This is a genomic window from Streptomyces sp. NPDC059477 (assembly GCF_042749375.1).
Classification (GTDB): Bacteria; Actinomycetota; Actinomycetes; order Streptomycetales; family Streptomycetaceae; genus Streptomyces.
The window spans coordinates 1-52,195 of record NZ_JBHYUG010000030.1; the positions used below are offsets into that span (position 1 = coordinate 1).

The window sequence follows — 52,195 nt, forward strand, 5'->3', positions numbered from 1 at the left end:
GTCCGTGGCGGATGCCCGACGTACCGCTCCGCGTCCCGCGGGCCCAGAGAACGGACCGGCCGGTCGTCAGCGGCGGGTCGGGAGCGGTGCCCGGCCCGCCATCAGCCGGTTGACCAGGGCGAGCAGCAGATCCCGGCTCGCCTGCTTGTCCCGCAGATCGCCCATGACGACGGGGACGTTCGGGTCGAGGTCGAGCGCGTCCCTGATCTCGGGCACCGTGCGGTCCTGGAATCCGTGGAAGCAGTTGACGCCGACCACGAACGGGACCCGGCGGCTCTCGAAGAAGTCGATCGACGCGAAACTGCTGGCCAGCCGCCGGGTGTCGGCGAGGACGACCGCGCCCAGGGCACCCTGCACCAGGTCGTTCCACATGAACCAGAAGCGTTCCTGCCCGGGCGTGCCGAAGAGATACAGGACCAGCTCGGACGTCACCGTGATCCGGCCGAAGTCCAGCGCCACGGTCGTGGTGGTCTTCTCCTCCACCCCGTCGAGGTCGTCCACGCCGAGGCCCGCGACGGTCAGCTGTTCCTCCGTGTTCAGGGGCGGGATCTCGCTCACGGCCCCGACCATGGTGGTCTTGCCGACGCCGAACCCGCCCGCGATCAGGATCTTCACGGCGGCGGGCGCCTTGACCGCCGTCGCCTGGGACACCGGTGCCCCGGTCTGCTGGTCGTCAGAGTCTGAGTAGGGCATCCTTCACCGCCTGAAGAAGAATCATGTCGGGTTCCTCGCCCATCACGACCGTGAGCGGCGGGCGCAGTGCCACTCTGCCCATCCCGAGCAGGTCGTCGACGAGGATCTTCGTCACCGCAATGGGCTGCCGCAGCCGGGCCGAGACCTCGGCGAGCGCCACCGGCGAGCGGCACTGCCTCAGGATCAGCCGGTGCTCGGGTTGCAGGCTGCGGTCGGTCTGCTGGTCGCCGCGCCCGGCGACGGTGGCGATCACCGTGATGAGGGTGAGGTCGTCCCGCGCCGAGGCCGTCCGCCCCTGAGTGATCGTGTACGGCCTGACCAGGCCCTCCTCCGCGTCATCGTCGTCCGCCGCCGTGTCGGCCCAGTGCCTCACTCACGTCCTCCCCCCGCTCCTGCACATGCCCCTGGACGACCCGCACCTCGGTGCCCAGATGCTGGCCCACCTGCTGGACGAGGGTGTCCATCGCGACGGCCATCACCTCGGCGTCCACCTCCTGGTCCGCGACGACCGCCAGATGGGTCCCCCGGCCGGCCGAGCTGATGAACAGCCACAGGGACTCCAGTTCGACGATGACCTGGTGGACGCCACCGCCGCCGAACACCTCGCCGATGCCGCGCGCCAGGCTCTGCTGACCGGTGGCGATGGCGGCCAGGCGTTCGGCGTCGACCCGGGCGACGCTGCTGGACTGGCTGACGACCAGCCCGTCGTCGGACAGCACCACGGCGTTCCGGGTGCCCGGAACCTGGTCGACCAGCCGGTCGAGCAGCCAGTCGAGGTCGGAGTTGGTGGCAGTGCTTCGCAGAGTCATCGTCCGTCTTCCTTCCGGGTCCCCTCGGGACCCGGGGCGGGGTGGTTGGGTTGTGGGTCGGAGGCCGGCCTGAGCCGGGCCGTCCGGGACTGGCGCTGGAAGGCTCCGACCGTGGCGCCGGAGCGGGCCCCGGTCCGCCTCGGCAGTGGCGGAACGCCCCCCATGGCCGTGGTCGGGTCCAGGTGCGGTGCCTCCTGGTACACGGGGGGAGGCTGCCGGAGTTCGGTGGCGAGACTGGCCTGCCGTACCCGACGGGGCAGCGGCTCGGTGTCCTGCCTCGGGGCGGCGGCGGGGGCCGGGGCGGGAACCGAGGGCGGCGGCGGGGGCGGGGGCGGGGTGGGCCGGGCCGGCGGTTCGACCCAGGCGCCGACGAGGGGACGGGTGAACGCCTCCCGGTCGCTGGGCCGGTGCCGCCGGGGATCGAAGAAGTCGTTCGGCTGATCGGCGGCGGCGTGCAGCGCGAGCTGGTCGGGGAAGGCCGTGGCATCGGCGGGCGGGTACTGCTCGGTGAGCGGTCCACCGTCGGCGATCAGCTCCCCGGGCACCAGGACGACCACCCGGGTGCCCCCGTAGGACGAGCGCCGCAGCTCCACCTTGAGGCCCAGGTTGGCGGAGAGCCGGGCCACGACGTACAGGCCCAGCCGGGCGTCGTCGGCGCGGGACATCACGTCCATCCGGGGCGGGTCGGCCATCAGCGCGTTCGCCGCGACGTACTGCTCGGCGTCCATGCCCATGCCGCGGTCCTCGATCTCGATCGCGACACCGCGTCCCACCTGGGACGCCCGCACCTCGACCGGCGTCGGCGGCTTGGAGAAGGTCACCGCGTTCTCCATCAGCTCCGCCAGGACGTGCACCAGCGGACCGACGGCACGCTCGGACAGCCATGCCTCGCCGTCGGTGTCGATCTGGATGCGGCGGTAGTCCTGCACCTCGCCCTGCGCGGAGCGCAGGATGTCCAGCAGCAGCACGGGCCGGCGCCAGCGGCGCTGCGGCTGTCCGTTGCCGAGGATGACGAGGTTCTCCTCGTAGCGGCGCAGCCGGGCCGCCAGGTGGTCGAGGTCGAACAGCCCCTGGAGGACCGCCGGGTCCTCGTGCTGGCGCTGCATCTCACCGAGCCGCTTGAGCTGCATGCCGATGAGCAGCTGGGTCCGCCGGGCGATGCGCTGGAGCAGCCGCTCGAAGCCGCGGTACAGCTCGACCTCGCGGACGGCGGTCTCCAGGGACGAGCTGCGGGCCTGGTTGAGGGCCTGGCCGAGCTGGCCGAGTTCGTCGTCGCCGTGCCGGATCTCGGGCAGTTCGGCGTCGGTGTCGACCTTCTCGCCCTGGCGCAGCCGCTCCACCAGGTCGGGCAGCCGGGTCTGGAGTTCCAGGGCCTCGGCGCGGAGCCCGAAGATCCGGCGGCGCAGGATGCCGGTCAGGCGCAGCGTGAACAGGAGCACCAGCAGCACGGCCGCCACGCTCACCGCGCCGTTGACGATCACCTTCGTCATCAGGTCGTCGAGTTGGTTCTGGACGGAGGTCTCGATGTCGTCGGCGAAGCCGGCGCCGGCCTGTTCCAGCTGGCCCGTGAGCGTGTCGAGGGTCTGCTGCCACTGCTCGCCGACCGAGGCGGCCACGGGCGTCCGGCCGCGGCTGTCGGCGTCCTCCGTGCTGAGGAGGCCGGTCTCGATATCGACCTTCTTCTCCCAGTCGGAACCGGACAGCACGCTCTCGTAGGGCTCGGCCCGCGCGGCGGACAGCTGCGGCACGACCTTGTCGTTGTAGATGTGCTTCTGGGCGCCGACCGCGCTGGTGATCTGGTAGCGCTGCCCACCGGAGAGTTCGCCGTTCGCCACACCGGAGGCGATGTACGCGTCCTCCCGCGAGATCATCTCCAAGCCCCACTGGGCGTCGATCGCCGCCCGGGAGACCGGGGCCTGCTCGGCGAACGTGCTGCTGAAGTCCTCGAACAACTGGAGGTTCAGGGTGACGATCGCGGTGTAGTCGCTGAAGGTCCCCTCCGCGTCGGCGGACCCCTGGTCCATGGCGTCGCGGTAGCCGGGAAGCTTCCCCAGAGCCTCGTCCAGCTCCTGGTAGCCCTCGGTGAGATCCGTCGGCACGGAATCGGACAGCGCTTCGAGGTCCTGTACGGACTTGTCGGTGAGGTCGCGCTGGCGCATGAGCGCGGACTGGTCCGCCCCGGGAGCGGCCAGTGCGATCGAGCTGAGCCGCCGCTCGTCCCGTACGGCGGTCATGAGGGCGAGGAGGGGATCGTCGAAGAGCAGGACCGCCTCTCGCCGGTCGTGGACGCTGCGCCAGTCCTCGTAGCTCTGAACCGAGTTGATGGTGCCCAGCGAGACCACCGCGAGGCAGGGCACCAGGGCAAGCGCGAACAGGATCGTCCGCAGTGACAACCGGCGTTCTGGAGCGCCCCCTTGTGCCGTCCGGCGGCTCGCGGTGCGTGTGGTGCGTGCGTGGAGTGCCACAGTGGTCCCCGGCATGTGAGTGATGACGGACGATGCCCGGAAGCAGTGGTCCGAGTCATGACAGGGCGGCAGTTTAGCGACTGATCAAAGGATCTCCCTATGGACTCAATAAACGATCTTCCTATGGATGGTGTGGATCGGTGCTTCTGACCCCAATTCCGGCTCTCCGGCTCTGATTTCCGGCTCCGGTTCCGACTCCGGCTTCGGTTCGGGCTCCGGCTTCGGCTTCGGTTCCGGGTTCCGCTCCGGGTTCCGCTCCGGGTTCCGCTATGGCGGTCCTACGGGCCCGTCCTGGACGTCAGTAGGACAGGCCGTGCCCCAGCGGATACAGCACCCGCCCGGGATCGTCCGCCCGCCGCACCGGCACCGGCAGCCTCCCCCGGGGCCGTGCCCTTCCGGCGATCACCCGTGCCGCCGCCCGCAGTTCCACGTCCGTCCAGGAGTAGGCGGCCAGGGCGGCGTGGACGCCGGGGAGGTGGGCCACGTCGTAGGGGTTGCGGACGGCCACGGCGACGACCGGCCGCCCGGTGGTCAGGAGGCGCTCCACGAGGGTCCTCTGGGCGCTGGTCGCCGAGATGTTGCAGGTGGCGACGACCACGGCGTCCGCGTCCGCCGCCGCCGCGACCGCGCGGTCGACGGTGGCCGGTGCGGGGGACGTGCCGGTGGACAGGGCGGTCGCCGTGAAGCCCAGTTCGGTCAGCGCGGTGGCGAGGACGGCGGTGGGCGGGCCGGTGGTGCCGGTGGGGGAGTCCGGGTCGGCGCCCACCACGAGCAGGGTGCGGTGGGTGGCGGGGGCGAGCGGGAGCAGCCGGTCCCGGTTGACCAGGAGGGTCGTGGTGCGTTCGGCGATCAGGTCGGCCGCCGCCAGGTGCGCCCGCGTCCCGACCGCGCGGTCCACGCCGGACCGGCTGACGTACGGGGCGTCGAACAGACCCAGCCGCGCCTTCAGCCGCAGCACCCGCAGGATCGATTCGTCCAGGCGTGATGCGGGCAGTTCGCCGTCCTGGACGGCCTTCAGCACGGCGTTCCAGGCGACGTCCAGCCGGGGCGCGTTCAGCAGTACGTCCACCCCGGCCTTCAGCGCCAGCACCGGCACCCGGTCGTCCCCGTACTTCTGCCGTACGCCCGCCATGTCGAGCGCGTCGGTGACCACGACGCCGTCGTAGCCCAGCTCTTCGCGCAGGATGCCGGTGAGGATCGGGCGGGAGAGGGTCGCGGGGTCGCCGGAGTCGTCGAGGGCCGGGACCAGGATGTGCGCGGTCATGATGGACTCGATCCCGGCCTCGATCGCCGCGCGGAACGGCACCGCGTCCAGCGTCTCCCACTCCTCGCGGCTGTGGGTGATCACCGGGAACCCGTAGTGGCTGTCGACGGCCGTGTCCCCGTGCCCGGGGAAGTGTTTGGCGGTGGCCGCCACCCCGGCCGACCGGTAGCCGGTCACCTCGGCCGCGACGAGGGCGGCCACGGCGTGCGGGTCGGCGCCGAAGGAGCGGACGCCGATCACCGGGTTGGCCGGGTCGACGTTCACATCGGCGACGGGGGAGTAGTCCTGCCGGATGCCCATCGCCCGCAGTTCGGAGCCGGAGATCCGGCCGAGCCGGCGGGCGTCGCCGGGCGAGCCGCCCGCGCCGATCGCCATCGCCCCCGGCAGCAGGGTCGCGGGGCGGCCGATCCGGGCCACGGCGCCGTGCTCCTGGTCAGTGGAGATCAGCAGCGGGAGACCGCGCGGGCGGGTCAGGGAGGCGTTCTGGAGGCCGTTGGACAGGCTCGCGATCTGGTGCGGGTCGCGGGTGTTGTGCGCCCAGGCGAAGTAGATGATCCCGCCGAGGTGGTAGCGGGCGACCAGTTCGGCCGGGGTCCGTACGCCCAGCTCGCGCAGATTGGTGTCGATGTCCGCCTGATCGGGGGCGGTGGCGGAGTGGCCGTACGCCCGCGAGACGAAGAGCTGCCCGACCTTCTCCTCCGGGGTCATCCGGGAGATCAGGGCACGGAGTTCGCGGTCGGGGTGCCGGGCGGCGGCCCGGGCCTCGGTGCCGATCGCCAGGGTCACGGTGGCACCGGCCGTGGCGGCGAGGACGGTACGTCTGGAGGGCACGTGCGCTCCTTCCGGAGGTGATCCGCTGACGGAAACTTCCCGGAAGTCACCACGGTCGGGGAAGTTTCCGCCGGTCAAGGGAGTGCACGGTAACCGCTGAAGGGGCCCGCCTCCTGGAATCCGGGGGTGCGGGGGTGTGTCGGGGTGTGTCGGTGGTGCTGGACCCCCGTCGGCCCCTTCGGCGACGATCACCCCATGACCTCGTACCTCATCCTCCACGGCTGGCAGAACCACCGACCCGAGCAGCACTGGCAGCACTGGCTGGCCGACCGGCTCGACGCACTGGGCCACCAGGTCGTGTACCCGCAGCTGCCGGATCCGGACGAACCCGAGCTGGAGGTGTGGCTCGCCGAGTACGGCCGTCATCTCGCCGCGCTGGCGGGGCCGGAGCGGGTCGTGGTGGCGCACAGCCTGTCGGTGCTGACCTGGCTGCACGCGGTCGCGCGGGGCATACCGCAGGACATCGACCGGGTCCTGCTGGTGGCCCCGCCGTCGTACCGCGTCGTCGCGGATCTGCCCGAGGTCGCCGCCTTCGGCCCGCCGCCGCTGGACGTGACCCTGCGCGGCGCCCGGATGGTCGGCACCGACAACGACCCGTACTGCCCGGAGGGCGCGGGCCCGCTCTACGCCGGTCCGCTCGGCATCCCGGTGGACGTCCTGCCGGGCGCCGGGCATCTGGATCTGCCGGCGGGGTACGGGGCGTGGCCGGGGGTGCTGGACTGGTGCCTGGACGGGGAGGCGCGGGTCACGGGGAAGGCATGACGGGGTGTGGGCCGGGCCGCGCGGGTCCGGCGTCGGGGACACCGGTCCCGGTCATGGTCGCTGGTTCCGTGCGAGGGGTGGGGTCCCGGTCGTGTCCGGGACCCCGGCCCGCTCAGCCCGCAGGGCGGGCTCAGGCCGCGTCGTGCAGCAGCCGTCCCAGGTGGCGGCTTCCGTCCGCCAGCAGTTCCGGCAACGGCTTCGCCGCCTCGTACCAGCGCTTCTCGTACTCCCAGCACAGCCAGCCGTCCCACCCGTTGCGGGAGAGCACCTCGACGCACTCGGCGAGCGGCAGGATCCCGGCGCCGAGCGCCAGCGGGGTGGTGTCCTCGGCGGACGCGATGTCCTTGACCTGGACATAGCCCAGGTACGGGGCGAGCGCGGCGAAGGTCTGCGCGGGCTGCTCCCCGCCGAGCCAGGTGTGCATCACGTCCCACAGCGAGCCGACGCTCCGCTCGCCGGAGGGTCCGAGCCGCCGGCTGACCGGCCCGAGCACCCGGGCGGCCTCGGTGCCGGTGCGATGCGAGTCATGGGTCTCCATCAGGATGCGTACGCCGGAGTCGGCCGCGTACCGCGCGCCCTCGGCCAGCCGGCGCACCGCCGCGGCGTCGGACTCGGCCGCGTCCTGCTGCGGGTCGGCGCCCGGGAAGACCCGGACGTACGGTGCCCCGACGTCTTTCGCGAGGTCGAGCAGGGTGCGCAGTTCGTCGAGTACGGGGCCGTCGTCGCCCGGCGCGGCGACCCGTACGTATCCGGCGAGGCCGAGCAGTTCGATGCCGGAGGAGGCGAACCCGGCCGCCGCGGCGGACCGTTCGGCCGGGCCGATGCCGGGGTGGACCGGCTCCTCGGGGTGGGCGCGCAGTTCGACGCCGTGGTAGCCGTGCCGGGTGGCGAGTGCCAGCACGTCGGACAGGGGGAGGCCGGGGACTCCCAGCGTGGAGAAGGCCAGCTTCATACTGCCGGACCCTACTCGTCGGTCGGGTCTTCCGTCTCGATCAGGCCGGATCAGGGAGCGGGGTCTGGTGCCGTGCGACGCAAGGCGGAGGAGGGAGCCGGGGCGGAGCCCTGGTGACCGACGACAACGCCGCGAGGCGCGGTGCCAGGGCCCGCGAGCCCGGCATGATCGAGACGAGAGGCCCTAGGCTGCCGCGCGCAGCTCCAGTCGCCAGTCCTGGCCGACCAGGTCCTTTCCGAACGACCGGTGCGGCTGCTGAGCGACCAGCACGAACCCATGGCGCTGATAGATCCGCCGGGCGGCCGTGAGGATGTCGTTGGTCCACAGCACCAGGTCCCGGTAACCGGCCGCGCGGGCGAAGTCGGTGACCGCCGTGACCAGCAGGTCCCCGATGCCGAGCCCGCGCGCGTCCGGTTCCACCAGCAGCAGCCGCAGCCGCGCGGTGGCGGGCGCCTCGTCCCGTACGCACAGCACGCACCCCACCGGACGGCCGTCCAGCTCGGCGATCCACGCCCGCTCCAGCCGCGGGTCGTGGTCCGCGGCGAAGTCGGCGACGATCCGGGCGACCAGGCCCTCGTAGTCGCCGTTCCACCCGTACTCGGCGGTGTACAGCGCCGCGTTGCGCTGCACGATCCAGCCCAGGTCGCCGGGGACGGGCGCGCGCAGCACCACGTCCTCGGGGCGGGGCGCTCTGCCGTCGCCGAGGAGCGTACGGACCGTGCGCAGCGCGTCCGAGAGACGGGGCCGGTCGGCCGCGGGCACGGTCGCCAGCAGTGCGCCCACCGTCGCCCGGGCCCGCTCCTCCAGCAGACCGGCGGCGGACCGGCCGCCCGCGGTGAGGCCGATCCGGCGGCGCCGGGAGTCCTGCTCGCCGGGCCCGCGCTCGATCAGCCCGTCCTGCTCGAACTTGTTCAGGATCCGGCTGAGATATCCCGCGTCGAGATGCAGTTGGGTGCGCAGATCGGCCGCGTCGACGTGGGGCGCGTGCGCGAGTTCGTACAGGACGCGGGACTCGGTGAGGGTGTAGGGGGCGTAGGTGTGGCGGCCGTAGTCGAGGGCGCCGATGAGGTGGGTGTAGAAGCGGTTGAAGGAACGGATGTCCTGGACGGTCATGGTGGGCCCCGGGGGTGGAGAGGCGGCGGCGATCGAGAGACGAGATATCTGACTCAGTCAGAGAAATCTTAGGCCGGGGCCACGGGCGCGTCCATGGCGTGCCGTGCGGGTGGAGGGGGGCGCCGCTCTTCCGTACGGGCGGGGGGTGGGTGCCCTGGTCCGTAAGGGCGGGGTGGGTGCCCAGTCCATGCGGGCGGGGGTGGGTGCCCCATGTCCGTACGGGCGGACGGCAGTCGCCGCAATCACCCTCTATCGGGCACGAAACGCTCACAGTCAACGCACAGCTTTCGATCAGTCCATCCCCCGAGCTTGACTCAGCGTCACCATGGCCACTTAACTCACACCTTGAGATTTGCGCGCGGATCCCATCCCCACCGCGTGGCCAACTCCCCAAAAGCCTCACCCCCCGCTTTTTTCCACCCCCATCCCCCACTCCTCCAGGCAGGAATCCCCGCATGCCGGACTCCCTCCACCGCAAGCATTTCTGGACCCGCCGCAAGGTGCTCGGCGCGACCGCCGGTGGCACCACGGCCGCCGCCCTCGGCGCCTTCGCGGCCCGCGCGGCCACCACCTCCGACGTGAGCGCCAGCGCCAGCCCGCCCGGCGATGTGGTCGGGAAGATCACCGTCGGTTACCAAGGGTGGTTCGCCTGCAAGGGCGACGGCGCCCCGATCAACGCGTGGTGGCACTGGAGCCCCAACAGCGCCCAGCCGCCCTCCCCGTCGAACCACACCATCACCGCGTGGCCCGACGTCCGCGACTACACCAAGACGTACACCACGGCGTACGCGAACCTCGGCAACGGCCGCGCGCCCACGGTCTTCTCCTCGTACGACCAGCAGACCGTGGACACCCACTTCCTGTGGATGCAGCAGTACGGCATCGACACCGCCGCCCTCCAGCGCTTCAACCCGATGGGCGGCGAGGGCCCCACGCGGGACGCGATGACCACCAAGGTGCGCAGCGCCGCGGAGAAGTACGGCCGCAAGTTCTACATCATGTACGACGTCACCAGTTGGACGGCCTTCCAGTCGGAGATCAAGACCGACTGGACGAACAAGATGAAGGCCCACACGTCGAGTACGGCCTACGCCAAGCAGAACGGCAAGCCGGTGGTCTGCCTCTGGGGCTTCGGCTTCAACGACCCCAAGCGCAACTTCACGCCCGCCGCCTGCCTGGACGTCGTCAACTGGTTCAAGAACCAGGGCTGCTACGTCATCGGCGGCGTCCCCACCTGGTGGCGTACCGGCAACAACGACTCGCGCGCCGGTTTCAGCGGCGTCTACCACGCCTTCAACATGATCTCCCCGTGGATGGTCGGCCGGATCGGCAACGTCGCCGACTCCGACAACTTCTACAACGTGGCGACGGTCCCCGACCTCGCGGAGTGCGCCAAGACCGGCATCGACTACCAGCCGTGCGTGGTCCCCGGCGACGTGGGCGAACGCCAGCGCGCGCACGGCGATTTCATGTGGCGGCAGTTCTACAACGTGACCCGCGCCGGGTCGCAGGGCATCTACATCGCGATGTACGACGAGTACAACGAGGGCAACCAGATCGCCAAGACCGCGGAGTCGCAGAGCTGGATCCCCACCGGCTCGGGCCTGCTGGGCCTCGACGAGGACGGCACGGCCTGCTCCTCGGACTACTACCTGCGCCTGACGGGCGACGGCGGCCGGATGCTCAAGGGCCAGCTGGCCGTGACGGCGACCCGGCCCACCACGCCCTTCGTCACGGGCACCTCCGCCGGTCTCCCGGCCGTCGCCACGATCACCCTGCGCTCCCGCGCCAACAACAAGTTCGTGACGGCGGAGAACGCGGGCACCTCCGCGCTGATCGCCAACCGCGACGCGGCCGGCGGCTGGGAACGCTTCGACCGGCTCGACGTGGGCGGCGGCAAGATCGCGCTGCGCGCCCGCGCCAACGGCCGTATCGTTTCCGCGGATTCCGCCGGCGCCGCCGCCCTGATCTCCAACCGGGTCGCCATCAACGCCTGGGAGACCTTCAAGCTGGTCACCAACGCCGACGGCACGGTGAGCCTGCTCGCGGACGCGAACGGCCGGTATGTCACGGCGGCGGGCGCCGGGGCGTCGCCGCTGATCGCGAGCAGTACGACGATCGGGCAGTCGGAGAAGTTCGACCTGGCGACGGTCTGAGCGGTGCCGCTGGGCGCTACCGCTTCACCTGCGGTGGCGTCCCCCGCGTCCACAGGGGCCGGACGGCGATCCGGCTGAACCGCCACCCGTCCGGCGTCCACCGCAGGTCGGCGTCGAAGAAACCCCCGACGGTGAACAGGGTGTCGTCGGCGTAGACATGCGTCATCAGCGCGTTCCAGGAGACCCGGGCGGTGCCACCGCCCGGGTCGTGCGCGTCGACGAGAATCCCGGACGCGATGTGCTGTGTGACGGCGAACGGCGCGAGCGCCTCTTCGGCCCCCCGCGCCGCGTCGGCCCCCACCCCGGCCCCGACGGGCGTCTCCATCCGCACGTCCTCGGTGACGAACTCGCGCATCCGGTCGGGCTGAAGGTCACGGGCGTCCAGGGCGCGGAAGAGGCGGTGGACGAGGTGGTGGACGAGGGTGGGGTCGGGGGCGGCATCGGGGGCGGTTTCCGAGGTGTCGGTCATGGCGCGAGCCTCGTATGTCAAGCGGGCTTGAGGTCAAGGGGGGAGGGGCTGGGGTCTGCGCGGGCCTGAGATCAACGCCGGGCTTTAGGCCAGCGCGGGGCCTGAGATCAACGCAGGGCTTGGGGCCAGCGCAAGGCCCTCACGTCAACGCAAGGCGATGAGTCCCACGTCCGTCGGCGCGAAGCCGCAGGCGTCCAAGCAGAAGCCGCGCAGCCGTTCCTCGAAATCGACGTGCAGCCACTCGCAGCCCGCCGCACGGGCGTGGGTGACCGCGTGGGCGACCGGTCCGGCGCCGATACCGCGACCGCGCAGGTCCACGGCGACCATGGTGTCCAGCACGAACGCGTGCACCCCGCCGTCCCAGGCGACATTGACGAACCCGGCGAGCCGCCGCCCGTCGCCCTCGTGGGCGCAGACCCACCCCAGGCTGTGCCGCCGTACCTGCGCCGACCAGTCCTCGGACAGTACGGCGTGCCCGAACGCCTCGGCGCGCAGCGCGTTGACGTCGTCGTTGTCGAAGTCGCCGCGCCATGCGTACGTGAGGGGCATGGGGCGGAACGGTAGGCGCCGCTGATGACTCTCCTGGTCCTTGGGACTGGGCTCCGCAGGGGTCCGTAGGCCGTCCCGTCGCCCGGTCGTCCCGTCGTCCGGCCGTCCCGTCGCCCCGTCGGCCTTGGGCCGGTCCGGGCGCTCCCCGCCGGAGGCATCACGCAGCCGCAGGTCACTCCCCGCGCGCAGGCCCGGAGGACTGCCGTACCACCAACTCCCCCCGCACCTCCGCCACCCCACCCGCGGGCGCCTCCTCGCGCCCCATGGCGATCCGCCCCGCCCGCGCGCCCGCCTCCGCGAGCGGCAACCGGACCGTCGTCAGCGCGGGAACCGCGTCCACGCTGAACGGAAGGTCGTCGAAACCGACCACCGAGACATCGTCCGGAACCCGCCGCCCCGCCTCCCGCAGCGCGGCGCACGCCCCCAGCGCCACCGAGTCGTTCGCGGCGACCACCGCCGTCAGTGATGGATCGGCGGCGAGCAGTTCCCGGGTGGCCTCGTACCCCGAACGCCGGTCGTAGCCGCCGTGCACCGTCCAGCGCGGGTCCTCGGCGACCCCCGCCGCCGCCAGCGCGGCCCGATGCCCCTCCAGGCGGTGCCGGGTCGTCGTACGGTCCGCCGGACCCGCGAGATACCCCATCCGCCGATGCCCCAGCCCGAGCAGATGTTCCGTCAGCTCCCGCGCGCCGTCACGGTTCCCGAAGGCCAGCGTCACCACGTCCGCGTCCGGCACCGGAAGGCGCCCGCACAGCACCACGCGCGTCCCCGCGTCGGTGAGCCTGCGCAGCTTCGCCGCCACCGCCGCCCCGTGCGTCGCGTCCTCCACCGCACCGCCGGTCAGCACGACCGCCGCCGCCCGCTGGCGTTGCAGCAGCGTCAGATACGTCAGCTCCCGCTCCGGCGAACCCCCGGTGTTGCAGACCACCGCCAGCCGCTCGCCGCCCGCGCGGCCCCCCGGCCCGCCGATCTCCGCCTGGATCGCGCTCGCCATGACGCCGAAGAACGGGTCGGCGATGTCATGGACCAGAATCCCCACGAGATCGGACGTCGCCGCCGCCAGCGCGCTCGCGGGACCGTTGAGCACATAGTCCAGCTCCTTGACGGCCCTCAGCACCCGCTCCCGTGTCGCCGCCGCCACCGGATAGTTGCCGTTCAGCACGCGCGACACCGTCGCGGGCGAGACCTGCGCACGGGCCGCCACGTCCGCCAGGGTCACCGTCATGTCGTCGTCCTCCGGTCGCACGTCTCTTGTCTTACGGGTTGATGGTCATGCCCTTGCCTGGACCACCGGGTCACCCCGATCCCCGGTCCCCCGAGTCACCGGATCGCCCCCGATCGCCGGGTCACCCGAGTCCCCTGGGTCATCCGGCCACCCCGATCGCTGGGTCATCCGAGTCACCGGGTCACCCGAGTCACCTGGGCCATCCGGCCACCCCGATCACCGGGCCACCCCGATCACCGGGCCACCCGATTCTCCAGGAGTCACCCCGATCACCAGATCGCCGGATCACCAGATCACTTGATCTTCGATCACTCGATCATCCGATCACTCAGCCCGGGCGCCAGGCCATCCAGACCAGTCGCCCCCCCCGGCCGAACCAGCCGCCAGGCCATCCGGACCAGGCACCCGCTCCCCCCAGGCACCCGCCCCCCCAGGCTCCCAGCTCCCCCAGACTTCCCAGCCCCAGATTCCCAGCCCCCCAGATCACCCAGATCGTCCAGATCGCCCGCCCCCCTTGTCCCACCCCGTGCGCAGAGGCTAGCGTCTAGGGCGATAGAAAGCGCTTACTGTCGCCCGCGAAGGGAACAACGTGACACGCAAGACGGTCCGCATCGCCATGAACGGCGTGACCGGGCGCATGGGCTACCGCCAGCACCTCGTCCGCTCGATCCTCGCCCTGCGCGAACAGGGCGGGCTCGACCTGGGCGACGGCACCACCCTGTGGCCGGAACCGATCCTCGTAGGACGGCGCGAACACGCCCTGAAGGCGCTGGCCGAACAGCACGGACTTGATCACTTCTCCACGGACCTCGACGCCGTCCTCGCCGACGACTCCGTCGACCTCTACTTCGACGCCCAGGTCACCTCCGCGCGCGAGGAGGCGATCAGGAAAGCGATCGAGGCCGGGAAGCACGTGTACACCGAGAAGCCCACCGCCACGGGACTCGACGGCGCCCTCGCGCTCGCCCGGCTCGCCCAGGAGAAGGGCATCAAGCACGGCGTCGTCCAGGACAAGATCTTCCTGCCGGGCCTGCTCAAGCTGAAGCGGCTCATCGACGGCGGCTTCTTCGGGCGGATCCTGTCCATCCGGGGAGAGTTCGGCTACTGGGTGTTCGAGGGCGACTGGCAGCCCGCCCAGCGCCCCTCCTGGAACTACCGCGCACAGGACGGCGGCGGCATCGTCGTCGACATGTTCCCGCACTGGGAGTACGTCCTCCACGAACTGTTCGGCCGCGTCACCTCCGTACAGGCCCTCGCCACCACCCACATCCCGCGCCGCTGGGACGAGAACGGCGAGCCCTACGCCGCCACCGCCGACGACGCCGCCTACGGCACCTTCGAGATCGAGGGCGGTGCGATCGCCCAGATCAACTCCTCCTGGGCCGTGCGCGTCCACCGCGATGAACTGGTCGAGTTCCAGGTGGACGGCACGGAAGGGTCCGCCGTCGCCGGACTGCGCACCTGCCGGGTCCAGCACCGCGGCACCACGCCCAAGCCCGTGTGGAACCCCGACCTCCCGGCCACCCACGCCTTCCGCGAACAATGGCAGGAGGTGCCCGACAACGCCGACGTCGACAACGGCTTCAAGGCACAGTGGGAACTGTTCCTGAGGCACGTGTACGCCGGCGCCCCCTACCACTGGGACCTCCTCGCCGGCGCCCGCGGCGTCCAGCTCGCCGAACTGGGACTGCGTTCCTCCGCCGAGGGCCGCCGCATCGACGTACCGGAGATCTCCCTGTGACGACGATCATCCGGCTCCCGGACGCCGGGGGCGAGCTGCGCGCCTACCACCCGCGCCCCGCACCCCTCGCCCTCTCCCCGGGCGCCGGTTTCCGCTCCCGTACGGTCTTCTCCGCGGCCCATGTCGTCGCCGATCCGTTCGCCGATGTCACGCCCGGCTCGCCCGCCGTGCTCGACTGGGACGCCACGCTCGCCTTCCGCCGTCATCTGTGGTCCCACGGGCTCGGTGTCGCCGAGGCCATGGACACCGCCCAGCGCGGCATGGGGCTGGACTGGGCGGGCGCGGCCGAACTGATCCGGCGCAGCGCCGCCGAGGCACGGGCCGTCGGCGGACGGATCGTTTGCGGCGTCGGCAGTGATCAATTGATCAGCACGGAGGCCGGGTACCCCTACGGAATCGATCAGATCCGAGCTGCGTACGAGGAACAACTGGCCGTGGTGGAGGAGGCCGGGGCGCAGGCCGTCGTCATGGCCTCGCGCGCGCTCGCCGCCGTGGCCCGCGGCCCCGAGGACTACCTGGAGATCTACGGGCAACTGCTGCGCCAGGCCCGCGAGCCGGTCGTCCTGCACTGGCTCGGGCCGATGTTCGATCCGGCCCTGGAGGGCTACTGGGGCTCGACCGATCTGGACGTGGCCACCCGGACGTTTCTCGATGTCATCGAGGCGCATCCGGACAAGGTCGACGGGATCAAGGTCTCCTTGCTCGACGCCCAGCGGGAGATCGATCTGCGGCGCGCCCTGCCGGACGGCGTGCGCTGCTACACCGGTGACGACTTCCACTACCCCGAACTGATCGCCGGCGACGACCAGGGCTTCAGCCATGCCCTGCTCGGCATCTTCGACCCCCTGGGGCCGCTCGCCGCACAGGCGGTGCGCGTTCTGGACACGGGGGACGTGATCGGTTTCCGCGAACTGCTCGACCCGACGGTGGAACTGTCCCGGCATCTGTTCCAGGCCCCCACCCGCTTCTACAAGACCGGAGTGGTCTTCCTGGCCTGGCTGGCCGGCCACCAGAGCCATTTCGCCATGGTCGGCGGCCAGCAGTCCGCCCGCTCCCTCCCGCACCTGGCCCGCGCGTACGAACTCGCCGACGGGCTCGGCCTGTTCCCGGACCCGGAACTCGCCCGGCGCCGGATGACGGACCTCCTCGCCGTGCACGGAGTGGCCCAGTGAACGGAACGGCAAAGTGAAGGAAGTGGGCCCAGTGAAGGAAGTGGCCCGATGAAGGGAGTGGTGCGCGCGATGGCCGCCGATCTGACCCGCTTCTCCATCAACCAGATGACGGTGAAGCAACTGTCCCTGCCCGAACTCGCCGAGGCGTGCGGCGAGCTGGGCATCCAGGGCGTGGGCCTGTGGCGCGCCCCCGTGCACGAGTTCGGGCTCGACGCCACCGCCCGCCTGATGCGCGACGCGGGGCTGAAGGTGACCACCCTGTGCCGCGGCGGCTTCTTCACCGCCCTCGATCCCAAGGAACGCGCGGCGGCCCTGGACGACAACCGCCGGGCCGTCGACGAGGCGGCCACCCTGGGGACGGACACGCTGGTCCTGGTCTCCGGCGGGCTCCCGGCCGGCTCACGGGACCTGCGCGGCGCCCGGGAACGGATCGCGGACGCGCTGGCGGAACTGGGACCGTACGCGCAGGAGCGCGGGGTCCGGCTGGCCATCGAACCGCTGCACCCGATGTACGCCGCCGACCGGTGTGTCGTCTCCACCCTCGCCCAGGCACTCGACCTGGCCGAGCGTTTCCCCGCCGATCAGGTGGGCGTCACCGTGGACACGTACCACATCTGGTGGGACGACCAGGCACCCGAACAGATCGCCCGCGCGGGCGCCGGAGGCCGGATCCACGCCTTCCAGCTCGCCGACTGGATCACCCCGCTGCCGGAAGGCGTGCTGGAGGGACGCGGACAGATCGGGGACGGCTCGATCGACATGCGCGAGTGGCGGGCGTACGTCGAGGCCGCCGGCTACACCGGACCGATCGAGATCGAACTGTTCAACACCGGACTGTGGGCACGGGACGGCCACGAGGTCCTGACCGAGACCGCCGAACGGTTCTTGATGTACGTGATCGACTGAACATCGACTGAACACGGTTCTGCGGACTCGGGGACTCCCAGGGGACGAAAATTCTCCGACCGAGCGTGCAACCGTTTCCCACACCGGCGGGTCGTACTTGGCGTCAGAACCTCTGGGGGGACCCCGGGGGGGGGAATCACAGGGGGTTCTGATTCAGGGAGGGGAAAGCAGGGGGGCCCGGTCGACGGACCGGGTCCCTCCCGTTTTCACCGCCGGTCACAGCCCGGCGACCTCCTCGGCCGTCGGATACGACTCCTGCGCCCCCGCCCTCGTCACGGCCGCCGCCCCGACCCGCGCCGCGTACGAGGCCGCCTCCACCAGGGACTCGCCCCGCCCCAGCCGCCACGCCAGCGCCGCGGTGAACGCGTCCCCGGCACCCGTCGTGTCCACGGCGTCCACCTTCACGGACGCCACCTGCGCGACCTCTTCCCCGGTCGCCACCAGCGCCCCTTCCGAGCCCAGCGTCACCACCACCGAACGCGGCCCCTTGGCGAGCAGCGACCGCGCCCAGTCCGCCGGGGAATCGCTCACGCACGCGTCGCCCAGAATCACCCGCGCCTCGTGCTCGTTGACGATCAAAGGATCACAGGCCGCGAGCACTTCCCCCGGCAGCGCCCGCGGCGGCGACGGATTGAGCACGAACCGGCTCCCGGGCGCCAGAGCGCGCACCACCTCCACGACCGTCTCCAGCGGGATCTCCAACTGCGCCGACACCACCCGCGGGGCCTGGAGGAGGCCGCCCGCGGCCTGCACGTCCTGCGGCAGCAGCCGCCCGTTGGCACCCGGCGACACCACGATGCTGTTGTCCCCGGACGGATCCACGGTGATCAGCGCGACCCCGGTCGGCGCGCCGCCGACCAGCACGCCCACGGTGTCCACGCCCGCCGCCCGCTGCGCGTCCAGCAGCAGCCGGCCGTGCCCGTCGTCGCCGACCCGGGCCAGCAGCGCCGTACGGGCACCGAGCCGGGCCGCCGCGACCGCCTGGTTGGCGCCCTTGCCACCCGGGTGCACCACCAGATCGGACCCGAGCACGGTCTCCCCGGCTCCGGGCCGCCGCGCCACCTGGACCACCAGATCGGCGTTGGCCGATCCCACGACCAGCAGGTCGTAGTCGTACATCAGTTGTCTCCCTCGATCGGTCGGCCGGCGAATTCGGCCACGTTGTCCTTGACGACCACAGCCTGGATGCCCTGGGCGGCCGGGGCCCCGCAGGAACGCCGTACGACCAGCCGCGCGGGCAGCGTCACGGAGTCGGGCCGCCGTCCCGCGATCACCTCGACCAGCGCCCGCACGGCGGCCCGCCCCAGTTCGCCCGTCGGCTGGGCGATCGCGGTGATCGGCGGATCGGTGTGCACGAACCACCGGATGTCGTCGAAAGCGACCAGCGCGATGTCGTCCGGAACCCGCAGCCCACGCGCGCGTACGGCGTCCAGCGCGCCCAGCGCCATCAGGTTGTCGGTGGCGAAGACGGCGTCGGGCGGTTCCGGCAGCGCGAGGAACCCCTCGGTGACCCGCCGCCCGCTCTCGGCCTGGAAATCGCCCTGCCCGATGTACACGTCCGGCACCGGCAGCCCGTACGCCGCCATGGCCTCCCGAAAGGCGGCGACGCGTTCGCTTCCCGTGGTGGTGGCGTCCGGCCCGGCGATGATCGCCACCCGCCGATGTCCGAGCGACCACAGATGCGCGACCAGATCCCGCACGGCGGCCCGCCCGTCGGACCGGACGACCGGCACGTCGACGCCCGGGAGCCACCGGTCCACGAAGACCATCGGCGTCCCCCCGCGCACGGCGTCCGCCATCAGCGACGACCCGCCCTCGGTGGGTGCTACGAGCAGCCCGTCGATACGCCGGTCGAGCAGTGTGCGTACGTGATGGTCCTGGACCTCGGGACGTTCGTCCGCGTTCCCGATGATCACGCTGTAGCCGAGCGAACGGGCCTCTTCCTCGACGGACCGGGCGAGTTCGGTGAAGTACGGGTTGAGCACATCCGGAATGACCAGACCGAAGGTGCGCGTTTGATCAGTCCGCAGCGATCGGGCGACGGCGTTCGGCCGGTACCCGAGCGCGTCGACGGCGGCCAGCACCCGCGTTCGCGCGTCCGCGCTGACCGAGGAATGGTCGTTCAGCACCCGCGACACCGTGGCGACGGACACCCCCGCCGCGGCGGCCACATCCTTGATGCTCGCCATTGCCGACCTGCCCGCCTGAAATCGATTACATCCCCCCGCACGAAGGATTGGAATCGATTACATGAACCAAAGACAAGGGACGAGAGCGGCACGAAATCAAATCGTGACCAGGGAGGTGAGGGGGAGGCACTGAAGCGATCGAAGCGATCACCCGGTGCGTCGAGGACGCGCACGAGCGCATGGCCGAGCAGGCGATTCCCGTCCCGAGCAACTCGGCCCCAAGGGACTACCCGGTCAACCATCCGAGCGGAGTCAGTGGCGCTCCAGGGCCTCCACACCCGCCCGCCACGCCGCCGTCAGGTCCACCCCGTCCGGAAAGCGGCCGTGGATCTCCAGAATCACCATGCCGTGAGCGAACGCCCAGATCGCTCGTGCTCGATCGATGTCGAAGTCGCACGCGCGCAGCAGCGGCATCGCCGCGCGCTCCTCCAGCCCTTCGGGCAGTGCGTGCCGGGGCAACGGGCCCTCGGTGGCGAGGCAGTAGAGGTGCGGGTGGGCGAGGGCGTCGGCGCGGTAGGCGTCGGCGAGGGCGGTGAGGAGAGTGGGGGCGGTGGCGGACCGCGCGTATCGGGTCTCCGCCGCTTCCATCGTCCGTGCCGTTTCGATCAGGCTCAGGGCGATCAGTTCCACCTCCACGGCGGCCTTGTCGGGGAAGTGCTTGTACAAGGAGGGCGCTTTGATGCCCAGGTGTTCGGCGAGCGCGCGCGTGGTGAGTGCGGCGAGGCCCGACTCCTCGACCAGGACCCGCGCGGCGTCGACGATCTCCCTGGCCCGGGGGGTGAGCCGCGCCGAGGGATCGGTGGGGTCGCCCTCGGGAGGATTCGCGCTGGTCCGCCGCCGCTCAGCCACGCTGGAAACCGTCCTTCGCCCGCAGTCCGTACCCGAAGGCGCGATCGTACGAGATGTGGGCGAGCCAGGCGCACAGAGCCGCGAAGAGCGGCGCCCATTCCTTGGGCGCGGTGAAGGAGTAGAGCACGGCGAGGCCGAAGGGGATCAGCGCCCGGTGCGCGAGGTTGTAGTAGGGGACCGCCCGCGCGGGAAGCTGCCCCCTGGCGAGCCCCGGCGCCTCGCGGACGGCGATCAGCATGGTCAGATCGGGCGCGATGAAGAACACCACCGCCATCAGGATCGCCGGCCAGCCGTGATTGACCCCTTCCAGGATGGCGAAGGCCGTCCAGAACAGGGCGGCGGCGAAACAGAGTGCGCGGAGCGGGCCGCTCGGCGAGGAGCGAGTGGGGCCCTGCGGCTGAGCGGCGGCCCGGGTCTGGACGGCGGGGGTGAGCGTGGATGACTTCATGGGTCGGCGTTCCTTGGGTCTGTGGGCCCAGCCAGATTGGCTAATGCCGTTAGCCAGACTCTAAGGCTAATGCTGTTAGCCGTCAACCGGTGCGAATGGTGACGGCGGAGCCGCTGTCGGTGTTGGAGATGCCCTACGGCGCCTCGACGCCGGAGATCCGGTACTTGCTCACCTCGGCGTCGCGGATCTGTGCCGTCTGCTCGGGTTCCGGGCCCGCGCCACGGAAGCGGGCGAGATCCTCATCGGTCTCCCAGCGCTCGTACACGTTGATCCGATCAAGCTCGATCAGATCGGCCGACAGGGCGAAGTCAAGGCACCCGGCGGCGGCCCTGGCCTGCTTGACGACCTCCGTGCACCCGGCGAGATAGGCGTCGCGGTCACCGGCGTCGACCCACAGCTTCCCGGAAATGATGATCATGGCGCTCCTTGCGTGGTGTGACCGTCCATCGTCGCGGCCACTGCGGGGATAGACCGCGGCGGCACACCAGACTCATCGGTCACGCCCAGGCGGGGGACGTCCGGCGCGCGGGCCCGCTAGGCGGCGGCCAATTCACACCACACGTACTTGCCCTTGTCACCGAACCGGGAGGACGGCTGCCAGCCCCAGCAGTCCGCGCAGGCGACGATCATCCCGAGCCCGCGCCCGTCCTCCACGTCCCCGAGCTGTTCGAGCGGCTTGGGCGGCTCGGGCGGTTCCGGATCCGCGTCCCAGGCCCCGATCCAGACCATGCCGTACGCGGTCCGCCGCACCCGCAGAGCGGCGGAACCGTCCGTGTGCCGTACGGCGTTCGAGACCAGCTCGGTGGTGACCAGTTCGGCGATGTCCACGAGCTTGATCAGCCCATGCATGGTCAGGATCATCCGCAGAGTACGACGGCACACCGTGACCGCTCTGAGGTCGTTGGGGATGTGGAGCGTGTAGTCCCAGGTTTCCGGCATGGGTGATCAACTCCGTTGGGGTGGGGGGATTTCGCGTGCGGTGGCATGCCGCAGCCGCCTTGGCGGGGCGATGCGGTGCGCTTCCGCTACGTGTGCGATGCATCACTGACGGTAGGGGTAACCTGTAATCCGGAGCAAGCCGAACGCGAGATCCGTCCCCGAAAGAGGAGAAGCAGCTCATGGTCCAGCGGCGCGAGCCAACCGCACGTCAGGTGCGCCTGGGGACGGAACTTCGCAGACTCCGAGAGGCGGCCGGACTCACGGCCGTTCAGTCAGCGGCGCTGCTCGGAGTGAACCGAGTCCAGATCAGTCACATCGAGTTGGGGCTCATCGGTGTCAGCGAGGAGCGACTGCGCCGGTTCGCCTCCCACTACGCCTGCACCGATGCGAAGTTCATCGAGGCGCTGGTCGGGATGGCCACGGACCGGACACGGGGTTGGTGGGAGGAGTACCGGGGTCTGCTGCCGACGCCGTTCTTGGACCTGTCCGAGCTGGAGCATCATGCTCGGTTTCTCCGTCACGTAGCGGTTCTTTACGTGCCTGGCCTCTTGCAGACCGAGGACTACTCGCGGGCTGTGTTCTCCTCCAGGCTGCCCGAACTGACCGACGGCGAAGTTGAGCTGCGCATCCAGCACCGACGGGCGCGTCAGCGGTTCACCATCTCGTACGAAGCGGTGCTCCACGAGGCAGCACTTCGGATTCGCGTGAGCGACCGTGCCGCCTCAAAGGCCCAACTGGCCCAACTCCTTGAACTCTCAGAAGCGGATCACATCACCCTGCGGGTGATCCCCTTCGACCTGGAGCACTTCGCCAGGGCTTCGAGCACCATGACGTACGTGGGTGGTCCTTTGCGCAAGCTGGATACGGTGGTGCGCGACGCGCCGCACGGTTCCGTCTTCCTCGACTCCGAAGCTCAGCTCAACAGCTATCGAACGCGCTTCCATAAAGTGGAGGACGTATCGCTTGAACCGTACCGGTCGCGGGACTTCATCCACGAGCTGGCCAAGGAGCTGTGAGGCACCTCATGACCATCCCTGACAACTGGCGGAAGTCGTCGTACTCCGGCGAGGGTGACGGCAACGAATGCGTCGAGATAGCCAACACCCCCACCCACACCGCCATCCGCGACTCCAAGAACCGTACATACGGCGCCCTCGCCTTCCCCGCCCCCGCCTTCGCCACCTTCCTGGATTCCCTCAAGTCCCCGTCCGTCAGGACAGGGGACAACACAACCACGATGGTCAAGACGGTCGTCTCCCCGTCGCCACATGGTCGAAGTGACGGATCGCGGCGGATATGAGGTCCCGGACGGCGGGCCCGTACACCGCCGCCTGCTGCAAGGTGGCGAACGCCTTCATGTACAGCTCGATCTCTCGGGGCTGTGTCACCGAGAACTCGGCCGAGTAGGTCTCCACCAGCACCAGCTTGTCGTCGAACATGGAGAAGGAGTTGCCAGGCCAGATACGCAGGGGCGCGGAGCGGGGCACCACGCCCAGGCTCAGTCGGGCGATCCCCATGACGGCCAGCAGTCTGTCGAGCTGTCCCCTCATCACCTCCGGGCCGCCGAAGTTGCTGTACAACGCCTGCTCACCCAGCACGACGTTGAAGATCCGAGCGCCCCGGTACAAGTACTGCTGTCGTTCGAGCCGCTTGGCCGTGGCGGCTTCGATGTCATCGGGAATCTGGTAGAAGTCTCGGACCTGCTGAAAGGTCTCTGCCGCATATTCGGCGGTCTGTAGGGTTCCCCACACCAGCGTCGGATGCCAGATACGGAAGACCTTGGTCTTCGAGTACACCGGTAGGGCGTCCTGCTGCCGTTTCGCGGCCCCGGACGCCAGCTGCCGGCGCCACTCAAGCCACAGCTCATCGATGTGACGCACGGTGGCGATCAAGTCCTCGATGTGCCCTTGCCTGTCGGTGGTGGCGCACCAGAGGCGAATGTCCTCCTCACTGGCGTTCTGCTTCCCGTTCTCGATCCGGGAGACCTTGGACTCCTGCCATCCCGTGGCCAGCGCGAATGCCCGGCCGCTCATGAACCCCGCGTCCTTGCGGAACCCACGAAGCCGGGCACCCAACGCCTCTCGTGCCTCCTGTGCCTGATTGCTCACGGACGGATCAGGGCTTGTACTCGGCGTGGGGGATGGCGAGGCCCCAGAGCAGGTCGCGTACGCGCACGCACTCAGCCACGGTTTCGGTGTCTTCCACGATCTCCGACCCGAGAACCCGCCCTTCCGCGTCGAAGTGGCCCACGGCGAGGAGACGGTCGTCGTACAGCCACCAGTCGTTCCCCCGGGCGGGGAAGGTGACGTCCTTGGGCAGCAGGTGCCGGGGCAGCCAGCGAATGTCCTCGCCCATGTCGATGTTGAGGTGCGTGAGCGAGCGCTCCCACGTCACGTACCGGCTGTGCGGCTCGGTAACCACGCGGACACGACGCACGGTCCTGCCTTCACCTGTGACGCGCTTCATCAGCGCCGTCCATGGGACGAGCCAGGCGTAGTCGTCCGGTTCACCCCTCTTCCAGCGAGCGTACGGAGTGTCTTCGACGGGGGACCCGTAGTCGTCTCTCAACTCCAGGTGAAAGGCGTCGTGTTCGAACTCGTTGAACAGTTCGTCACGCTGTGCGGAAGTGATCAGGTCCACCCTTGTCCTCCTCCAGCAGGGCCGTGATCGAGGACTTGGAGACCTCGACGCAGGTCTCATAGTCGGGCATGCGCATCTGGCTCAGGGCCTCGGGGTCGTGCATCTCAGGGCCTTGGACGATGCACGTCCCCTGCTCGGTGACGAGCATGATGGGTTCGGCGAACTTGCGGATCTGACCGTGTGGTTGGCCGTCATTCGTCAGGTGCTCGAACAACTCGGTCGGCACCTCGATGACCGTCTGGCCCTCTGGTACGTCGAGCTGCGTGAGGAGTTCGTTCGCGTACACCTTCCATCCTTGGACGACGTACGAGTCCTGGTCGCTCGCGTACAGGGTGGGGCTGTCTCCGGGGGTGCTGTTCTTACCGAGGAACGTCAGCCGCATAGCTGGTCTCCCGTCCGCTACCTTGTGCCGGATTGCGCGACAAGGCGATGTTCGCGGGGTCATTCACCCTCGTCAATCCACTTGCCGCAAACTCGCGCAATCTTCTTGGGGCGTGCAACCCGACCGCTCTACGTTCGTCATCGAACCCGAACTGGCATGGGGGCCGGGGGACGGACCCTCGGTCACCCCGGCCCGCGGCTTGCGAGAAAGGCATGGCCATGACGCTCAAGGAGGCACCCACCAGGGAGATGGCCGTCCGCGGTGGCGATGACGACGACAACACCGACATCGAGGAAGGCGATGGCAAGGGCGGTTCCGGCTCGCCAGGACACCGCGGCGGCTGACTCATCGGCACCCAGCTGACGCATCGGGATACGGCCGACTCATTGGGACACCCACCCAGGGAAGCCTCCTGGTCTCGCCGGGTGGCTTCCCGCTTCCGCTCATCGTGAGGTTCGTGGCATGCATCTGCTGGTGGCCGACTGGGACTTTTTCTTCCCCACTCCCGTAGCCGGTGCCCCGCTCGGTGAGCACCCTGAGCTGTACGCGTGGCCCGCGTCCGAGGACGCGTTGCACGTCGAGGCCATCTGGCTGCGCAGGGCTCGCGCTTTCCGCCGGGCCGGTGTCGCCGTGCCGTACTGCCGGACATTCCTGGGCTTCTGGGACCGGTTCACCTTCGCTTCGGAAGCGTGCCTGTTCTACGCCGACTCGAACGCATGGGCCGGGCACCTCTTCCCGTCCAACCTCGGTTCAGCGGGTCCATGGGACTCCGTGCACCTCTACGACGCGCATCATGACTGCGGCTACCGACAGAACCACTCAAGCTTCGACGAGTGGAAGGCCAAGGGGCCGATCAGCGCGGAGAACTGGCTGCTGGCCCACTACTGGAACGGATCGAAGGTGTTCGTTCACTTCCCGCCCTGGCGAGAGTCCATGAGCCGGCCGGCCGAACAACCACTGATCCCTGTTCACATGAGCATCGACGACGGACAGGCACCGACCGTCGCCTTCGACGCCATCTATGTGTGCCGCTCCGGAGCCTGGGTCCCCAGCTGGTGTGACCGGCAATTCGACACGTTCCTGCGCGCCTGCCCCGTCACCAGACGGGTGGAGGTACCGGCCAACCAGTGGACGCAACCCCGCCCGGACGTGCTGCGCATGATCGAGCTGGAGGGACGTACGCGGCCTGATACACGGCAGCCACCGCACTGAAGTGAGCGACCACAAACGATCACAGCCCGCCCCGGAACACCACCACCGCCTCCCCACATCCCGCCGCTCCTGCCCTGTCACCCCCCGCCGGTACTGTCACCCCATGGCCAACCAGCCGGAAACCCCCACGCAGCGGCTCGCCACGCTCGAAGGCGTGCTGGAGCGGATCACGTACGCCAATGAGGAGAACGGCTACACGGTCGCCCGGGTCGACACCGGCAGAGGCGGCGGCGATCTGCTCACGGTCGTCGGCGCGCTGCTCGGCGCGCAGGTGGGGGAGTCGCTGCGGATGGAGGGGCGTTGGGGCTCGCACCCGCAGTACGGCAAGCAGTTCACCGTCGAGAACTACACGACCGTCCTGCCCGCCACCGTCCAGGGCATCCGCCGCTACCTCGGTTCCGGGCTGGTCAAGGGCATCGGGCCGATCTTCGCCGACCGCATCACCCAGCACTTCGGGCTGGACACCCTCACGATCATCGAGGAGGAGCCCAAACGCCTCATCGAGGTGCCCGGCCTCGGCCCCAAACGCACCAAGAAGATCGCCGACGCCTGGGAGGAGCAGAAAGCGATCAAAGAGGTCATGCTCTTTCTCCAGACCGTCGAGGTGTCCACGTCCATCGCCGTGCGCATCTACAAGAAGTACGGCGACGCCTCCATCTCCGTCGTCAAGAACCAGCCCTACCGGCTCGCCGCCGACGTCTGGGGCATCGGCTTCCTCACCGCCGACAAGATCGCCCAGTCCGTCGGTATCCCGCACGACAGCCCGGAGCGCGTCAAGGCGGGCCTTCAGTACGCCCTTTCGCAGTCCACCGATCAGGGGCACTGCTATCTGCCCGAGGAGCGGCTGATCGCCGACGCGGTGAAGCTGCTCCAGGTCGACACCGGGCTCGTCATCGAGTGCCTCGCCGAACTCGCCGCCCCCGGCGAGGAGGGCGAGGAACCCGGGGTCGTACGGGAGTCCGTGCCCGGCCCCGACGGCGGCGAGCCCGTCACCGCCGTCTACCTCGTCCCCTTCCACCGCGCCGAACTCTCCCTGTCCGCCCAGCTACTACGCCTCCTGCGCACCGACCAGGATCGGATGCCGGCCTTCCGGGACGTCGCCTGGGACAAGGCACTGACCTGGCTGAAGGGACGTACGGGCACGGATCTCGCGCCCGAGCAGGAGGCCGCCGTCAAGCTGGCGCTGACCGAGAAGGTCGCCGTCCTCACCGGCGGCCCCGGCTGCGGCAAGTCCTTCACGGTCCGCTCGATCGTGGAGCTGGCCCGCGCGAGGAAGGCGAAGGTGGTGCTGGCCGCGCCCACCGGCCGGGCCGCCAAGCGGCTCGCCGAGCTGACCGGCGCCGAGGCGTCCACCGTGCACCGGCTGCTGGAGCTGCGCCCCGGCGGCGACGCCGCCTATGACCGGGACCGCCCGCTCGACGCCGACCTCGTGGTCGTGGACGAGGCGTCCATGCTGGACCTGCTGCTCGCCAACAAGCTGGTCAAGGCCGTACCGCCCGGCGCGCATCTGCTCTTCGTCGGCGATGTGGACCAGCTGCCGAGCGTCGGCGCGGGCGAGGTGCTGCGGGATCTGCTCGCGGACGGCTCCCCCGTGCCCGCCGTACGGCTCACCCGGGTCTTCCGCCAGGCCCAGCAGTCCGGCGTGGTCACCAACGCGCACCGGATCAACGCCGGGCAGCACCCCGTCACCGACGGAGTGAAGGACTTCTTCCTCTTCGTGGAGGACGACACCGAGGCCGCCGGACGCCTCACCGTGGACGTCGCCGCCCGTCGCATTCCGGCCAAATTCGGGCTCGACCCGCGCCGGGACATCCAGGTCCTCGCGCCCATGCACCGCGGGCCCGCCGGAGCCGGCACCCTCAACGGACTGCTCCAGCAGGCCATCACCCCGGGCCGCCCCGACCTCCCCGAGAAACGGCTCGGCGGACGCGTCTTCCGGGTCGGCGACAAGGTCACCCAGATCCGCAACAATTACGACAAAGGGGAGAACGGTGTCTTCAACGGCACCGTGGGCGTGGTCACCGCGCTCGACCCGGTCGACCAGCGGCTCACCGTGCTGACGGACGAGGACGAGGAGATTGCATACGAATTCGATGAACTGGATGAACTGGCACACGCCTACGCGGTGACCATTCACCGCTCGCAGGGCAGTGAATATCCTGCCGTGGTGATCCCGGTCACCACCGGGGCCTGGATGATGCTTCAGCGGAATCTGCTCTACACGGCTGTGACCAGGGCGAAGAAGCTGGTCGTCCTGGTCGGCTCGCGCAAGGCGATCGGGCAGGCGGTGCGCACCGTGTCGGCGGGACGCCGGTGCACCGCACTCGACTTCAGGCTCTCGGGTTCAGGCCCCGGATCACGGTGGGATGCCCCGTCCGTAACCGTCTGAAAGATGATCGATCAAATGAGTCACAAAGGTCACAGAGGACTTCCGGATGCCGGACGGACCGGGCAGGATGGCAGGTTGGCGGCACTGAGTGCCGCCAGACAGCCCAATGGTCGACCCCGAGTGCACTCTCCTGCGCCAAATGGGGGATGGTAGAGACAGTCAGGGCACCTCGAAGATGAGGCACTACGTCGGTGAGGGATGACGTGAGCGACAACTCTGTAGTACTGCGGTACGACGGCAGCGAGTACACCTACCCGGTGATCGACAGCACCGTCGGGGACAAGGGCTTCGACATCGGGAAGCTGCGTTCCCAGACCGGGCTCGTGACCCTGGACAGCGGCTACGGCAACACCGCGGCCTACAAATCCGCCATCACCTATCTCGACGGTGAAGAGGGCATTCTTCGGTATCGCGGCTACCCGATCGAGCAGCTGGCCGAGCGCTCCACCTTCGTGGAGGTGGCGTACCTGCTGATCAACGGTGAGCTGCCGACCGTCGACGAGCTGAGCGTGTTCAAGAACGACATCACGCAGCACACCCTGCTGCACGAGGATGTCAAGAACTTCTACAAGGGCTTCCCGCGCGACGCCCACCCGATGGCCATGCTGTCGTCGGTGGTCTCCGCGCTGTCGACCTTCTACCAGGACAGCCACAACCCGTTCGACGAGAAGCAGCGCAACCTCTCCACCACCCGGCTGCTCGCCAAGCTCCCGACGATCGCCGCGTACGCGTACAAGAAGTCGATCGGTCACCCGTTCGTCTACCCGCGCAACGACCTCGGCTACGTCGAGAACTTCCTCCGGATGACCTTCTCGGTCCCCGCGCAGGAGTTCGAGCTGGACCCGACGGTGGTCTCCGCCCTCGACAAGCTGCTCATCCTGCACGCCGACCACGAGCAGAACTGCTCGACCTCCACGGTCCGCCTGGTCGGCTCCTCGCAGGCGAACATGTTCGCCTCGATCTCCGCCGGTATCAGCGCCCTGTGGGGCCCGCTGCACGGCGGCGCCAACCAGTCGGTGCTGGAGATGCTGGAGGGCATCCGCGACAGCGACGGCGATGTCGACGCCTTCATCCGCAAGGTGAAGAACAAGGAGGACGGCGTCCGCCTGATGGGCTTCGGCCACCGGGTCTACAAGAACTTCGACCCGCGCGCCCAGATCATCAAGGCCGCCGCGCACGACGTCCTCTCGGCGCTCGGCAAGTCCGACGAGCTGCTGGACATCGCGCTGAAGCTGGAGGAGCACGCGCTCTCCGACGACTACTTCACCGAGCGCAAGCTGTACCCGAACGTCGACTTCTACACCGGCCTGATCTACCGCGCGATGGGCTTCCCGACCGAGATGTTCACGGTCCTGTTCGCCCTCGGCCGGCTGCCGGGGTGGATCGCCCAGTGGCACGAGATGATCAAGGAGCCGGGCTCCCGCATCGGCCGCCCGCGCCAGATCTACACGGGCGTCGTCGAGCGCGACTTCGTACCGGTCGAGGGTCGCTGAGCGATTTCTCGCGGTAGCGCTGAACGATTCGGCCCCGGGCCCCGTACTCCATGGTGAGGGAGTGCGGGGCCTGTCGCGTGGCACGGGTGCGGGTATAGAGATATCGGGGATATCGGGGATATCAGAGACATGGGGGGCAGGCGGTGGGCGCGGGCGGGTGTCGCGGTACGGCGGTGAGAGCCCGGCATGACAGAAGGCGCCCCGGCGCCAGTCCCCCCACGGGCCGACGACCAGGGCGCCTTCCCATGTCCCGGTGCGGATTCCCCCCACGGGATCCGGCCGGGCGTCTGTGAGACCAGCGCCTGAATTCGCTGTCTGAGCACAACGAGCAAAACTCGTCGCACTCGGGTGCCGCGATGTTCACGGCTGTGCAGTTGTGTGGTGCGGTGGTGCGGTGGTGCTGTGTGGTTGTCCGGCTGCGGGGCAGCCGGTGCATCTGCCGGGACAGCGCACGCAGGGAGGGCCGCTCAAAGCTTCCCGGTGTACGTGTCCCGGCAACGCAATTCCGAGGAAGTCCCCCAAGACATCCTCAGACGCCATCCGACGCCCCCCAAGACGCCGTCTGACATCGTCAACTTAGACCTTCGAACCCCTTCGATGGTTACGTTCACATCACTGTGATCTGCGTCTCTTGCATATGTCCCGTTTGATACGCAAGAGGCCCGATGAGGTGAACGGGGCTCAAGCGTAAGGAAGATGCAAGAGCCTTGTGAAGAGCTTATGTGAGGGTCGCGCCGGACTCCAGAGGGTCCCAGGTCACGACTTCGGGCGAACCGCCGGTAACTTCCGCGCCGGGCCCCTGGGGCTCAGGCGCGGCCGACCAGCTCGTAACCGGCCTCGTCCACGGCGGCGCGCACGGCCTCCTCGTCCAGCGGGGCGGCGGAGACGACGGTGACCTCGCCGGAGGACGCGACGGCCCGCACCGAGCTGACGCCGGCGAGCTGCGTGATCTCCTGCGTCACGGCCCCTTCGCAGTGTCCGCAGGTCATTCCGCTCACCTTGTAGACGGTGGTGACGGAACCGGAGGTGTCGGTCTGGGTGGTCATGTCGGTCTCCTCGTGGACGCAAGGTCTGGGCGGGATCCGGGCAGTCCGGGCAATCCGGGTCAAGATCCGGCCAGGTGGAACGGATGTGGCCCATGGGGGGCTCACGCACTCCACTGTATACCCCTAGGGGGTATTTCTCCAAGAGGGGTCCCGCCGGGAGAGCGACCACGCCCAGACCAGTCCCAGCAACGCCACCACGACCATGCCGCCGATCGAGAACACCGTGAAGAGATGCTGCTGCTCCCCGGTCGGATGCGGAATGTATCCCTCTGCGAACAACTGGCGCTGAAGGCCCGTTTCGGTCAGCAGGGTCACCAGCCAGACCGCGATCCCGTGCGTCGAGTCCCACAGGGCGTGCAGCACGGAGACACCGAGATACGTCGCCACGACCGCCCCGGTGATCCGGAAGCGCCCGTCCGGGCGGCGGTACGACAGCAGCACGCCACCGGCGATCGCCGTCCACAGGCCGTGCCCGAACGGGGCCAGCACCCCGCGCAGGATCTCCGTCTCCAGCAGTGCCCGCAGATCGATGCCCCGCGTCGAGACGGCCGCGTTGAAGGCGTAGCCCGCGCTCTCCAGCGCGGCGAACCCGAAGCCGACGGTCGCGCCGAGCACGAGCCCCGCCCGCAGGCCCCGGACCCAGGTCTGCCGGCGCACCACGAACATCAGCGCGCCGAGCTTCACCGCCTCCTCGATCAGCCCCACGCCGAGGAACATCCACAGCGACGGATGCAGCAGGTAGTACTCCATCACCGACGCGCCGAGCACCCCGAGCGTGCCGCCGGTCAGGAAACAGCCGAGGATCAGGCCGACCCCGAGATCCCGCCCGTGCCGCTCGTACGCCCACAGCGCGAAGGTCACCGGCACCAGGAAGCTGCCGAGCAGGATCAGGGTCGGCAGCAGGGTGCTGTTCTTCGTGGCATACGTGACCAGGGCGGTCAGCAGCCACAGGGCGAGCCCGCCCCACAGGCAGCGCTTCCACAGCCCGGCCCGGATCGGCGGCTGCGTCGGGGGCGGGGGCGGCTGCTGCGGGCCGGGGTACCGGGCCGGGGGTGCGCCGTACGGCGGCGGGGTGTGGGTCACGGTGGGTCCCTCGTCACTCCTGGGCTGCGGTGCGTACCGCTACGTCCATTTTTGATCTGCTCAGTGGCATATCGTCGACCATTTCCGGCCGATTTGTCCGACCCTACGAGGGGTGAGGGCCGGGCGCAGATCGGAGGCGGGGGAGGGGCTGACGACGGGTGGGCGGTGGTTCAGGGGGTCGGGTGGTGTGGTTCAGGGGGTCGGGTGTGCGGCGGGCTCCGTGCCGGGCTGGTTCTCGCGGGTGGCGGTGAGCGGTCCGAGGTAGCGGATCAGGACCGACTTCAGCTCGGTCACATACGCGTCGCGCTCGGCCCCCTCGCTGGCCAGGATCAGTTCCAGCCCCGCCTTGTAGATGCTGAGGCAGACGTGGGCGACGCGTTCGATGTCGGCCGGTGTGGTGTTCGGCAGGATCGGCCGGAGCACGTCCTGGACCCGGGCCAGCAGGGTCGCGTGCAGCGCCTCGTGCTCCTCGGCCATGCGGCCCGGGACGTCCGGGCCGTGCATCAGCGCGAAGAAGACCGGGTGCTGGCAGTTGAAGGCGGTGAACCGGTCCACGGCCCCGCCGACCGCCTCCTCCAGCGGGGTCTGCGGGGTGACCGGGCTCAGGGCCTCGCTGTACGCCTCCCGCATCTCCCGCATCAGACGCTCGCCCAGCTCGATCGCGATCGCTTCCTTGTTCGGGAAGAACTGGTACAGCGTGCCGGGTGAGACGCCCGCCTCGCGGGCGATGGCGTTGGTGCTGGCGGCCGTGTAGCCCGTCGTGGCGAAGACGGTGGCGGCGGCTTCCAGCAGTTGGGCGATACGGCGCTCACCGCGGGCCTGGCGCCGCTTGGGGCGGTCGTCGGCGGTGGCGGGGGGCCGGCCGGTGCCGCGGGCCGGTGTCGCGCCCTCGCCGGGCGTCGCGTGCCTGTCGGGCGTCGCGTGCTCGTCCGGTGTGGCGCCCTCGTCGGGCGTCGCGTGCGCATCCGTCTTCGCGGGTGCGGGTGTGTCGGGCATGAGTTGTCCCCAGGCTCTCCGAACGCGATTGACAAACGCGAGTGGTCACTCGCATTCTAGAGAAACGCGAGCGAGATCTCGTGTTTGCCAGTCTATGGCAATGGCAGACCCATGCCGCCTGCCCGCGCACGCATGCGCGGGCCCGGTACAGCAGCACGGGTCACGGTGAAGTCATGGTGAAGGGGACACCGCACAATGACCGAAGTCAACACACCACCGCGACCGCCGCGGCCCGGCGGCTGGACCCGGTTCGTCACCGCCCGGCCCCGGCTGTCCCTGCTGGTGGCTCTGGTGCTCACCGCGCTCGCCGTGCTGGCGGGCAGCGGGGTCGGCGACCGGCTGGGCAGCGGCGGCTGGGAGGACCCGGCCGCCGAGTCGACGTACGCCACCCGCGCCCTGGAGCGCGAGTTCCCCGCCTCCCAGCCCAACTTCCTGCTGCTGATCGACGCGGGCGAGGCATCGGTGGACGACCCCGCCGTGGCCGCCGAGGCGAACCGGCTGGCGGAGCGGCTCGCCGCCGAGGAGGGCGTCATCGGCGTCGGCTCCTACTGGCAGACCCGCTCACCCGCCCTGCGCGCCGAGGACGGGCACCAGGCGCTGATAGCGGCCCGGATCACGGGCGAGGAGAGCGAGGCCGCCAAGACCCTGGAGCGCATCGCCCCCGAACTGCGCGGCACGCACGGCCCGGTGGACGTGACGCTCGGCGGCATGGTCTCGGTGCGGCACGACATGCAGACGATCATCCAGGAGGACCTGCTGCGGGCCGAGCTGATCGCCCTGCCGGTGACGCTGGTGCTGCTGGTGATGGTCTTCGGCAGCGCGGTCGCAGCCCTGCTGCCGCTCGGCATCGGCATCGTCGCGATCCTCGGCACCAACGCGGTGCTGCGCGGCCTGACCGAGATCACCGATGTCTCCGTCTTCGCCCTCAACCTCACCACCGCCCTCGGCCTGGGCCTGGCCGTCGACTACGCGCTGTTCATCGTCCGCCGCTTCCGCGAGGAGCTGTCCGCGGGACACGACCCGCTGACCGCCGTCGGCACCACCCTGCGCACAGCGGGCCGTACGGTCCTGTTCTCCGCTCTCACGGTGGCGGTCTCGCTCGCGGCGATGCTGCTGTTCCCGATGTACTTCCTGCGGTCCTTCGCCTACTCCGGGATCGCGGTCGTCCTGCTGGCCGCGGCGGCGGCCCTGATCCTGCTCCCGGCGGCCCTGCTGCTGCTCGGCCACCGGGTCAACTCCCTGGACCTGCGCCGGCTGCTGCGCCGCGGCCGGAAGCCGGGGCCGGCGGCGGAGGAGGGCCGGGCATGGGGGCGTACGGCGACGCTGGTGATGCGCCGGGCCCCGTTCTTCGCCCTGGGCACGATGGCGGTGCTGGTGCTGCTGGGGCTGCCCTTCCTGGGCGTGAGGTTCGGCACGGCCGACGACCGTCAGCTTCCCCCGACCGCCGAGTCCCATGTCGTCCAGCAGCACATCAGAGAGAGCTTCCCCGGCAGCCCCGGCGGCGGCCTTGAGGTGCTCGCCGAGGGCGGCGCGACCCAGGCACAGTACGCCGACTACAAGCAGCGGATCTCCGCACTGCCCGATGTCCAGCGGGTGGACGGCCCCTTGGTGAACGGCGATGCGGCGTACTTCACGGTCCAGCCGAGCGGCGAGTCCGTCGACGAGCCCGCCCAGCGCCTGGTGGGTGAACTGCGCGCGCTCGACGCCCCGTTCGACACCAAGGTCACCGGCGCGGCGGCGGTCCTGGTCGACACCAAGGACGCGATCGCCGAGCAACTGCCCTGGGGCGTGGCCTTCATCGCCGTCGTCACCCTGATCCTGGTCTTCCTGCTCACCGGCAGTGTGCTCATACCGATCCAGGCCGTGCTGCTCAACGCGCTCAGCCTCACGGCGATGTTCGGCGCGGTGGTCTGGGTCTTCCAGGACGGCCATCTCTCCGGCCTGCTGGGCTTCACCAGCCCCGGCTCCATCGAGACGACCGTCCCCGTCCTGATGTTCTGTGTCGCTTTCGGTCTTTCCATGGACTATGGAGTGTTCCTCCTCTCCCGCATCAAGGAGGAGTACGACAGAACGGGCGACCACCAGGAGTCCGTACGGCACGGCTTGCAGCGCACGGGCGGTCTGATCACGGCGGCGGCGGTCATCCTGGCGATCGTGCTGATCGCGATCGGCACCTCCCGGGTCACCAACACCAAGATGCTGGGCCTGGGCATCGCCCTGGCGGTCCTGATGGACGCGATGGTGGTCCGCAGCCTCCTGGTCCCCTCGGTGATGCGCCTCACCGGCCGGGCGACCTGGTGGGCCCCGGGCCCGCTGCGCAGACTGCACGAGCGGTTCGGGCTGAGCGAGGGGGAGAGCGGGCGGCGCCCGGCGAGTGAGGAGGGTGCGGCCGAGGAGCGGGAGAAGGCGGCGTCGCGGAGCTAGGGGGGTGGGCAGGGGTTGGCGGGGGTGGGCTGTGACAGGCCCTGAGGGCTCTTCGTGGGGGCACGCGTTACGGTTCGCCACGAGGGCAGGGTGAAGGCGGCCGACGGCGATCTCGGGGTGGTGGGCAGCGTATGCGGGCGGTGGTGTTCGAGCGGTTCGGGCAGATGGCCGAGGTGCGGGAGGTGGCCGAGCCGGAGCCGGCCGGGCATGGGGTCGTGGTGCGGGTCGAGGCCACCGGGCTGTGCCGCAGCGACTGGCACGGCTGGCAGGGACACGATCCGGACATCACCCTTCCGCATGTCCCCGGGCATGAACTCGCCGGAGTGGTGGAGGCGGTCGGCGACCGGGTCACCGGCTGGCGGCCCGGCGACCGGGTGACCGTCCCCTTCGTCTGCGCCTGCGGCGCCTGCCCCTCCTGCGCGTCCGGCGACCAGCAGGTGTGCGAGCGGCAGACCCAGCCCGGCTTCACGCACTGGGGCTCCTTCGCCCAGTACGTGGCGCTGGATCATGCCGATGTGAACCTGGTGGCGGTGCCGGAGGCGATGTCGTTCGCGACGGCGGCGTCGCTGGGGTGCCGGTTCGCGACGGCGTTCCGGGCGGTGGTGCGGCAGGGCCGGGTGGCGCCGGGGGAGTGGGTCGCGGTGCACGGCTGCGGCGGGGTCGGTCTGTCGGCGGTGATGATCGCGGCGGCGGCCGGGGCCCGGGTGGTGGCGGTCGATGTGTCGCCCGGGGCGCTGGAGCTGGCGCGCGGATTCGGGGCGGCGGAGTGCGTGGACGCGTCCACCGTGGAGGACACGGCGGCGGCCGTACGGGAACTGACGGGCGGGGGCGCGCACATGTCCCTGGACGCCCTCGGCGCACCCGTCACCTGCGCCGCGTCGGTGAACGGCCTGCGCCGCCGGGGCCGCCACATCCAGGTGGGCCTGCTCCCCTCGGACACCGGCACCACCCCCGTCCCGCTGGCCCGCGCGATCGCCCTGGAACTGGAGATCCTCGGCAGCCACGGCATGCCGGCCCACGACTACCCGGCACTGCTGGACCTGGTCACCACGGGCGCCCTCCGCCCCGACCTGCTGGTCACCGCCGAGATCGGCCTGGACGCCGCCCCCGAGGCACTGGCGACCATGAACGGCACGCCGGGCACGCCGGGCACGCCGGGGGCGATGGCAGCGGGGGTGACCGTGATCAACCCGTGGCGTTGAGGCCCTTGGGTCGGAGCCTTCACGGCCCCCGTCCTGGGGGACGGCACCTTTGGGGACGGTGCTCGGCCCCCCGCTCCGGCCCAACCCCCTGGCGGTCGGGCGGCGGCGGCCCTACGCCCGCCCCTGATCCGTGCCCTCCGTCCACCCCCGATGCTGCGCCCACTCCCCTTCCAGGATGGCCATCAGGATCTGGTCGGCCCACTTGCCCTCGCGGAGCGAGACCTCGCGGCGGATGCCCTCCTGACGGAAGCCGACCTTCTCGTAGGCGCGGCGGGCGCGGGCGTTGTGGGCGTCCACCTCAAGGGAGACGCGGTGGAGGCCGAGGTGTTCGAAGCCGTGGCCGACGATCAGGCGAATCGCCTCGGTGCCGAGGCCACGGTTTCGGCCCCGGGGGCCGATCAGGGTGCGGAAGTTGCAGCTGCGGTTGTGCGGGTCCCACTCGTTGAGGACGACCTCGCCGACCAGTTCGCCGCTCGCGCGGTCGGTGACGGCGAGGTCGAGCCGGTCGGGCTGATCGGCACGGGTGGCGTACCAGGACCGTACGTGCTCGAAGGTCAGGTCGTCCGACGAGGGTTCGGAGGTGAAGCGCAGGACCTCCGGGTCCTGGAGGATCTCCCACACGGTGTGCGCGTCGGCCTCGGTGAACGGCCGCAGCACGGTCTTCTCGCCGGTGAGGAGGGGCTTGTCCAGAAAACTCATCCCAGGATCCTGCGCGGCGCCTCGCCCGTCGGGCAACGGAATTAGGGCGCCCGCCTCACCCGCCTCACCCGTCCCACCCCTCCCGCCGGTTCCGGTTCCCCGGGCGGGTGGCCACCCAGGCGTGGACGGTGTCGGCGTACCAGTACGGCCTGCCGGACTCGACGTGGTCCGGTGGGGGGAGCAGGCCGTGTTTGCGGTAGGAGCGCACGGTGTCCGGCTGGACGCGGATGTGCGCGGCGATCTCCTTGTAGGACCAGAGCCGTCGGTCGGTCATGGGTCGCACCTCCCTGCGCGCGCCGCGGCGGTGGCCCTGGGGCGGCCGACGGGGGAGCCGGGCGCTGCGCTGGCGATCACCAAGCCTGAAGCGATGGGCGACGCAGAGTGAGGATCGGGCCGGTTCTGTTGACCAAGTGTGACGGAACATCCGCGTACGCGGGACATATGTGACACAAGGGTGATGTTGGTGATGGGGGTGAATCAATGGTTCATGGGGTGATGAAACCGCGATTGCCCACCCCCCTCGTGGTAAGGATGTCCGGACAAACCATTGACAGGATCACCGGCGCGGGACTAGAAACCGGAGTGAGCCGAACCGACGGCACGAAGGGAACTCGATGGCGTACGACCTGATCACCATGGGGCGGATCGGTGTGGACCTGTATCCGTTGCAGACCGGGGTCCCCCTGCCGCAGGTGACGTCCTTCGGCAAGTTCCTCGGCGGCTCCGCGACCAATGTGGCGGTCGCCGCGGCCCGGCTCGGCCGGGACACCGCCGTGATCACCCGCACCGGCGACGACCCCTTCGGCACCTACCTGCACGAGGCGCTGCGCGGCTTCGGCGTGGACGACCGCTGGGTGACCCCCGTCCCCGGACTGCCCACGCCGGTCACCTTCTGCGAGATCTTCCCGCCCGATGACTTTCCGCTGTACTTCTACCGGCAGCCCAAGGCCCCCGACCTGGAGATCGACCCCGGCGAGCTGGATCTGGACGCGATCCACGACGCCCGGATCTTCTGGGTCACCGGCACCGGCCTGAGCGAGGAGCCCAGCCGTACGGCGACCCTCACCGCGCTCCGCCACCGGGCCAGGACCGGCATCACCGTCTTCGACCTCGACTGGCGCCCCATGTTCTGGCCCGACCCCGCGCAGGCCCGCGCCCACTACACCGAGGCCCTGCGCCACACCACCGTCGCCGTCGGCAATCTGGACGAGGTGGAGATCGCGACCGGCGTCCGTGAACCGCACGCCGCCGCCCGCGCCCTGCTCGCCGCCGGTGCCGAACTCGCCGTCGTCAAGCAGGGCCCCAAGGGCGTCCTCGCGGTCGCCCGTGACGGAGCGACCGCCGAGGTGCCCCCGCTCCCCGTGACGGTCCTCAACGGCCTCGGCGCGGGCGACGCCTTCGGCGGCGCGCTCTGTCACGGCCTGCTGGCCGGCTGGGACCTGGAGAGGACCATGCGGCACGCCAACGCCGCCGGCGCGATCGTCGCCTCCCGGCTGGAGTGCTCCTCGGCGATGCCCACCCCGGCCGAGGTCGAGGCGGCCCTCGCCGCGGGAGCCGTCCAGTGAGCCCCAGGAACCTTCCCGTGAGCCCCGGAACCCCTCCCGCAAGCCCCGAAAGCGAAAGCCCTCCCGCACGCCCCGGGGGCCGTCCAGCGGTCCCCGCAAGCCCTCCCGCCAGCCCCGCGAGCCCTCCCGCGAGCCCCGGCAACCGCCCGGCGACCGTCGACATCGCGGAGCTGGTCCGCGTCCGCACCGAGCACCCCGAAGCCATCGCCGAGGCCGCCGCCCGCCGCACCCGGCGTCCGCTGCTCGGCCCCACCGGGCGGCTGATGATCGTCGCCGCCGATCACCCGGCCCGGGGCGCGCTCGGCGTCGGGGACCGTCCGTTCGCCATGGCCAACCGCGCCGACCTGCTCGAACGCCTCTGCCTGGCACTCAGCCGCCCCGGCGTCGACGGAGTCCTCGCCACCGCCGACATCCTGGACGACCTGCTGCTGCTCGGCGCCCTGGACGGCAAGGTCGTCATCGGCTCGATGAACCGCGGCGGACTCCAGGGCGCCGCCTTCGAACTCGACGACCGCTTCACCGGCCACCGCCCCGAGGACCTCACCCGCCTCCACTTCGACGCGGGCAAACTGCTGCTGCGCGTCGACTACTCCGACCCGGGCTCACTGACCACCCTGGAGTCCTCCGCCCGCGCGATCGACGCGATGGCGGAGCGGCGGCTGCCGGTCTTCGTGGAGCCGTTCATCAGCCGCCGGGACGACAGCGGACGGCTGCGCAACGACCTCTCCGCCGCCGCCGTCACCCGTTCCATCGCCATCGCCTCCGGCCTCGGCGGCACGTCCGCCTACACCTGGCTCAAACTCCCCGTCACCGAGAACCCCGACGACATGGCCCGGGTCATGGAGACCTCGACCCTGCCCGCCGTACTGCTCGGCGGCGAGGTGGGCGGCTCCCCCGCGGACCAGGAGCGGGCGTACGAGAAGTGGCGCGGCGCGCTCCAACTGCCCACCGTGCGCGGGCTGGTGGTGGGCAGGACACTGCTCTACCCGGCGGACGGCGATGTGGCCGCCGCCGTCGACACCGCCGTAGGACTGCTGTGAGGGCCACATGAGCGACGCAACGTACGACAGGAATCAGGACCTGTACCTGCCCAGCGGCAGCACCGCCGATGACCGCCACGCCCTCGCCATCGACCCGGAGTTGGCCGGCTGGACGCACAGCGGCCTTCGGATCGTCGCCCTGGAGCCGGGCGGTGTCCATATCCTCACGGCCGGCGACAGCGAATGGATCGTGCTGCCCCTCGAAGGCGGTTGTACGGTGCAGGTCGGGGGCGACACCCTCCGACTCCTGGGCCGCGAGAGCGTGTTCGCGTCGGTCACCGACTTCGCGTACGTGCCCCGTGACGCCCGGGCAGAGATCTCCTCCGACGCGGGAGGCCGCTTCGCCCTGGCAGGAGCGAAGTGCGAGCGACGACTCCCCGCCCGCTACGGCCCCGCGTCGGAGGTCCCCGTCGAACAGCGCGGCAGCGGCAACTGCGCCCGCCAGGTCCGCAACTTCGCCTCCGCCGACGCCTTCGACTGCGACAAGCTGATCGCCGTCGAGGTGATCACCCCCGGCGGCAACTGGTCCTCGTACCCACCGCACAAGCACGACGAGGACCGGCCCGGCGAGGAATCGCGGCTGGAGGAGATCTACTACTTCGAGATCGCCGCGAGCCCCCTGACCGACGGGACCCCCGGGATCGACGGGACCCGCGCGCCCACCGCGCGCCCCGGCTTCGGCTACCAGCGCGTCTCCCCCTCCCGCGAGGGCGGCGCCGACGTGCTCGCCGAGGTCCGCTCCGGCGACGCCGTGCTCGTCCCCGACGGCTGGCACGGCCCGTCCATCGCCCAGCCCGGCCACGACATGTACTACCTGAACGTCATGGCGGGCCCGGGGGCGACCCGGGAATGGCGGATCTGCTTCCACCCCGACCACACAGCGAGCACGGAGGGATACCGATGACGGCCCCCACGAATCCCACCGGCCCCACCCACCAGACCCCCACCACCCACCAGACCGGCCCCACCCACCAGACCGGCACCACCCGCCTCACCGTCGCCCAGGCCCTCCTCCGCTTCCTCACCGCCCAGTACACCGAGCGCGACGGCGTCCGGCGGCGGCTCATCGGCGCGACCTGGGGCATCTTCGGGCACGGCAATGTCGCCGGGCTCGGGCAGGCGCTGGTCGAGTACGCGGACGCGATGCCCTTCCACCAGGGCCGCAACGAACAGGCCATGGTCCACGCGGCCGTCGGGTACGCCCGCCAGTCCAACCGCCTCTCCACCCACGCCGTGACCACCTCCATCGGCCCCGGCGCCACCAACCTGGTCACCGGCGCCGCCCTCGCCACCATCAACCACCTCCCGGTGCTCCTGCTGCCCGGCGACACCTTCGCCACCCGCCCCGCCGACCCCGTGCTCCAGCAGCTCGAAGTCCCGTACGCGGGCGACCTCACCGTCAACGACACCCTGCGCCCGGTCTCCCGCTACTTCGACCGCGTCACCCGCCCCGAGGCCCTGATCCCGGCCGCCCTCCAGGCCATGCGCGTCCTCACCGACCCGGTGGACACGGGAGCCGTCACCCTCGCCCTGCCGCAGGACGTGCAGGCGGAGGCGTACGACTGGCCGGACGAATTCTTCGCCGAGCGCGTGTGGACGGTCCGCAGGCCCGGCGCCGACCCGACCGAGCTGGCCGAGGCGGTCACCGCGATCCGGGCCGCCCGCCGGCCCCTGGTCATCGCGGGCGGCGGCGTCCACCACAGCCGCGCCGAGGCCGCGCTCGCCGAGTTCGCCGAGACCACCGGCATCCCGGTCGCCGCCACCCAGGCGGGCAAGGGCTCGCTGCCGTACGACCATCCGCAGGACGTCGGCGGCATCGGCCACACCGGCACCGCCACCGCCGACGACCTCGCCCGCGCCGCCGACCTGGTGATCGGCGTCGGCACCCGCTACACCGACTTCACCACCGCCTCCGGCACCCTCTTCACCGGCGACGGCGTCCGCTTCCTCAACCTCAACATCGCCCCCTACGACGGCCACAAGCTCGGCGGCCTCCCGCTGATCGCCGACGCCCGCAGCGGCCTCGCGGAACTCACCGAGGCGCTCCTCGTCCACGACCACAGGGCGGCGGACGCGTACATCACCGCCTACACCGAGGACAAAGCGCGCTGGGAGCGGCGCGTCACCGCCGCCTACACCGCCCCCGACCCCGACGCGCCCCCCACCCAGCCCCAGCTCCTCGGCGCCCTGGACGCATTGGTGGACGGCTCGGACATCCTGATCAACGCGGCCGGCTCCATGCCCGGTGACCTGCACAAACTCTGGCGGACCCGGTCCTTCGACCAGTACCACGTGGAGTACGGCTACTCCTGCATGGGCTACGAGATCCCCGCCGCGATCGGCGTGAAACTGGCCGCCCCCGACCGGCCGGTGTGGGCGCTGGTCGGCGACGGCACATATCTGATGCTGCCCACCGAGATCGTCACCGCCGTGCAGGAGGGCATCGCGATCAAGCTGATCCTGGTGCAGAACCACGGGTACGCCTCCATCGGCGGCCTCTCCGAGGAGACCGGCGGCGAGCGCTTCGGCACCGCCTACCGCCACCGCGCCCCCGACGGCACCTTCACCGGCGCCCCGCTGCCCCTGGACCTGGCCGCCAACGCCGAGAGCCTGGGCATGCGGGTGCTGCGCGCCCGTACCGTGCGCGAACTGCGGGCGGCACTCGCCGAAGCCCGGGACGCCCGCACCCCCACCTGCGTCTATGTGGAGACCCGCGCCCCTGCGGAGACAGCCGACGTGGAGACAAGTGTCTACGCGGGGACCCAAACGGCCGACACAGTGTCGGGAGCGCCCCCCGCGCAGGCCTGGTGGGATGTACCTGTGGCCGAGACCGCGACCAGACCGTCCGCGATCAAGGCCCGTGAGCTGTATGAACGGCACGTCTCCACCCGACGCCGCCATCTGTGAAGGAGTACTCGGTCATGACGAAGATCGTCAACCACTGGATCGGCGGGAAGACCGTCGAAGGCGCGTCGGGCACGTTCGGGCCGGTCACGGACCCGGCGACCGGCGCCGTCACCACCAAGGTCGCTTTCGCGAGCGTGGACGAGGTCGACGCGGCCGTGGCCGCCGCCAAGGACGCCTTCGCCACCTGGGGCCAGTCCTCGCTGGCCGCGCGCACGACCATCCTGTTCCGGTTCCGCGCGCTGCTCGACGCCAACCGGGACGCCATCGCCGAGCTGATCACCGCCGAGCACGGCAAGGTGCACTCCGACGCCCTCGGTGAGGTCGCCCGCGGCCTGGAGATCGTCGACCTGGCCTGCGGTATCAACGTGCAGCTCAAGGGCGAGCTGTCCACGCAGGTCGCGAGCCGCGTCGACGTGGCCTCGATCCGCCAGCCGCTGGGTGTCGTCGCGGGCATCACGCCGTTCAACTTCCCGGCGATGGTCCCGATGTGGATGTTCCCGCTGGCCATCGCGACCGGCAACACCTTCGTGCTGAAGCCCTCGGAGAAGGACCCGTCCGCGTCCCTGAAGATCGCCGAGCTGCTGGCCGAGGCCGGTCTGCCCGACGGCGTCTTCAATGTCGTCAACGGCGACAAGGTGGCCGTGGACCGTCTCCTCGCGCACCCGGACGTCAAGGCGATCTCCTTCGTCGGCTCCACCCCGATCGCCCGCTACATCCACACCACCGCCTCCGCCAACGGCAAGCGCGTCCAGGCCCTGGGCGGCGCCAAGAACCACATGCTGGTGCTGCCGGACGCCGACCTCGACGCCGCCGCCGACGCGGCGGTCTCCGCGGCCTACGGTTCGGCGGGCGAGCGCTGCATGGCGATCTCCGCGGTGGTCGCCGTCGGCGCGATCGGCGACGAACTGGTCGAGAAGATCCGCGAGCGCGCCGAGAAGATCAAGATCGGTCCCGGCAACGACCCCACCTCCGAGATGGGCCCGCTGATCACCGCCGCCCACCGCGACAAGGTGGCGTCCTACGTCACGGGCGCCGCCGCCGAGGGCGCCGAGGTCGTCCTGGACGGCACCGGCCACACCGTGGAGGGCTTCGAGGACGGCCACTGGATCGGCATCTCGCTGCTCGACAAGGTGCCGACCACCGCGAAGGCGTACCAGGACGAGATCTTCGGCCCGGTCCTGTGCGTGCTGCGGGTGGACACGTACGACGAGGGCCTGGCCCTCATGAACGCCTCGCCGTTCGGCAACGGCACCGCGATCTTCACCCGCGACGGCGGCGCCGCCCGCCGCTTCCAGCTGGAGATCGAGGCGGGCATGGTCGGCGTCAATGTCCCGATCCCGGTCCCCGTCGGCTACCACAGCTTCGGTGGCTGGAAGGACTCCCTCTTCGGCGACCACCACATCTACGGCAACGACGGCACCCACTTCTACACCCGCGGCAAGGTCGTCACGACCCGCTGGCCGGACCCCTCCGAGGGCCCGACCGGAGTCGACCTGGGCTTCCCGCGCAACCACTGAGCATCGCCCCGGCCGCCCCGGCCGATCGTCACCCCCGTCGTGCGGAGAGCCGCGCGGCGGGGGTGACGCCGTTCACCGCCGGAGAACCCCGGAGAACCCCGGAGAGCCCCGGAGAGCCCTGGCACGGGGACGCGCCCCCGCACGCGCCGCCTCAGTCCCCGGCGGCCACCGAAGTGATCACATCCCGCAGCCGCTCCACGTACCACCGCATGTTCTTCTGCGCGATGTCCGTGTCCGGATAGCGGCTGGCCAGCCACAGCCCCTCGGGCACCCGGTTGATCCAGACACACACCTGATCGCCGTACGACACCCTGATCAGCCCGTACGCCGCCAGCCGGGCCCAGTCCGCGGCGCCGGGCAGGGAGCGGGCGTCGACGTAGGAGACGATCGAGTACATGTCGGGGGAGGTCGGCCGGAAGTCCGTGCCGAGCAGGCTCAGGACGCGGGCCAGCGGCATCCGGGCCAGCGAGCGGTTGGCGTGCAGTTCGGCGCGTACGGTCCGCAGGGCACAGGAGAAGTCGAGGTCGGCGTCCAGCGGGACCTCGATCGGGGCCCCGCCGACGTACCAGCCGACCGACTCCGACCAGCGGGACTTGGCCCGGGTGTGCAACGGCAGCACCGTGCGGTACACCGGCTGCCCGCCGATCTCCCGCAGCACCAGCGCCGTCGCCGCGAGGACGCCGACGCCGCTGCCGCCGTAGGGACGGCACCGCGCCTCGAAGGCGGCGGCTGCCTCCGCGTCCACCAGCGGCTCGCGCAGCAGCTTCTGCGGCGGCAGCGGGCCGCCGCCCGGCTCCAGCCCCAGATCCACCGGGAACCCCGGCAGCTGTCCGTCGCAGCGCCGGATGAACTCCCGCCAGCGGCCGACGATCTCATGGCTCGCGTCGATCCGGTCGGCGTCCGCCCGCTCGCTCTCGCAGAAGTCGATGTAACTGCCGACCGGCGGCCCCTGAAGGACCCGGCCCGCGACCGCAGCCGCGTACAGCTCATGGATCTCGGAGGGGATGCGGTGCAGGGAGTAGGCGTCGACATTGCTGTGGTCGAACGCCATGTACACGCTGGTGTCGGCCTCGCGCACGACCGCCGTGAAGATCAGGTTGGGCCAGCGCAACGCGTCGGCCGCCACATCGAAACGGTGCTCAAGATGAGCGATCAGCACCGCCGGATCGGTGAAGTCGCCGACGACCTCCCGGTGCAGGGACATCGACGCGCTGTCCAGGGTGAACCGGCGCAGTTCGTCGTCGGCGGTCAGCCGGAAGCCGCTGCGCAGCGTCTCGTGCCGCCGCATCCAGCCGCACAGCGCCTCCTGGAGTGCGTCCAGGTCGACCGGGCCGGGCAGATCGAAGGCGGCGCCGAGCCAGGTCGGCACGAACAGGCCGTCCTCGCGCACCGTTCGAGCCGTTCTGAAATGCGACTCCTGGATATAGGCGGGTGGCCGGATGTCGTCGGGCAGGCCCGCCGCGGTCGCGACGGTCTCCGGGCTCAGCGTCCACTCGACGAGCCGTCCCGGCCGGACCTCGCAGCGCTGGATGTCAGTGATGCGCACAGGGCGTCTCCGTTCGCAGGGGGCCGACCTTCCCAGGCAAAGCCGTGATCGCGCGCGACATGCGGGTTTACGTGATCCTTCAGCGCATCGAGTGGCCTCCCGAACGGCGGACTGAATACGATCTCGGCCAGCCGGACCGTCGCCGCCCCGTCGTTCTCCGTCCCGTCGTTCTCCGTCCCGCGTCCCGCGTCCCGAGTCCCCCGCCGTCCCCGCCCCTGACCCCGCCCCGTCCCCGACCCTGACGCATCCCCCGGGTGGCGTACCGCGCCCGCAGTACGCCACCCGCCCCGTGTACGTCTCCGGGAGGCGTCCGGCCTCCGCCCGGAAGCTGTCGGGGCCGACAGATCGGCCCCGTACTGTGGGCGCCATGGATCTTCGACTCCCCGGGCTGCGCGCGATACGGCGGGCACGGCGGTCGCGGAGGCTGCTGGCCGCCGCTGCCGCCGTCGTCGTACTCGCCGGCGCCGGGACCTGGACGGCCGTCGCGTCAGAGGACGCGGCCCCCGTGCTGCGCAGCGACCGGATGATGGACATGGGTGACGGGGTGCGCGTCGACACCTCGTACTTCACCTCCGGTCCGGCGGACGCCGGACGCCCGGCCGTGCTGCTGGGCCATGGCTTCGGCGGCAGCAAGGACGACATGCGCGCGCAGGCCGAGGACCTGGCCCGCGACGGCTACGCGGTGCTGACCTGGTCGGCGCGCGGCTTCGGCGAGTCCACCGGGCAGATCGGGCTGAACGACCCGGACGCCGAGGTCGCCGATGTCTCCCGGCTGCTCGACTGGCTGGCCGAGCAGCCGCAGGTCGAGCTGGACACGGACGGCGACCCGAGGGTGGGCCTGGCGGGCGGCTCGTACGGCGGCGCGATCGCGCTGCTGGCGGCCGGGTACGACGACCGGGTGGACGCCATCGCCCCCGCGATCACGTACTGGAACCTGGCCGACGCCCTGTTCCCGAACGATGTCTTCAAGAAGCTGTGGGCGGGCATCTTCTTCAACTCCGGCGGCGGCTGCACCCAGTTCGAGACCGAGCTGTGCCAGATGTACAACCGGGTCGCCGAGTCCGGCACCCCGGACGCCCAGGCGCGCGAGCTGCTCGAAGCGCGCTCGCCGTCGGCCGTCGCGGACCGGATCGACGTACCGACCCTGCTGTTCCAGGGCCAGAGCGACTCGCTGTTCCCGCTCGGGCAGGCCGACGCCGCCGCGGCGGCGATCAGCGCCAACGGCGCCCCCGTCGACGTCGACTGGATCTCCGGCGGACACGACGGCGGGGACCTGGAGACCGACCGGGTCGAGCAGCGGGTGACCGACTGGTTCGACCGGTACCTCAAGGAGGACACGGCCACCGCCACCGGCCCCGCCTTCCGCGTCACCCGCACCGGAGGCATCGACTCCACCGACGGCGAGGCCCAGTTGCGCGGCGCGAGCGCCGACAGCTACCCGGGCCTGCGCTCCGACCCCCGCGACCTCGCCCTGACCGGCGACGAGCAGGAGGTCACCAACCCGGCCGGCGCCAGCCCGCCCGCGATCTCCGCGCTGCCCGGCCTCGGCGCGGGCGGCGGCCTGTCCCAGCTGTCCTCCCTCGGCGTCGGCGTCTCGCTGGACTTCCCCGGCCAGTTCGCCGCCTTCGAGACCGCCCCCCTCGCCGACGACCTGCGCATCACCGGCTCCCCGACGGCGACCGTCCAGGTCACCTCCACCAGCCAGGACGCGGTCCTGTTCGCCAAGGTGTACGACGTCGGCCCCGACGGCCGCCAGCAGGTGCTGCCCTCGCAGCTGGTCACCCCGGTCCGGGTCACGGACGCCGCCGAGGGCCAGGAGGTCACCCTCACCCTCCCGGCCATCGACCACGAGGTCCAGCAGGGCCACCGGCTGCGCCTGGTCCTCGCCTCCACCGACCTCGGCTACGCCTCCCCGGCGGCCCCGGCCACCTACACGGTCTCCGTCCAGGGCGGCCTGAGCGTGCCGACCGCCCCCGAGGTGACGACCGGCGAGAGCGGCCTGTCGTCCTGGGTGTGGTGGCTGCCGCTGGCCGGCGCGGTGATCGCCGCCCTGCTGCTGTTCACCGCCCGCCGCCGCACCAGCGCCCCGGCCCCCGACCCGGCGCTCGCCGACGTCCCGCTCCAGATCACCGAGCTGAGCAAGCGCTACTCCCGCTCCAGCGACCGGTACGCCGTGAAGGACCTGTCGTTCCGGGTGGAGCAGGGCCAGGTGCTCGGCCTGCTCGGACCCAACGGGGCGGGCAAGACCACGACCCTGCGCATGCTGATGGGCCTGATCACCCCCGACGGCGGCGAGATCCGCGTCTTCGGGCACGCCATCCGGCCCGGCGCGCCCGTGCTGTCCCGGGTCGGCTCCTTCGTCGAGGGCGCCGGATTCCTGCCGCATCTGTCCGGGCGGGAGAACCTGGAGCTGTACTGGGCCGCCACCGGCCGTCCCGCCGGGGACGCGCACATCGAGGAGGCCCTGGAGATCGCCGGGCTCGGTGACGCGCTCGCCCGCGCGGTGCGCACCTACTCCCAGGGCATGCGCCAGCGCCTGGCCATCGCCCAGGCCATGCTCGGCCTGCCGGACCTGCTGATCCTGGACGAGCCGACCAATGGACTCGACCCGCCCCAGATCCGCGAGATGCGCGAGGTGATGATCCGGTACGCGGCGGCCGGGCGGACCGTGATCGTCTCCAGCCATCTGCTGGCGGAGGTCGAGCAGTCCTGCACCCACCTGGTGGTCATGGACCGCGGCCGGCTGGTCCAGGCCGGGCCGGTCAGCGAGATCATCGGCTCCGGCGACACCCTGCTCGTCGGCACCGGTACGCCGGTGGACGGGCCGCTCGCCGAGAAGGTCGCCGCGCTGCCGGGCGTCGTCTCGGCCGTGCGCACCGACGACGGGCTCCTGGTCCGGCTCGACGCGGGCGGCACGGCGGCGGGCCTGGTGCCCGAACTCGTCCGCCTGGAGGTGCCGGTGGAGTCGGTCGGCCCCAACCGCCGCTTGGAAGACGCCTTCCTGACCCTGATCGGAGGCTCGTCGTGAGCACGGCCGTCGAGAACGCCGAGAACGCCGAGAACGCCGAGAACACGGGGAACGCCGGGAGCACGGGACCCCAGGCCCCCGGTACCCCGCCCCCGGCGGATGCGCCCCCGTCCGGCGACGCGGCCACCGGCTATCGCGCGGGCCGCACCCTGCCGCTGCGCGTCGAGCTGATCCGCCAGCTCAAGCGGCGCCGCACGATGATCATGGGCGCGATCCTCGTGCTGCTGCCCTTCGTGCTGGTCGTCGCCTTCGCGATCGGCGGCGAGCAGGAGGGCCCGGGGGACCGGATCACCCTGATGGACACGGCCACCGCGTCCGGCGCCAACTTCGCGGCGGTCTCCCTGTTCGTGTCGGCGGGCTTCCTGCTGGTGATCCCGGTCGCCCTGTTCTGCGGGGACACCGTGGCCGCCGAGGCCGGCTGGTCCTCGCTGCGCTATCTGCTGGCGGCGCCCGTGCCACGGGTGCGGCTGCTGTGGTCGAAGCTGGTGGTCGCGCTCGGCATGAGCCTGGCCGCGATGATCCTGCTGCCGGTGGTCGGGCTGGCCGTCGGCACGGTCGCCTACGGCTGGGGTCCGCTGCGCATCCCGACCGGCGGCGAGCTGGACCCGGCGACGGCGGCGCAGCGGCTCGTGGTGGTCGTGGCGTACATCTTCGTCTCCCAGCTGGTCACCGCCGGGCTCGCGTTCTGGCTCTCCACCAAGACGGACGCGCCGCTGGGCGCGGTGGGCGGCGCGGTCGGCCTGACCATCGTCGGCAACGTCCTGGACCAGGTGACCGCCCTCGGCGACTGGCGTGACTTCCTGCCCGCGCACTGGCAGTTCGCCTGGGCGGACGCCGTCCAGCCCACCCTCGAATGGTCCGGCATGATCCAGGGCGCCGCGGTCTCGGTCACGTACGCGCTCATCCTGTTCGCGCTGGCGTTCAGGGGTTTCGCCCGCAAGGACATCGTGTCGTAGGCCGACGAAGGTCAAGGTAGGTCAACGGAGGGTCACCCACCGGTCTCGGAGGGCGCCCTCCGTGCCCACTTCGAGACCCATCCGCAACTCCCCGGAACGCACATTCCGGCCCCCGGCGCCGTCACAGTCGCAGACATCGGCCGCAACGGACGCTGGGGGCAACGGGGATGAAGCGATACCGGACACGACGGCTGCGCGGCGGGCTGCTCGCCGTCACCGCGGCCTGCGCACTGCTGGCGGGCTGCGGCGGGGGCGGCCGGGCCGAGAGCACCGACGCGCACGGACAGAGCGACGGTTGGCCCGCGCCCGCCGCACCGGACGGTGGCGAGGTCCGCCCCGACGACGGCGGTGACCTCACGGACGACCCGGACAGCACGGACAGCACGGACGGCCCGGACGGCACCGACGAGTGGGGCAGCGCGGACCGCGACTTCGCGCCCGAGCCCGACCACCTCTCCACCTTCGCCCTGGACGTCGACACCGCCTCCTACGGCTACGCCCGCCGCTCCCTCGCCGACGGCCGGGCGCCCGACCCGGCGACGGTCCGCCCGGAGGAGTTCGTCAACAGCTTCCGCCAGGACTACGAGCGTCCCGACGGAAACGGTTTCACGGTCACCGTCGACGGCGCCCGCACCAGCGACGACGACTGGTCCCTGGTCCGCGTCGGACTCGCCACCCGCCCGGCCGGGGCCGACGACGAACGCCCGCCCGCCGCCCTCACGTTCGTCCTGGACGTCTCCGGCTCCATGGCCGAGCCCGGCCGCCTCGACCTGGCCAAGGAGGCGCTCGGCGTGATGACCGGCCAACTGCGCGACGACGACTCCGTCGCCCTGGTCACCTTCACCGACGAGGCGGAGACCGTGCTGCCGATGACCCGGCTCGACGGCAACCGCGACGACATCCACGACGCCATCGACGAGCTGGAGACCCAGCGGTCCACCAACCTCGGCGCCGGTGTCGAGACCGGCTACGCCACCGCCGTCGAGGGCCTGCGCGAGGACGCCACCAACCGGGTCGTGCTGGTCTCCGACGCGCTCGCCAACACCGGCGACACCGACGCCGCCACCATCCTGGAGAACATCTCCGAGGCCCGCACCGAGCACGGCATCACCCTGTTCGGCGTCGGCGTCGGCAGCGAGTACGGCGACGACCTGATGGAACAGCTCGCCGACCGGGGCGACGGCCACACCGCCTATGTGTCCACCTCCGAGGAGGCCCGCGAGGTCTTCTGCGAGGATCTGCCCCGCACCATCGACCTCACCGCCCGCGACGCCAAGGCCCAGGTCGCCTTCGACCCGGAGACCGTCGAGGAGTTCCAGCTCATCGGCTACGACAACCGACAGGTCGCCGACGAGGACTTCCGCGACGACAGCGTGGACGGCGGCGAGATCGGCCCCGGCCACACGGTGACCGCGCTGTACGCGGTGCGCACCGAGCCGGGCGCCGCAGGGCATCTCGCCACGGCCACCGTCCGCTGGCAGGACCCCGACAGCCGCACCCCGCACGAGGAGTCGGGCTCACTGGAGGCCGCCGCCCTCGCGGACGGCGTGGGCAGCGCCTCCGACCGCTTCCAGGTCACCGCCGTCGCCGCCTACTTCGCCGACGCCCTGCGCCGCGAGGACTCCCGCTCCCTCCGGCTGCCGGGCGCCCCCACGCTGGACGACCTCGCCGGGATCGCCCACGACCTCGCCGGTGACACGGAGGACGAGGCGGTCGTGGAACTGGCGGAGACGATCGACCGGGCGGACCGTCTGCTGTGACGGGGGCGCACACGACGAAGGCGGGCCACCGGGGGAACCGGTGGCCCGCCTTCGCGGGTGCGGGATACGGATCAGCGGTTGCCGGCGCCGTTGCCCGACAGGACCGCGATGTCGTCCAGGATGTGCGACAGCGGCTCGTCGCCCTTGGCCTGGGTGGAGTTCTCCACGCACTGCTGGTTCTGCGGGGCCGACAGGATCGGGACGTCCTGCACGGCGATCGGCACGGCACCGATCAGGGAGCCGACGTTGGCCTTCAGCGGCAGACCGACACACGGCTTGTTCAGCGAACCCTGGACCAGCGAGAGCTGCGGGCTCTGGTCGCCGAACGTGGCCGAGTTGCCGAACACGGACGAAGCGCCGTTGCCGCTGGCGGAGGTGGTGCCGTTGTCGTTGCCGATGGCCAGCGCCTGGGGGGCGGCCGTGGCCGCCAGGCCGGCGACGGAGGCGGCGATAGCCGCGGTGGCCCACAGCTTCTTCATGTTCTTTCCCTTCGAAAAGCGGACTCCGGTGGGGAGTTGCGTGATCATCAACGGCTCCGGAGCGGTGCGGGTTGTGGGCTTTGCCCCGATCGGCTCAGTTCTTTCCCATAATGGGATGAATGTCCGGCGTGATGTTCACGTCAGGGTCAACGCCGTATGACGGTGTCGGATGGGTGCCGTACGGGTGCCGTACGGCGGGGCGACACGGAAAAGCGGGCGGCCGGCGGTCCCGGGGCGCCCGGGGGGGGGCGGGGGGCGGTGGTTGGGGGCGCGGTGGCCCCGCGCCGCGATAATTTCTGTGT

Annotated in this window: 47 protein-coding genes; 21 read left to right on the forward strand and 26 right to left on the reverse strand. The window is 70.8% G+C overall.

The features are described 5' to 3' along the window. Nucleotides 1-66 precede the first annotated feature (66 nt). The 5 genes from ACFXAZ_RS17315 to ACFXAZ_RS17335 all read right to left on the reverse strand — a co-directional run bounded on the left by ACFXAZ_RS17315 (nucleotide 67) and on the right by ACFXAZ_RS17335 (nucleotide 6,062). A complete protein-coding gene (locus ACFXAZ_RS17315; RefSeq protein ID WP_384591170.1) occupies nucleotides 67-693 on the reverse strand; it encodes an ATP/GTP-binding protein in 627 nt (208 codons plus the stop codon). Further along, on the reverse strand, nucleotides 674-1,066 hold the full coding sequence (locus ACFXAZ_RS17320) for a DUF742 domain-containing protein (protein WP_384591173.1): 393 nt from the start codon (nucleotides 1,064-1,066) through the stop codon (nucleotides 674-676). Before ACFXAZ_RS17320 ends, ACFXAZ_RS17315 begins: the two co-directional genes overlap by 20 nt. Continuing rightward, a complete protein-coding gene (locus ACFXAZ_RS17325; protein WP_384591176.1) occupies nucleotides 1,029-1,502 on the reverse strand; it encodes a roadblock/LC7 domain-containing protein in 474 nt (157 codons plus the stop codon). Before ACFXAZ_RS17325 ends, ACFXAZ_RS17320 begins: the two co-directional genes overlap by 38 nt. Continuing rightward, nucleotides 1,499-3,895 carry a nitrate- and nitrite sensing domain-containing protein gene (locus ACFXAZ_RS17330; RefSeq protein ID WP_384591179.1) on the reverse strand — a complete coding sequence of 799 codons (2,397 nt, stop codon included), beginning with the start codon at nucleotides 3,893-3,895 and terminating at the stop codon, nucleotides 1,499-1,501. Before ACFXAZ_RS17330 ends, ACFXAZ_RS17325 begins: the two co-directional genes overlap by 4 nt. A 370-nt stretch (nucleotides 3,896-4,265) precedes the next feature. Continuing rightward, nucleotides 4,266-6,062, reverse strand: coding sequence for a glycoside hydrolase family 3 protein (locus tag ACFXAZ_RS17335; RefSeq protein WP_384591182.1), 1,797 nt, complete (start codon nucleotides 6,060-6,062; stop codon nucleotides 4,266-4,268). A 195-nt stretch (nucleotides 6,063-6,257) separates the two neighbouring features. On the opposite strand from ACFXAZ_RS17335, the gene ACFXAZ_RS17340 reads away from it, so the two are divergent. Beyond that, on the forward strand, nucleotides 6,258-6,824 hold the full coding sequence (locus ACFXAZ_RS17340) for an RBBP9/YdeN family alpha/beta hydrolase (protein WP_384591185.1): 567 nt from the start codon (nucleotides 6,258-6,260) through the stop codon (nucleotides 6,822-6,824). 130 nt (nucleotides 6,825-6,954) lie between these two features. Here the strand turns inward: ACFXAZ_RS17340 and ACFXAZ_RS17345 are convergent, their stop codons facing one another. Together ACFXAZ_RS17345 and ACFXAZ_RS17350 are read right to left on the reverse strand one after the other, a co-directional pair. Next, complete coding sequence (locus ACFXAZ_RS17345; protein ID WP_384591188.1) at nucleotides 6,955-7,776, reverse strand: sugar phosphate isomerase/epimerase family protein; 822 nt, start codon at nucleotides 7,774-7,776, stop codon at nucleotides 6,955-6,957. 183 nt (nucleotides 7,777-7,959) lie between these two features. Continuing rightward, complete coding sequence (locus ACFXAZ_RS17350; RefSeq protein WP_384591191.1) at nucleotides 7,960-8,889, reverse strand: GNAT family N-acetyltransferase; 930 nt, start codon at nucleotides 8,887-8,889, stop codon at nucleotides 7,960-7,962. 455 nt (nucleotides 8,890-9,344) lie between these two features. On the opposite strand from ACFXAZ_RS17350, the gene ACFXAZ_RS17355 reads away from it, so the two are divergent. Next, nucleotides 9,345-11,045 carry a xylosidase gene (locus tag ACFXAZ_RS17355; RefSeq protein WP_384591194.1) on the forward strand — a complete coding sequence of 567 codons (1,701 nt, stop codon included), beginning with the start codon at nucleotides 9,345-9,347 and terminating at the stop codon, nucleotides 11,043-11,045. A 16-nt stretch (nucleotides 11,046-11,061) separates the two neighbouring features. Here the strand turns inward: ACFXAZ_RS17355 and ACFXAZ_RS17360 are convergent, their stop codons facing one another. The 3 genes from ACFXAZ_RS17360 to ACFXAZ_RS17370 all read right to left on the reverse strand — a co-directional run bounded on the left by ACFXAZ_RS17360 (nucleotide 11,062) and on the right by ACFXAZ_RS17370 (nucleotide 13,285). Further along, complete coding sequence (locus ACFXAZ_RS17360; protein WP_384591197.1) at nucleotides 11,062-11,514, reverse strand: nuclear transport factor 2 family protein; 453 nt, start codon at nucleotides 11,512-11,514, stop codon at nucleotides 11,062-11,064. A 144-nt stretch (nucleotides 11,515-11,658) separates the two neighbouring features. Continuing rightward, nucleotides 11,659-12,063: a GNAT family N-acetyltransferase gene (locus tag ACFXAZ_RS17365; protein WP_384591200.1), complete on the reverse strand. Its 405-nt coding sequence runs from the start codon at nucleotides 12,061-12,063 to the stop codon at nucleotides 11,659-11,661. A gap of 172 nt (nucleotides 12,064-12,235) precedes the next feature. Continuing rightward, on the reverse strand, nucleotides 12,236-13,285 hold the full coding sequence (locus tag ACFXAZ_RS17370) for a LacI family DNA-binding transcriptional regulator (RefSeq protein ID WP_384591203.1): 1,050 nt from the start codon (nucleotides 13,283-13,285) through the stop codon (nucleotides 12,236-12,238). A 589-nt stretch (nucleotides 13,286-13,874) separates the two neighbouring features. Between ACFXAZ_RS17370 and ACFXAZ_RS17375 the strand changes: the two genes are divergently transcribed. From ACFXAZ_RS17375 to ACFXAZ_RS17385, 3 genes are all read left to right on the forward strand, one after another. After that, on the forward strand, nucleotides 13,875-15,026 hold the full coding sequence (locus ACFXAZ_RS17375; RefSeq protein WP_384591205.1) for a Gfo/Idh/MocA family protein: 1,152 nt from the start codon (nucleotides 13,875-13,877) through the stop codon (nucleotides 15,024-15,026). After that, the gene (locus tag ACFXAZ_RS17380; protein ID WP_384591208.1) at nucleotides 15,023-16,198 is read left to right on the forward strand and encodes a dihydrodipicolinate synthase family protein; all 1,176 of its coding nucleotides are present in this window, start codon (nucleotides 15,023-15,025) and stop codon (nucleotides 16,196-16,198) included. Before ACFXAZ_RS17375 ends, ACFXAZ_RS17380 begins: the two co-directional genes overlap by 4 nt. A gap of 69 nt (nucleotides 16,199-16,267) precedes the next feature. Next, nucleotides 16,268-17,104: a sugar phosphate isomerase/epimerase family protein gene (locus ACFXAZ_RS17385; RefSeq protein WP_384591379.1), complete on the forward strand. Its 837-nt coding sequence runs from the start codon at nucleotides 16,268-16,270 to the stop codon at nucleotides 17,102-17,104. Between the two features lie 216 nt (nucleotides 17,105-17,320). On the opposite strand, the gene ACFXAZ_RS17390 is transcribed toward ACFXAZ_RS17385, so the two are convergent. From ACFXAZ_RS17390 to ACFXAZ_RS17415, 6 genes are all read right to left on the reverse strand, one after another. Then, nucleotides 17,321-18,223, reverse strand: coding sequence for a ribokinase (locus tag ACFXAZ_RS17390; RefSeq protein ID WP_384591212.1), 903 nt, complete (start codon nucleotides 18,221-18,223; stop codon nucleotides 17,321-17,323). Then, a complete protein-coding gene (locus tag ACFXAZ_RS17395) occupies nucleotides 18,223-19,293 on the reverse strand; it encodes a LacI family DNA-binding transcriptional regulator (protein WP_384591215.1) in 1,071 nt (356 codons plus the stop codon). The genes ACFXAZ_RS17390 and ACFXAZ_RS17395 overlap by 1 nt, the downstream gene beginning before the upstream one ends. Nucleotides 19,294-19,545: 252 nt before the next feature. Then, nucleotides 19,546-20,055 (reverse strand): TetR/AcrR family transcriptional regulator, encoded by a 510-nt coding sequence (locus ACFXAZ_RS17400; protein WP_384591382.1) that lies wholly within the window; start codon nucleotides 20,053-20,055, stop codon nucleotides 19,546-19,548. A 79-nt stretch (nucleotides 20,056-20,134) separates the two neighbouring features. Continuing rightward, nucleotides 20,135-20,590: a DUF4260 family protein gene (locus ACFXAZ_RS17405; protein WP_384591218.1), complete on the reverse strand. Its 456-nt coding sequence runs from the start codon at nucleotides 20,588-20,590 to the stop codon at nucleotides 20,135-20,137. Nucleotides 20,591-20,723: 133 nt separating this feature from the next. Beyond that, nucleotides 20,724-21,008 carry a putative quinol monooxygenase gene (locus ACFXAZ_RS17410; protein ID WP_384591220.1) on the reverse strand — a complete coding sequence of 95 codons (285 nt, stop codon included), beginning with the start codon at nucleotides 21,006-21,008 and terminating at the stop codon, nucleotides 20,724-20,726. 116 nt (nucleotides 21,009-21,124) lie between these two features. Next, entirely contained in the window at nucleotides 21,125-21,529 is a 405-nt protein-coding gene (locus tag ACFXAZ_RS17415; protein WP_384591223.1) for an ATP-binding protein, read from the reverse strand. Nucleotides 21,530-21,708: 179 nt separating this feature from the next. On the opposite strand from ACFXAZ_RS17415, the gene ACFXAZ_RS17420 reads away from it, so the two are divergent. Together ACFXAZ_RS17420 and ACFXAZ_RS17425 are read left to right on the forward strand one after the other, a co-directional pair. Next, nucleotides 21,709-22,545 carry a helix-turn-helix domain-containing protein gene (locus ACFXAZ_RS17420; RefSeq protein ID WP_384591226.1) on the forward strand — a complete coding sequence of 279 codons (837 nt, stop codon included), beginning with the start codon at nucleotides 21,709-21,711 and terminating at the stop codon, nucleotides 22,543-22,545. 8 nt (nucleotides 22,546-22,553) lie between these two features. Then, nucleotides 22,554-22,829, forward strand: coding sequence for a DUF397 domain-containing protein (locus tag ACFXAZ_RS17425; protein WP_384591229.1), 276 nt, complete (start codon nucleotides 22,554-22,556; stop codon nucleotides 22,827-22,829). On the opposite strand, the gene ACFXAZ_RS17430 is transcribed toward ACFXAZ_RS17425, so the two are convergent. The 3 genes from ACFXAZ_RS17430 to ACFXAZ_RS17440 are packed head-to-tail and all read right to left on the reverse strand — an operon-like array spanning nucleotide 22,771 to nucleotide 24,551. Further along, the gene (locus ACFXAZ_RS17430) at nucleotides 22,771-23,637 is read right to left on the reverse strand and encodes a helix-turn-helix domain-containing protein (RefSeq protein WP_384591232.1); all 867 of its coding nucleotides are present in this window, start codon (nucleotides 23,635-23,637) and stop codon (nucleotides 22,771-22,773) included. The two genes, ACFXAZ_RS17425 and ACFXAZ_RS17430, sit on opposite strands and share 59 nt — an antisense overlap. A gap of 7 nt (nucleotides 23,638-23,644) precedes the next feature. Then, nucleotides 23,645-24,169 carry a DUF6879 family protein gene (locus ACFXAZ_RS17435; protein WP_384591234.1) on the reverse strand — a complete coding sequence of 175 codons (525 nt, stop codon included), beginning with the start codon at nucleotides 24,167-24,169 and terminating at the stop codon, nucleotides 23,645-23,647. After that, on the reverse strand, nucleotides 24,141-24,551 hold the full coding sequence (locus tag ACFXAZ_RS17440) for a hypothetical protein (RefSeq protein WP_384591237.1): 411 nt from the start codon (nucleotides 24,549-24,551) through the stop codon (nucleotides 24,141-24,143). Before ACFXAZ_RS17440 ends, ACFXAZ_RS17435 begins: the two co-directional genes overlap by 29 nt. A gap of 218 nt (nucleotides 24,552-24,769) precedes the next feature. Between ACFXAZ_RS17440 and ACFXAZ_RS17445 the strand changes: the two genes are divergently transcribed. The 4 genes from ACFXAZ_RS17445 to ACFXAZ_RS17460 all read left to right on the forward strand — a co-directional run bounded on the left by ACFXAZ_RS17445 (nucleotide 24,770) and on the right by ACFXAZ_RS17460 (nucleotide 29,645). Next, entirely contained in the window at nucleotides 24,770-24,895 is a 126-nt protein-coding gene (locus ACFXAZ_RS17445) for a hypothetical protein (protein ID WP_384591240.1), read from the forward strand. Nucleotides 24,896-25,013: 118 nt separating this feature from the next. Further along, nucleotides 25,014-25,763: a hypothetical protein gene (locus ACFXAZ_RS17450; protein ID WP_384591243.1), complete on the forward strand. Its 750-nt coding sequence runs from the start codon at nucleotides 25,014-25,016 to the stop codon at nucleotides 25,761-25,763. 103 nt (nucleotides 25,764-25,866) lie between these two features. Then, nucleotides 25,867-28,152: an ATP-dependent RecD-like DNA helicase gene (locus ACFXAZ_RS17455; RefSeq protein WP_384591246.1), complete on the forward strand. Its 2,286-nt coding sequence runs from the start codon at nucleotides 25,867-25,869 to the stop codon at nucleotides 28,150-28,152. 203 nt (nucleotides 28,153-28,355) lie between these two features. Continuing rightward, complete coding sequence (locus ACFXAZ_RS17460) at nucleotides 28,356-29,645, forward strand: citrate synthase (RefSeq protein WP_384591250.1); 1,290 nt, start codon at nucleotides 28,356-28,358, stop codon at nucleotides 29,643-29,645. An 806-nt stretch (nucleotides 29,646-30,451) separates the two neighbouring features. On the opposite strand, the gene ACFXAZ_RS17465 is transcribed toward ACFXAZ_RS17460, so the two are convergent. The 3 genes from ACFXAZ_RS17465 to ACFXAZ_RS17475 form a co-directional block, all read right to left on the reverse strand. Continuing rightward, nucleotides 30,452-30,691: a heavy-metal-associated domain-containing protein gene (locus ACFXAZ_RS17465; protein ID WP_384591253.1), complete on the reverse strand. Its 240-nt coding sequence runs from the start codon at nucleotides 30,689-30,691 to the stop codon at nucleotides 30,452-30,454. A 123-nt stretch (nucleotides 30,692-30,814) separates the two neighbouring features. After that, on the reverse strand, nucleotides 30,815-31,774 hold the full coding sequence (locus ACFXAZ_RS17470) for a PrsW family intramembrane metalloprotease (RefSeq protein ID WP_384591255.1): 960 nt from the start codon (nucleotides 31,772-31,774) through the stop codon (nucleotides 30,815-30,817). 192 nt (nucleotides 31,775-31,966) lie between these two features. Then, on the reverse strand, nucleotides 31,967-32,770 hold the full coding sequence (locus tag ACFXAZ_RS17475; protein WP_384591258.1) for a TetR family transcriptional regulator: 804 nt from the start codon (nucleotides 32,768-32,770) through the stop codon (nucleotides 31,967-31,969). A gap of 195 nt (nucleotides 32,771-32,965) precedes the next feature. On the opposite strand from ACFXAZ_RS17475, the gene ACFXAZ_RS17480 reads away from it, so the two are divergent. Together ACFXAZ_RS17480 and ACFXAZ_RS17485 are read left to right on the forward strand one after the other, a co-directional pair. Beyond that, nucleotides 32,966-35,194, forward strand: coding sequence for an MMPL family transporter (locus ACFXAZ_RS17480; protein WP_384591261.1), 2,229 nt, complete (start codon nucleotides 32,966-32,968; stop codon nucleotides 35,192-35,194). A 131-nt stretch (nucleotides 35,195-35,325) separates the two neighbouring features. Beyond that, entirely contained in the window at nucleotides 35,326-36,396 is a 1,071-nt protein-coding gene (locus ACFXAZ_RS17485) for a zinc-dependent alcohol dehydrogenase family protein (protein ID WP_384591264.1), read from the forward strand. 111 nt (nucleotides 36,397-36,507) lie between these two features. On the opposite strand, the gene ACFXAZ_RS17490 is transcribed toward ACFXAZ_RS17485, so the two are convergent. Further along, nucleotides 36,508-37,095 (reverse strand): GNAT family N-acetyltransferase, encoded by a 588-nt coding sequence (locus ACFXAZ_RS17490; protein WP_384591267.1) that lies wholly within the window; start codon nucleotides 37,093-37,095, stop codon nucleotides 36,508-36,510. A gap of 64 nt (nucleotides 37,096-37,159) precedes the next feature. Beyond that, entirely contained in the window at nucleotides 37,160-37,369 is a 210-nt protein-coding gene (locus ACFXAZ_RS17495; RefSeq protein ID WP_382681718.1) for a helix-turn-helix transcriptional regulator, read from the reverse strand. A 340-nt stretch (nucleotides 37,370-37,709) separates the two neighbouring features. On the opposite strand from ACFXAZ_RS17495, the gene iolC reads away from it, so the two are divergent. The 5 genes from iolC (at nucleotide 37,710) to mmsA (ending at nucleotide 44,124) form a co-directional block, all read left to right on the forward strand. Then, nucleotides 37,710-38,660 carry a 5-dehydro-2-deoxygluconokinase gene (iolC, locus tag ACFXAZ_RS17500; protein ID WP_384591270.1) on the forward strand — a complete coding sequence of 317 codons (951 nt, stop codon included), beginning with the start codon at nucleotides 37,710-37,712 and terminating at the stop codon, nucleotides 38,658-38,660. Between the two features lie 161 nt (nucleotides 38,661-38,821). Further along, entirely contained in the window at nucleotides 38,822-39,700 is an 879-nt protein-coding gene (locus tag ACFXAZ_RS17505; RefSeq protein ID WP_384591385.1) for a deoxyribose-phosphate aldolase, read from the forward strand. 7 nt (nucleotides 39,701-39,707) lie between these two features. Then, a complete protein-coding gene (gene iolB, locus ACFXAZ_RS17510; protein ID WP_384591273.1) occupies nucleotides 39,708-40,604 on the forward strand; it encodes a 5-deoxy-glucuronate isomerase in 897 nt (298 codons plus the stop codon). Further along, complete coding sequence (iolD, locus tag ACFXAZ_RS17515) at nucleotides 40,601-42,607, forward strand: 3D-(3,5/4)-trihydroxycyclohexane-1,2-dione acylhydrolase (decyclizing) (RefSeq protein WP_384591276.1); 2,007 nt, start codon at nucleotides 40,601-40,603, stop codon at nucleotides 42,605-42,607. The genes iolB and iolD overlap by 4 nt, the downstream gene beginning before the upstream one ends. A gap of 14 nt (nucleotides 42,608-42,621) precedes the next feature. Then, nucleotides 42,622-44,124: a CoA-acylating methylmalonate-semialdehyde dehydrogenase gene (gene mmsA / locus ACFXAZ_RS17520; protein WP_384591278.1), complete on the forward strand. Its 1,503-nt coding sequence runs from the start codon at nucleotides 42,622-42,624 to the stop codon at nucleotides 44,122-44,124. Nucleotides 44,125-44,275: 151 nt separating this feature from the next. Here mmsA and ACFXAZ_RS17525 read toward each other — a convergent pair whose 3' ends face one another. Continuing rightward, entirely contained in the window at nucleotides 44,276-45,670 is a 1,395-nt protein-coding gene (locus ACFXAZ_RS17525) for a condensation domain-containing protein (protein WP_384591282.1), read from the reverse strand. Between the two features lie 367 nt (nucleotides 45,671-46,037). Here ACFXAZ_RS17525 and ACFXAZ_RS17530 point away from each other — a divergent pair, with 367 nt between their 5' ends. The 3 genes from ACFXAZ_RS17530 (at nucleotide 46,038) to ACFXAZ_RS17540 (ending at nucleotide 51,414) form a co-directional block, all read left to right on the forward strand. Beyond that, nucleotides 46,038-48,698: an alpha/beta fold hydrolase gene (locus ACFXAZ_RS17530; RefSeq protein WP_384591284.1), complete on the forward strand. Its 2,661-nt coding sequence runs from the start codon at nucleotides 46,038-46,040 to the stop codon at nucleotides 48,696-48,698. A gap of 149 nt (nucleotides 48,699-48,847) precedes the next feature. After that, nucleotides 48,848-49,654, forward strand: coding sequence for an ABC transporter permease (locus tag ACFXAZ_RS17535; RefSeq protein ID WP_384591388.1), 807 nt, complete (start codon nucleotides 48,848-48,850; stop codon nucleotides 49,652-49,654). Between the two features lie 167 nt (nucleotides 49,655-49,821). Continuing rightward, nucleotides 49,822-51,414: a von Willebrand factor type A domain-containing protein gene (locus ACFXAZ_RS17540; RefSeq protein WP_384591287.1), complete on the forward strand. Its 1,593-nt coding sequence runs from the start codon at nucleotides 49,822-49,824 to the stop codon at nucleotides 51,412-51,414. 71 nt (nucleotides 51,415-51,485) lie between these two features. On the opposite strand, the gene ACFXAZ_RS17545 is transcribed toward ACFXAZ_RS17540, so the two are convergent. Continuing rightward, entirely contained in the window at nucleotides 51,486-51,893 is a 408-nt protein-coding gene (locus ACFXAZ_RS17545) for a rodlin (RefSeq protein ID WP_384591290.1), read from the reverse strand. Nucleotides 51,894-52,195: the final 302 nt, after the last annotated feature.

What these genes read in the sequence shown, in the direction of transcription:
- ACFXAZ_RS17345 (WP_384591188.1), bottom strand. Translation starts at nt 7,776, where the DNA reads ATGAAGCTGGCCTTCTCCACGCTGGGAGTCCCCGGCCTCCCCCTGTCC.
- ACFXAZ_RS17465 (WP_384591253.1), bottom strand. Translation starts at nt 30,691, where the DNA reads ATGACCACCCAGACCGACACCTCCGGTTCCGTCACCACCGTCTACAAG.
- ACFXAZ_RS17370 (WP_384591203.1), bottom strand. Translation starts at nt 13,285, where the DNA reads ATGACGGTGACCCTGGCGGACGTGGCGGCCCGTGCGCAGGTCTCGCCC.
- ACFXAZ_RS17365 (WP_384591200.1), bottom strand. Translation starts at nt 12,063, where the DNA reads ATGCCCCTCACGTACGCATGGCGCGGCGACTTCGACAACGACGACGTC.
- ACFXAZ_RS17415 (WP_384591223.1), bottom strand. Translation starts at nt 21,529, where the DNA reads ATGCCGGAAACCTGGGACTACACGCTCCACATCCCCAACGACCTCAGA.
- ACFXAZ_RS17410 (WP_384591220.1), bottom strand. Translation starts at nt 21,008, where the DNA reads ATGATCATCATTTCCGGGAAGCTGTGGGTCGACGCCGGTGACCGCGAC.
- ACFXAZ_RS17495 (WP_382681718.1), bottom strand. Translation starts at nt 37,369, where the DNA reads ATGACCGACCGACGGCTCTGGTCCTACAAGGAGATCGCCGCGCACATC.
- ACFXAZ_RS17420 (WP_384591226.1), top strand. Translation starts at nt 21,709, where the DNA reads ATGGTCCAGCGGCGCGAGCCAACCGCACGTCAGGTGCGCCTGGGGACG.
- ACFXAZ_RS17395 (WP_384591215.1), bottom strand. Translation starts at nt 19,293, where the DNA reads ATGGCGAGCATCAAGGATGTGGCCGCCGCGGCGGGGGTGTCCGTCGCC.
- ACFXAZ_RS17475 (WP_384591258.1), bottom strand. Translation starts at nt 32,770, where the DNA reads ATGCCCGACACACCCGCACCCGCGAAGACGGATGCGCACGCGACGCCC.
- ACFXAZ_RS17540 (WP_384591287.1), top strand. Translation starts at nt 49,822, where the DNA reads ATGAAGCGATACCGGACACGACGGCTGCGCGGCGGGCTGCTCGCCGTC.
- iolD (WP_384591276.1), top strand. Translation starts at nt 40,601, where the DNA reads ATGACGGCCCCCACGAATCCCACCGGCCCCACCCACCAGACCCCCACC.
- ACFXAZ_RS17405 (WP_384591218.1), bottom strand. Translation starts at nt 20,590, where the DNA reads ATGAAGTCATCCACGCTCACCCCCGCCGTCCAGACCCGGGCCGCCGCT.
- ACFXAZ_RS17425 (WP_384591229.1), top strand. Translation starts at nt 22,554, where the DNA reads ATGACCATCCCTGACAACTGGCGGAAGTCGTCGTACTCCGGCGAGGGT.
- ACFXAZ_RS17485 (WP_384591264.1), top strand. Translation starts at nt 35,326, where the DNA reads ATGCGGGCGGTGGTGTTCGAGCGGTTCGGGCAGATGGCCGAGGTGCGG.
- ACFXAZ_RS17455 (WP_384591246.1), top strand. Translation starts at nt 25,867, where the DNA reads ATGGCCAACCAGCCGGAAACCCCCACGCAGCGGCTCGCCACGCTCGAA.
- ACFXAZ_RS17440 (WP_384591237.1), bottom strand. Translation starts at nt 24,551, where the DNA reads ATGCGGCTGACGTTCCTCGGTAAGAACAGCACCCCCGGAGACAGCCCC.
- ACFXAZ_RS17390 (WP_384591212.1), bottom strand. Translation starts at nt 18,223, where the DNA reads ATGTACGACTACGACCTGCTGGTCGTGGGATCGGCCAACGCCGATCTG.
- ACFXAZ_RS17350 (WP_384591191.1), bottom strand. Translation starts at nt 8,889, where the DNA reads ATGACCGTCCAGGACATCCGTTCCTTCAACCGCTTCTACACCCACCTC.
- ACFXAZ_RS17355 (WP_384591194.1), top strand. Translation starts at nt 9,345, where the DNA reads ATGCCGGACTCCCTCCACCGCAAGCATTTCTGGACCCGCCGCAAGGTG.
- ACFXAZ_RS17325 (WP_384591176.1), bottom strand. Translation starts at nt 1,502, where the DNA reads ATGACTCTGCGAAGCACTGCCACCAACTCCGACCTCGACTGGCTGCTC.
- ACFXAZ_RS17530 (WP_384591284.1), top strand. Translation starts at nt 46,038, where the DNA reads ATGGATCTTCGACTCCCCGGGCTGCGCGCGATACGGCGGGCACGGCGG.
- ACFXAZ_RS17360 (WP_384591197.1), bottom strand. Translation starts at nt 11,514, where the DNA reads ATGACCGACACCTCGGAAACCGCCCCCGATGCCGCCCCCGACCCCACC.
- ACFXAZ_RS17545 (WP_384591290.1), bottom strand. Translation starts at nt 51,893, where the DNA reads ATGAAGAAGCTGTGGGCCACCGCGGCTATCGCCGCCTCCGTCGCCGGC.
- iolC (WP_384591270.1), top strand. Translation starts at nt 37,710, where the DNA reads ATGGCGTACGACCTGATCACCATGGGGCGGATCGGTGTGGACCTGTAT.
- ACFXAZ_RS17480 (WP_384591261.1), top strand. Translation starts at nt 32,966, where the DNA reads ATGACCGAAGTCAACACACCACCGCGACCGCCGCGGCCCGGCGGCTGG.
- ACFXAZ_RS17445 (WP_384591240.1), top strand. Translation starts at nt 24,770, where the DNA reads ATGACGCTCAAGGAGGCACCCACCAGGGAGATGGCCGTCCGCGGTGGC.
- ACFXAZ_RS17450 (WP_384591243.1), top strand. Translation starts at nt 25,014, where the DNA reads ATGCATCTGCTGGTGGCCGACTGGGACTTTTTCTTCCCCACTCCCGTA.
- ACFXAZ_RS17490 (WP_384591267.1), bottom strand. Translation starts at nt 37,095, where the DNA reads ATGAGTTTTCTGGACAAGCCCCTCCTCACCGGCGAGAAGACCGTGCTG.
- ACFXAZ_RS17340 (WP_384591185.1), top strand. Translation starts at nt 6,258, where the DNA reads ATGACCTCGTACCTCATCCTCCACGGCTGGCAGAACCACCGACCCGAG.
- ACFXAZ_RS17315 (WP_384591170.1), bottom strand. Translation starts at nt 693, where the DNA reads ATGCCCTACTCAGACTCTGACGACCAGCAGACCGGGGCACCGGTGTCC.
- ACFXAZ_RS17385 (WP_384591379.1), top strand. Translation starts at nt 16,268, where the DNA reads ATGGCCGCCGATCTGACCCGCTTCTCCATCAACCAGATGACGGTGAAG.
- iolB (WP_384591273.1), top strand. Translation starts at nt 39,708, where the DNA reads ATGAGCGACGCAACGTACGACAGGAATCAGGACCTGTACCTGCCCAGC.
- mmsA (WP_384591278.1), top strand. Translation starts at nt 42,622, where the DNA reads ATGACGAAGATCGTCAACCACTGGATCGGCGGGAAGACCGTCGAAGGC.